Raw genomic sequence first — 57,373 nt, 5'->3', positions numbered from 1 at the left:
TCCAGGCGCGCGACGGCGTGGCCTTCCCCGATACCTGCGTGGGCACCGACAGCCATACCCCGCACGTCGACGCCCTGGGCGTGATCGCCATCGGCGTCGGCGGCCTGGAAGCGGAAAACGTGATGCTCGGCCGCGCCTCCTGGATGCGCCTGCCGGACATCGTCGGCGTCGAGCTGAGCGGCCGTCGCCAGCCGGGCATCACCGCCACCGACGTGGTGCTGGCCCTGACCGAGTTCCTGCGCAAGCAGAAGGTGGTCGGCGCCTACCTGGAGTTCTACGGCGAAGGCGCCTCCAGCCTGACCCTCGGCGACCGCGCGACCATCTCCAACATGGCTCCGGAATACGGCGCCACCGCGGCGATGTTCGCCATCGACCAGCAGACCATCGACTACCTGCGCCTCACCGGCCGCGACGACGAGCAGGTCGCCCTGGTGGAGGCCTATGCGCGCACCGCCGGGCTCTGGGCCGACAGCCTGGTCGACGCCGAGTACGAGCGGGTACTGAAGTTCGACCTGTCCAGCGTGGTGCGCAACATGGCCGGCCCGTCCAATCCGCACGCCAGGGTCGCCACCAGCGAACTGGCGGCGAAAGGCATCGCCGGCAACCTCGAGCGGGCCCGCGCCGAGGAAGCCGAGGGCCTGATGCCGGACGGCGCGGTGATCATCGCCGCGATCACCAGTTGCACCAACACCAGCAACCCGCGCAACGTGATCGCCGCCGGCCTGCTGGCGCGCAACGCCGACCGCCTCGGCCTGGTCCGCAAGCCATGGGTGAAGACCTCGCTGGCACCCGGCTCCAAGGTGGTCACCGAATACCTGCGCGAAGCCGGCCTGCTGCCGCACCTGGAAGCCCTCGGCTTCGGCGTGGTGGCCTACGCCTGCACGTCTTGCAACGGCATGTCCGGCGCCCTCGACCCGGCGATCCAGCAGGAGATCGTCGAGCGCGACCTGTACGCCACCGCGGTGCTCTCCGGCAACCGCAACTTCGACGGGCGCATCCACCCCTACGCCAAGCAGGCCTTCCTCGCCTCGCCGCCGCTGGTGGTGGCCTACGCCATCGCCGGGACCATCCGCTTCGACATCGAGCGTGACGTGCTCGGCGTGGTGGACGGCAAGGAGATCAGCCTGAAGGACCTCTGGCCGAGCGACGAAGAGATCGACGCGGTGGTCAGGGCGGCGGTGAAGCCCGAGCAGTTCCGCCAGGTCTACATCCCGATGTTCGACATCACCCACGGCGAGCGCGAGAAGGTCGACCCGCTCTACGCCTGGCGCCCGACGAGCACCTACATCCGCCGCCCGCCGTACTGGGAAGGCGCCCTCGCCGGCGAACGCACCCTGCGCGGCATGCGCCCGCTGGCGGTGCTGCCGGACAACATCACCACCGACCACCTGTCGCCGTCCAACGCGATCCTCGCCGACAGCGCAGCGGGCGAATACCTGGCGAAAATGGGCCTGCCCGAGGAGGACTTCAACTCCTACGCCACCCACCGCGGCGACCACCTCACCGCACAACGCGCGACCTTCGCCAACCCGAAGCTGTTCAACGAGATGGTGCGCAACGCCGACGGCAGCGTGAAGCAGGGTTCGCTGGCGCGGGTCGAGCCGGAAGGCAAGGTGATGCGCATGTGGGAAGCCATCGAGACCTACATGGAGCGCAAGCAGCCGCTGATCATCGTCGCCGGCGCCGACTACGGGCAGGGTTCTTCGCGCGACTGGGCAGCCAAGGGCGTGCGCCTGGCCGGGGTGGAGGCGATCGTCGCCGAGGGCTTCGAGCGCATCCACCGCACCAACCTGATCGGCATGGGCGTGCTGCCGCTGGAGTTCAAGCCGGGTACCACCCGCCTGACCCTGGGGATCGACGGCAGCGAGACCTTCGACGTGCTCGGCGCTCGCCGGCCGCGCGCCGACCTGACCCTGGTCATCCACCGGCGCGACGGGGAGCGGCTCGAAGTGCCGGTGACCTGCCGCCTGGACAGCGACGAGGAAGTCTCCATCTACGAAGCCGGCGGCGTACTGCAACGCTTCGCCCAGGACTTCCTGGAGGCGGCCGGCGCCTGATGGCGCCGGCGAAACACCCTGGTAGGACGGACGACGCGTAGCGTCATCCGCCGACGACCGGCAGCGGCTGTCGAACGCAGCCGCTGCCCCTGAATTCGATTGCCGAGGACGACGACGCATGGCCCACCCACCCCAGATCCGCATCCCCGCCACCTACCTGCGCGGCGGCACCAGCAAGGGCGTGTTCTTCCGCCTGGAAGACCTGCCGGAATCCTGCCGGGTCCCCGGCGAAGCGCGCGACCGGCTGTTCATGCGGGTGATCGGCAGTCCCGACCCCTATGCCGCGCACATCGACGGGATGGGCGGCGCCACCTCCAGCACCAGCAAGTGCGTGATCCTCTCGAAGAGCAGCCAGCCGGGCCATGACGTCGACTACCTCTACGGCCAGGTCTCCATCGACAAGCCCTTCGTCGACTGGAGCGGCAACTGCGGCAACCTCTCCACCGGGGCCGGCGCCTTCGCCCTGCACGCCGGGCTGGTGGATCCGGCGCGGATACCGGAAGACGGCATCTGCGAGGTGCGCATCTGGCAGGCCAATATCGGCAAGACCATCATCGCCCACGTGCCGGTGAGCGGCGGCCAAGTCCAGGAAACCGGCGACTTCGAGCTGGACGGAGTGACCTTCCCGGCGGCCGAGATCGTGCTGGAGTTCCTCGACCCGTCCGACGACGGCGAGGACGGCGGCGCCATGTTCCCCACCGGCAACCTGGTGGACGATCTGGAGGTGCCGGGGGTCGGTACCTTCAAGGCGACCATGATCAACGCCGGGATTCCCACGGTGTTCGTCAATGCCGAGGAGATCGGCTACCGCGGCACCGAGCTGCGCGAAGAGATCAACGGAGACCCGCAGCAACTGGCGCGCTTCGAACGGATCCGCGTCGCCGGCGCCCTGCGCATGGGCCTGATCAAGACCCCCGAGGAAGCCGCGACCCGCCAGCACACGCCGAAGATCGCCTTCGTCGCCCCGCCCCGCGACTACCGCACCGCCAGCGGCAAGCTGGTGGCGGCCGGCGATATCGACCTGCTGGTCCGCGCGCTGTCCATGGGCAAGCTGCACCACGCGATGATGGGTACCGCGGCGGTGGCCATCGGCACCGCCGCAGCCATTCCCGGCACCCTGGTGAACCTCGCCGCCGGCGGCGGCGAACGCAGCGCGGTACGCTTCGGCCATCCCTCCGGCACCCTGCGAGTGGGCGCCGAGGCCAGCCAGGCGAACGGCGAATGGACGGTGACCAAGGCGATCATGAGCCGCAGCGCGCGAATCCTCATGGAAGGCTGGGTGCGCGTACCCGGCGACGCCTTCTGAACCGACCTATCCTTGCCCCGGCCTTCCGCCACCGCGAAAGGCCGGGGCGTCTTGCAGCCACGACAAGAAAAACCATCCCCGAACCAGCCTGACCCGAGAGGAAACCCACCACTTACGAACCACTGGAGTACGCGATGAGTGCCAACGTCGATCTCAACCAACGTCCCGACTACGACGCCGTCCTGCAGGACATCGCCGACTACGTGCTGGACTACCGCATCGATTCCACGGAGGCCCTGGACACCGCCCGCAACTGCCTGATGGATACTCTCGGCTGCGGCCTGCTGGCGCTGCGCTTCCCGGAATGCACCAAGCACCTCGGCCCGCTGGTCGAGGGCACCCTGGTCCCGCACGGCGCGCGGGTGCCGGGCACCTCCTTCCGGCTCGACCCGGTCAAGGCCGCCTGGGACATCGGCTGCATCGTCCGCTGGCTGGACTACAACGACACCTGGCTGGCCGCCGAGTGGGGCCATCCCTCGGACAACCTCGGCGGCATCCTCGCCGTCGCCGACCACCTCTCGCAGAAACGCCTGGCCAACGGCGAAGCGCCGCTGAGCATGCGCCAGGTACTGGAAGCGATGATCATGGCCCACGAGATCCAGGGCGTGATCGCCCTGGAGAACTCGTTCAATCGCGTCGGCCTCGACCATGTGCTGCTGGTCAAGGTCGCGTCCACCGCCGTCTGCGCCAAGCTGATGGGGGCCGACCGCGAGCAACTGCTGGCCGCCCTCTCCCACGCCTTCGTCGACGGCCAGGCCCTGCGCACCTACCGTCACGCACCGAACGCCGGCTCGCGCAAGTCCTGGGCCGCTGGCGACGCGACGAGCCGCGGCGTGCGCCTGGCGGACATCGCCTTGCGCGGCGAGATGGGCATTCCCGGCGTGCTCAGCGCGCCGCAGTGGGGTTTCTACGATGTCCTGTTCAGCCACACCAGCAAGGACCTGGCGACCAAGCCCGAGGACAAGCGGCGCTTCAGCTTCCCCCAGGGCTACGGCAGCTACGTGATGGAAAACGTGCTGTTCAAGATCAGCTTCCCCGCCGAATTCCACGCGCAGACCGCCGCCGAGGCCGCCGTGCGCCTGCATCCGCTGGTGAAGGACCGCCTGCAACGGATCAGCCGCATCGTCATCACCACCCACGAGTCGGCGATCCGCATCATTTCCAAGGTCGGCCCGCTGGCCAACCCCGCAGACCGCGACCATTGCCTGCAGTACATGACCGCCGTGCCGCTGATCTTCGGCGACCTGGTGGCCGAGCACTACGAGGACGCCTTCCACGCCGCCCACCCGCTGATCGACCGCTTGCGCGAGAAAATGGAGATCGTCGAGGAGCCGCGCTACAGCCGTGAATACCTGGAGGCGGACAAGCGCTCCATCGCCAACGCCGTGGAAGTGTTCTTCGACGACGGCAGCAGCACCGGCCAGGTCGCCGTGGAGTACCCGCTCGGCCATCGCCGCCGGCGCGCCGAAGGCATTCCGCTGCTGCAGGAGAAGTTCAAGGCCAACCTGGCCACGCGCTTCCCGCCGCAGCGCTGCCAGAGGATCTTCGACCTGTGCAGCCACCAGGCATCGCTGGAAGCCACGCCGGTGAACCGCTTCATGGACCTCCTGGCGATCTGAGCGCGCCCGCCTGGAAGGCGCTGGGCGGCTGGCCGAGGACCCGGCGGAACATGGTCGAGAAGGCTGCCGGGCTCTGGTAGCCGCAGTCCAGGGCGATGGCGGTGACCGTTTCGCCGCCGGCCAGCCGCGCCAGTGCCTGCACCACGCAGGCGCGTTGCTTCCAGGCACCGAAGCTGAGGCCGGTGTAGCGACGGAAGGTGCGGTTGAAACTGCGCAGGCTGGTATGCAGCAACCCGGCCCAGCGTTCGGCGCTGGCGCGGATGTCGGGCTCGACGAGGAACGCCTCGCAGAGCGCCAGCCAGCGCGGCTCGGGCGGCAAGGGCACGTGCAGCGGCAGCGTCTCGGCCGCCGCCAGCTCATGGAGCAACAGCGTCGCCAACGCGCCGTCGCGACCTTCGGTGTCGTATTCCAGGGGCATGTCCACCGCCGCCAGCAACAGTTGCCGCAGCAGCGGCGACACCGCCAGCACCTGGCAGTGCGCCGGCATCGCCATGGCGCTGCCGGGCTCGATGTACAGGCTGCGGGTGCTCACCCCGAGCATTCGCACCTCGTGCTCGACGCCCGGCGGAATCCACACTGCGCGCTGTGGCGGCACCACCCAGCCGGCGTCGCCGGTACGTACCTGCATCACCCCGCTGGCACCGTACAGCAATTGCGCGCGACGATGCCGATGGCGCGGCAGCAGGTAGCCGTCGGGATAGTCGGTACCCATGGCCACCACGGCCCGGGGCGTGGCGTCGTACTGCTCGATGGAAGCGTTGCGCATGGTCGAAGCACCTGGCCGAAATGCGAATAGTATTGGCCAACCTCGCGAAGCGGGCCAGCCCCGGGACGCCTAAGCTGGCCTTCCGCTCTCGCTCCGGAAACCCGCCATGTTCTATCTCCTGCTCTTTCTCTGCGGCTGCCTCACCGGGGTCAGCGCCGTGTTGTTCGGCTTTGGCGGCGGCTTCGTGGTGGTGCCGCTGCTCTATCACCTGCTGCAACTCGGTCGCACCGCCGACGACCCGCTGGCCCAGGCGGCCATGCAGGTCGCGGTGGCCACCTCGACCTGCGTGATGATCGTCAACGCCGCCCTCGCCACCTATCGCCACCGGCGCGCCGGCAGCCTGCTGCGCGCCTATGTCTGGCCGCTGGGCGCGTACATCGGTGTCGGCGCGGTGCTTGGCGCGGCGCTGGTCGGCCTGGCCAGCGGCGACTTCATTCGCCTGGCCTTCGTCGCCTACCTCGCCATCACCATCCTCGACTGCCTGTTGCGTCGCGGCTTCCTCAGCCGCGCCGAGGAGCGCCAGGCGCGGCCGCTGGGCGTCGGCGAGACGCGCCTGGGCGGAACGCTGATCGGTGCGATCGCCACCTTCCTCGGCGTCGGAGGCAGCGTGATGACCGTACCACTGCTGCGCCGCTGCGGGCTGAGCATGACCCAGGCGACCTCCATGGCCAACCCGCTGAGCCTGCCGGTGGCTCTTGGCGGCACCCTTACCTACCTGGTCCTGGCCGGCTACCAGGAGCAAGGCCTGGGCCGAGGCTTCGTCGGCTACATCGACCTGCTGGCCTTCGCCACCCTGGCCGGCGGCGGCTGGCTCGGCATCCGCCTGGCGACCCCGCTGATCGGGCGGATTCCCGATGCGCTGCATGCACGGGTGTACGTCGGCCTGCTGGCGGCGGTGATGCTGAGCATGCTGGCGGGCTGATGCCCCAGCCTGGGTAGGGCGAATAACGCCAACGGCGTTATCCGCCGGATGCACCGGACCGGATATCGGCGCAACGAAAAAAGGGCCTCGTCCGAGGCCCCTTTTCTTTTCCGGCGCTACACCGCTCAGGACGCCGCGCGGCTTACCGAGCCGGTGCCGGCAGGCTCCTTCGGCGCCAGGTTGAAGGCGTAGTACAGGACGGTCAGCAGCAGGATGAACGGCGGGCCGATGTAGAGGGCGATGCGGGTGTCCTCGAAGAAGGCCATCAGCACCACCACCATCACCAGGAACGCCAGCGCCAGGTAGGAACTGACCGGGTACAGCCACATGCGGTATTGCAGCTTGTCGCACTCGGCCGGGCTGAGCGTCTTGCGGAAGCGCAACTGGGCCAGCAGGATCATCGCCCAGGTCCAGATCGCGCCGAAGGTGGCGATGGAAGTCACCCAGACGAATACCTTCTCCGGCACCAGGTAGTTCAGCAACACGCCCAGCAGCAGCGCCAGGATCGACAGGATCAGCGCCCGGCGCGGTACGCCGCTGCGCGAGGCCTTGCCGAAGAAGGCCGGGGCCTGGCGATGCTGGGCCAGGCTGTAGAGCATGCGCCCGGTACTGAAGATGCCGCCATTGCAGGACGACAGCGCGGCGGTGATCACCACGAAGTTGATGATCCCGGCGGCGGTCTTGATGCCCATGCGCTCGAAGGTCATCACGAAGGGGCTGCCCTGGGTGCCGATCTCGTTCCACGGATAGAGCGACATGATCACGAACAGCGAGCCGACATAGAACAGCAGGATGCGCCAGAACACCGAGTTGATCGCGCTGGGAATGGTCTTCGTCGGGTTGCGCGCTTCGCCGGCGGTGAGGCCGATCATTTCCACCCCGAGGTAGGCGAACATCACCATCTGCAGCGACATCAGCACGCCCTGGATGCCATTGGGCATGAAGCCGCCGTGGGCCCAGAGGTTGGAGATGCCGGTGGCGATGCCGTCGTTGCCGAAGCCGAAGGCGATCATGCCGATGCCGACCACCACCATCGCCAGGATGGTGACGATCTTGATCAGGGCGAACCAGAACTCGAACTCGCCGAAGGCACGCACCGCGATGAGGTTGATCGTGCCCATGCTCGCCAGGGCCGCCAGGGCCCAGATCCAGCGCGGCACGTCGGGGAACCAGATACCCATGTAGACGGCGACGGCGGTGATTTCGGCGACACAGGTCACCAGCCAGAGGAACCAGTAGTTCCAGCCGGTGATGAAGCCCGCCAGCGGGCCCAGGTAGTCCTTGGCGTACTGGCTGAAGGAACCGGCCACCGGATTGTGTACCGCCATCTCGCCGAGGGCGCGCATGATCACCAGGATCGCCAGGCCGCCGAGGATGTAGGAGATCATGATGGCCGGGCCGGCCATCTGGATGGCCTTCGCCGAGCCCAGGAACAGGCCGACGCCGATACAGGCGCCGAGCGCCATCAGGCGGATGTGTCGCTCACCGAGCTCGCGCTTCAGGGAGCCGTCTTGAACCTTCTGTTCGCCGACAGACGACATGGGAACAACCTCATTTTGTTATTGAGATAGATCAGTTGCGGACTCGCTCGTGCGGTCGGGGTAGGGAAGCGGATTTCACCAACGGCGCGGCCCCTGCGCGATACCGCACAGCGGGCGACGACGGGGCGTCATAGGTTCCAGGACTGCACACCGGAAGAGGCTGTCCGCTCTCGTGGAGCGGACGTGGGCATTGCGGGAGTCGACTACAACTGAGGTCGGGCCGGAGTTTTACACAAGATTTCAAGGCCGTCATGCCCCGCGATGGGGCAACTGGACCAAAGGCGTAAGGACCGCCAACGCTGAATGGATTCACTCCCTGGGCCGCGCGCGCAGCAGCAGGGACAGCGGCCGGCCGAGCCGGGAGTGGACGGTTTCGCGCTGGCCTTGCAGGCGCCAGCTGCGCTCGAGCAGCCGGCTGCGCTGCATGGGGTCAGCGCAGGGGTTCGCGGCAGCGGAGATCGCGGTAGGGGCCGTCGAGCCTGACCCAGCCGTCTCCCGGCGAGGTCTGCATGCAGGCGACCTGACCGTCGAGCTTGCTCTGCCATTTGTAGAAGGGCGCCGGCGCGGCCTGCGCCGCGAGGCCGGAGAAACCCGCCAGGACGACACCGACGAGAAGGGGGAAAAGTGTGCGCATCGACATTCCGGACCCGAAACACAAGGAACTCAGACAGACACTCTAACCCCTGCGCCACGCCGCTCCAATCCTCGGTCGTCCGATTGCCGCCGGGGAGATTTTCCTTGCACGAATGACAGCAGGGTTGCAGCGGGACAACTAGACTTCCCCCCAGGTGCGGATGAATTGCGCAGCTACAGGCGATGCGAGCATGGGTGCATCAGAACGATCCACGAACGACCCTTCCGAGCTGCAACCCTGCAGTCTCCCTGCCTCCGCTTCTCCTCGAAAAAGCCGTCTCCGCCAACGCCTGATGCTGATCGGCTTCGCCTTGCCGATCCTCGCCGCGGTGGGCATCGTGGTACTTCACGAAGCGCACACCTCGCGGCTGCAGGCACGCGAGCTGGCACGCTATGCCGCGACCCTGGACTACGAGGTGCGCCAGGGTCCCAGCGAGGCCATCCTGTTCCCGGCGGACGGCCCCTTCGACCGCCGCCTCGGCTACCAGTTGCTGCCTTCGTTCATGCAGCGCCTGTACGACCGCGACTACGCCATCACCCGCCAGGCGCACTTCTCCCCGGCACTGATGCGCTACGCCGAACACCGGCTGTTCCCGCCCTACGCGGAAAAGGCCCAGGCCGGGCTGGACATCGCCGATTGCCGCGGCGTGCCGATCTACGACTTCCGCTATCCGCAACGGCGCTACGCGAACTTCGCCAGCCTGCCGCCGCTGGTGGTGCAGAGCCTGCTGTTCATCGAGAACCGCGACCTGCTCGATCACGAACGCCCCTACCTCAACCCGGCGGTGGACTGGGGTCGCTTCACCCAGGCGGCGCTGTCGCAGGTCGGCAAGATGCTCGGCTTCAGCGCGCACTCCTCCGGCGGCAGCACCCTGGCGACCCAGATCGAGAAATACCGCCACTCTGCCGAAGGGCGCACCGGCAGCATCGGCGACAAGCTGCGGCAAATGCTCTCGGCCAGCGTACGCAGCTATCGCGAAGGCCCGGCCAACTTCGCCGCGCGCCAGGACATCGTGCTCACCTACCTCAACTCGGTGCCGCTGTCGGCGGCGCCGGGCTACGGCGAGGTCACCGGCCTGGCCGATGGCCTGTGGGTCTGGTACGGCGCCGACTACCGGCAGGTCGGCGAGGCACTCGACGGCAAGGCCGGACTGGCCGCCCAGGGCCTGGCCCTGCGCCAGGTGCTGGCGCTGATGATCGCCCACCGCCGGCCTTCCTTCTATCTGGCGCCGCGCGGCCGCGACGAGCTGGACCGGATGACCGACAGCCACCTGCGGGTCCTGACCCAGGCCGGCGTCATCGAGGCGCCGTTACGCGATGCGGCGCTGGCGCAGAAGCTGGCGTTCCGCGACCCACGCAGCCAGCCGACGGTGCAACCGCTGCCGACCAACAAGGGCGTGACCCTGGCTCGCACCCGCCTGGCCGGGATGCTCGGCGTGCCACTCTACGACCTCGACCGTCTCGACCTGCGGGCCAATACCACCCTCCAGCACGAGTTGCAGGAAAGCGTCACCGCCTACTTGCAGAAACTCGCCGACCCGGACTACGCCGCCCAGCTCGGGCTGATCGGCGAACGCCTGCTGACCCCGACCTCGACCCGCTCGGTACGCTACAGCTTCACCCTGTTCGAACGTACGCCGAGCGGCAACCAGGTGCGGGTGCAGACCGACAACACCGACCAGCCCTTCGACATCAACGAAGGCAGCAAGCTGGAGTTGGGCTCCACCGCCAAGCTACGGGTGCTGGCCAGCTACCTGGAGACCGTCGCGCAGATCCACCGCGACTATGGCGGCATGAGCGTCGCCGAGCTGCGCAAGGTGGAAGTGGAGCCGCTCGATTTCATCCTCCGCTGGGGCATCGACTACCTGGTCGCCAGCCGCGACCGCGATCTTTCCGCGATGCTCCAGGCGGCCATGGAACGGCGCTATTCGGCCAGCCCCTACGAGAGCTTCTTCACCGGCGGCGGGCTGCACACCTTCAACAACTTCCGCAAGGAAGACAACGGCCGCCGGCCGATGCTGCTGGAAGCCCTGCGCGAATCGATCAACCTGCCCTTCGTGCGCCTGCTGCGCGACCTGATCCGCCACGATATCTACCAGAACGCCGGGAGCAAGGTGCAGTTGCTGGCCGACGACAAGGACCCGCGCCGCGCCGACTACCTCGACCGTTTCGTCGACAAGGAAAGCCAGGTCTACCTGCGCCGCTTCTGGGTCAAGTACCGCGACAAGGACGCCAACCAGCGCCTGGAGACCTTCCTCGACGGCCTGCGTCCCTGGCCGGTGCGGCTGGCCGCGATCCACCGCTACCTGCAGCCACAGGCAGACCTGGCGAGCTTCAGCGCCTTCCTCCGCGAACGCCTGCCCCGCGGCAGCCTGACCGACAAGCGCGCCGCCGAGCTGTACGAGCGCTACGGCCCGGGCAAGTTCAACCTCAACGACCAGGGCTACGTCGCCCGCGTGCACCCGCTGGAGCTATGGCTGCTCGGCTATCTGCAGAAGCAGCCGCAGGCGACCTTCGGCGAGGCGGTGGCGGCCAGCGGCGCCGAGCGCAAGGAGGTCTACGGCTGGCTGTTCAAGTCGCGGCACAAGAACGCCCGCGACAAGCGCATCCGCATCCTGCTGGAGGTGGAGGCCTTCCTCGACCTGCACCAGCAATGGAAGAAACTCGGCTATCCCTTCGATCACCTGGTGCCCTCCTACGCCACCGCCCTGGGCAGCTCCGGCGACCGCCCGGCGGCGCTGGCCGAACTGATGGGGATCATCGTCAACGATGGCGTGCGCATGCCGACCCTGCGCCTGGAGCACCTCGACTTCGCCCTGGGTACGCCCTACGAGACGCGCTTCGCCCCGGAAGCCACCCTCGGCCAGCGGGTGATGACCTCGGAGGTCTCCACGACCCTGCGCAACGCGCTGTCCCAGGTGGTCGACGCCGGCACCGCGCGGCGCCTGCAAGGCACCTTCAGCCGTCCGGACGGCGCGCCACTGGTGATGGGCGGCAAGACCGGCACCGGCGACAACCGCCTGCAGACCTTCAGCGCCGGCGGCCACGTGCGCAGTTCGAAGGCACTGAACCGCACCGCCACTTTCGTCTTCTACATCGGCCCGCGGCACTTCGGTACCCTCACCGCCTACGTCGACGGCAGCGAGTCGAGCCAGTTCAAGTTCACCTCGGCCCTGCCAGTGCAGGTACTCAAGGGCATGGCACCGCTCCTCAGGGACTACCTCGACCCACGCACCGCCACCCGCTGCCAGGTACCGTTGTCGCCGCAACAGATCGGCCGCCTGTAGCGGTTCAGCGCACCGGCCAGTACCAGGCCGGCCGGTCCAGCTCGCGCAGCCCCTGGATGCGGGTCTCGCCGAAGTCCTTCTCCAGCCCCAGCAAATGGCATTCCGGGTGCTCTTCGAGCGTCGCGACAAGCCGCGCGGCGTGCGACACCACCAGCACCTGGGAGTGCTGCGCGGCCTGGCCGACCAGGCGCCCGAGGGCCGGCAGCAGGTCGGGATGCAGGCTGGTTTCCGGTTCGTTGAGCACCAGCAGCGCCGGCGGCCGCGGCGACAACAGGGCGGCGATCCACAGCAGGTAGCGCAGGGTGCCGTCCGACAGCTCCGCGGTGCGCAGCGGCCGCAGCAGGCCGGGCTGCTCGATCAGCACTTCGAAGCGCCCTCCCGGGTTGTCGATGTGCAGGCGGCTGCCGGGAAAGGCATCGTCCACCGCCTCGTCCAGCGCCGCCGCATCACCGATCTCGCGGATGGTCTGCAGGGCCGCGGCCAGGTCGGCGCCGTCGGCGCCCAGCACCGGCGTATGGGTGCCGATCTGCGGCCGCCGCGCCGGTGCCTCGGCGTCGCTGCGGAAATGGTCGTAGAAGCGCCAGGAGCGGATCCGCTCGCGCAGGCCGAGCAGTTCCGGCACCTGTCGCGGGTCCACCGCCGCGCCCAGCATGCTGTCGAAGGTGGCGAGGTGCTGCGCCGCCACTTCCCAGCGACCGCCGCCGCCGCGTGCGCGCAACAACGGCCCGCGACGGTCGACGAGGACATTGGCCGGGCGCAGGAACGGGCCGGCCCAGATGCATTCGCGCTTGATCACCGGGTCGAGACCGAACTTGCTCTGGCTTGGCTCCGGCAGGCCGAGGTCGATGCAATAACCGAAATCCTCCCCGGCGAAGCCCAGGCGCAGGTTCACCGACTGCCGGCGCACGCTGCCTTCGATCGGCTGGGCGCCACTGCGCATGGCCCGGCTGATGTCCTCCGGTCCCGCCCACAGGGTCGATGGCAGGCCGCCCTCGCGCGCCAGCGACGGGATCACTTCGCCGCGCGCGCTGTCCGCCAGCAGGCGCAAGGCCCGGTAGACGTTGGACTTGCCGGCGCCGTTGGCGCCGGTGATCAGGTTCAGGCGCCGCAGCGGCATCACCAGGTCGCGCAGGGTGCGGTAGTTGGACACCGCCAGGGTGGTCAGCATGGCTGCTCTCGAAGGAACGGAAACGCGGCCGATTGTAGGCCAAATGCCGCATCGCTTACTTGAGCCCGGCTACCCCGGCGACGATCAACCCGACAGAAACCAGCTTCACCGCCGTCAGGCTCTCGCCAAGCAGCAGGACGCCGAGGAACACCGTGCCCAGCGAGCCGATCGCGGTCCAGATCGGATAGGCGACGCTGACCGGCAACTCGCGCAGCGCCAGGGTCAGGAAATAGATCCCGCCGATCGCCGCGACCACCGTCAGCAGCGACGGCCAGAGTCTGCCGAAGCCGTTGGAGAACTTCATGCCCATGGCGAAGGCGACCTCGAAGGCCGCCGCCACCAGCAGATGGAACCAGGCCATGGCGGCTCCTCAGGCCGACCGCGCCAGCGCCAGCAGGCGCTGTTCCGCCTCGGCGCAGGAGTCCTCGAAGGACCTGCCGCCGGATTCCTCGCCTTCCGCCGCGACCACCGTGACCTCGTCGATGCCGATGAAACCCAGCGCGGTGCGCAACCAGGGATCGGCGTGGTTCATCGCCTGGTTCTCGCCGCCCGGGCCGAAGCCATGGCCACCGCGACTGGTGACGATCAGCGCACGCTTGCCACGCAGCAGCGGCCGGTACTGGGCGACGCCATTGTCGAGGACGAAATCGAAGGTCACCCCGAGGCGCACGATCTGGTCGATCCAGGCCTTCAGGCCGCTGGGCACGCTGAAGTTGTACATCGGCGTGGAGATCACCAGCAGGTCGCTGTCGAACAGTTCGCCGACCAGTTGGTCGCTCAGCGCCAGGTCGGCCTGCATCGCCAGCGAACGCTGTTCCGGCTGGGGATGGAAGGCGGCGGCGACGAAGGCCTCGGTGACCGCCGGAAGCGGTACCCGGCCGACTTCGCGGCGAGCCACGCGGGCCTGCGGATGGGCTTCGCGATAGGCCGCCAGGAAAACCTCGGCGAGACGCCGGGACTGCGAGCGCTCGCCTCGCGGACTGGCATGCACTGCAAGAATTCTACTCATCTGTATCTCCTTGGATTCGGCTAGACTCGAATGGCCTCAAGGCCCTTCTCCTGGAGCCAAAAATTATTGGCAGCGGGGGTTCCCGACAAATGAGCAATAGTTGTTCAGGGTGAATTCAGTTCACCCATGGAGATTCCAATGTTCGCTTCCCTGCCGCTGACCGCGTTGCGCACCTTCGAATCGGCGGCCCGCCAGTCGAGCTTCAAGGCCGCCGCCGGGGAGCTTGCGGTAACGCCAACCGCGGTTTCCCACCAGATCCGTTCGCTGGAAGCCTGGCTCGGCGTTCCGCTGTTCCAGCGCCTGCCACGGAAAGTGCGCCTGACCGACTGCGGCGAACGGCTGTTCCGCAGCCTGCACGGGGCCCTGCTGGAAATTTCGCAGAGCGTCGACACGCTGCGTCCGCAGCGCAGCGTAGGCAACCTGACGGTCTCCACCACCCCGGCCTTCGCCGCCCTCTGGCTGGTGCCGCGTCTCGGCCGCTTCTACGCTGCGCGCCCGCAGATCAACCTGCGCCTGGACACCAACTGCGAAGTCCTCGACCTGCACCAGGACGCCAGCATCGACCTAGTGATCCGCTACAGCCTCGACGACCATCCGAACTTCTACGGTCTCTGCCTGTTCGACGAATGCTTCGCGGTCTACGGCTCGCCGGCCCAGGTCGCCCTGGCCGCAGAACGGCAGCCGACCCTGATCAGCGTGCGCTGGCACAACTCCAGGCTCTACGCCCACGGCTGGGAGGCCTGGTGCGCGCAGGCCGGCGAAGACTGGATGGAGGGCCAGCCGGTGATCCGCCAGTACGACGAGGAGCACTACGCCCTGCAGGCGGCCATCGCCGGCCAGGGACTGGTGCTGGCCAGTTCGATCCTGGTTTCGGAAAGCGTCGCCAGCGGCCTGCTGCAACCCTACAGAGCGGATATCAGTGTCGACGGCGCCGGCTACAGCGCGCTATGCGTGCCCGGACGGGAACGTCATCCGCCGGTGAAGGCATTCTTCGAATGGCTGAGGCTGGAGGCACGACAGTCGGGGCACGCTTGCCGGCTGGAGCGGGACGCCTGAGCGGCGCGGCGGGACAGGGACAACGCGGCTGCCGTTATCCGTCCTGCGCGGAGAGGCGCAGCAGCCGCCGGACAAAACGACGGCCCGCACCTTGCGGGGCGGGCCGTCTCCATGCGCGGGCGCTTTACCCGCCCGCAGGCTCGATCAGCGCTGGGTTACCGGAGCGGCGGAGCCCTGGTGCGCCTCGCGGTACTCCTGCTCCGCATCGTCGAAGCGCTTGAGCATGCTCGTCGAAGGCGCCTTGCCGAGCAGGCTGAAGACGACGATGGCGACGCTGGCGAAGAGGAAGCCGGGGATGATCTCGTACAGGCCGGTCCAGCCCAACAGGTTCTTCCACAGGATCACCGTCGCCGCGCCGACGATCATGCCGGCCAGCGCGCCGTTGCGGGTCATCCGCTTCCACAGCAGGGAGAACAGCACCAGCGGGCCGAAGGCGGCGCCAAAGCCGGCCCAGGCATAGGACACCAGGCCGAGCACGCGGTTTTCCGGGTTGGAGGCCAGCCAGATGGCGATCACCGCCACCAGCAGCACCATGGCGCGACCGACCCAGACCAGTTCCAGCTGGCTGGCGCCCTTGCGCAGGAAGGCCTTGTAGAAGTCCTCGGTGAGCGCCGAGGAGCAGACCAGCAGCTGGCAGCTCAGGGTGCTCATGACCGCGGCGAGGATGGCGGACAACAACACGCCGGCGATCCACGGGTTGAACAGGATCTTGGCCAGCTCGATGAATACCCGCTCGGGGTTCTCGCTGACCGCGCCGGCCTGCTCCGGATGCGCCTGGAAGTAGGCGATGCCGAAGAAGCCCACGGCCACGGCGCCACCGAGGCAGAGGATCATCCAGGTCATGGAGATGCGGCGCGCGGCAGGGATCGATTTCACCGAGTCGGCGGCCATGAAGCGCGCCAGGATGTGCGGCTGGCCGAAGTAGCCCAGGCCCCAGGCCATCAGCGAGATCACGCCGATGAAGGAGGCGCCCTTGAGCATGTCGAAGCTGGTCGCGTCCTTCAGCTCGATGGCGGTGAAGGTCGGCTCGACGCCGCCGGTGGCGAGCATCACGATCACCGGGGTGAGGATCAGCGCGAAGATCATCAGCGAGGCCTGCACGGTGTCGGTCCAGCTCACCGCGAGGAAGCCACCGATGAAGGTGTAGGCGATGGTCGCCGCGGCGCCGGCCCACAGCGCGGTCTCGTAGGAGAGGCCGAAGGTGCTCTCGAACAGGCGCGCACCGGCGACGATGCCGGAAGCGCAGTAGATGGTGAAGAACACCAGGATCACCAGGGCCGAGAAGATCCGCAGCAGGCGGCTGTTGTCCTCGAAGCGGTTGGTGAAGTAGTCGGGCAGGGTCAGCGCGTTGCCGTTGTGCTCGGTCTGCACCCGCAGGCGGCCAGCGACGAACAGCCAGTTGAGGTAGGCGCCGACGATCAGGCCGATGGCGATCCAGCTTTCGGACAGGCCGGACAGGTACACCGCGCCGGGCAGGCCCATCAGCAGCCAGCCGCTCATGTCGGAGGCGCCGGCGGACAGCGCCGTGACGAAGCTGCCGAGGCTGCGGCCACCGAGGATGTAGTCGGAGAAGTTGTTGGTGGAGCGATATGCCGCCAGGCCGATCAGGACCATGGCCGCGATGTAGATCACGAAGGTGATCAGCGTGGGCGTATTGACACTCATAGGGACTCCCCTATTGCTTGTTTTTATCCGGGCCCTTGCGTGTGCAAGCAACGGGTAGCGGGCCCTTGGTTGGCAGAATGGCGCTTGTGGCGTCACTCCGTGAGCGCTTGCCGGAGCAAGCCGGAAACGTGGGTGGCCTCAAACGAGTCCGAACAGGCCCACGCCTCACGATCCCTCCCCTGTCGGGCAGGGAAAATCGTCCTTTATGGTCCGTTCCGGGCACGCACCGGAACGGCGGTCATTTCCCTCGGCGTTCGCTGCGGCGAACCCCGGAAACCGACCCGGGCGCCAAGGCGCCCGGGAACGGAGTATCACTCGGCGTCGGCCAGCGACAGCAGCGACGCGTTGCCGCCCACCGCGGTGGTGTTCACCGACGTGGTGCGCTCGCTGACGAAACGCAGCAGGTAGTTCGGCCCGCCGGCCTTGGGACCGGTGCCGGACAGCCCGTGGCCGCCGAACGGTTGCACGCCCACCACCGCGCCGATCTGGTTGCGGTTGATGTAGAGGTTGCCGACCCGCGCCAGCTCTTCGATGCGACGGGCGGTTTCCTCGTTGCGGCTATGGACCCCCATGGTCAGGCCGAAACCGGTGGCGTTGATCGCCTGCACGACCTTTTCCAGGTCCTGCGCGGCATAACGCACCACGTGCAGCACCGGGCCGAAGTTCTCTTTCTTCAGCTCGTCGATGCCGCTGATCTCGAACGCGACGGGAGCGACGAAGTGACCGTTCAGGTTGCCCGGCACCTTGGTCTCGGCGATCAGCTTGCCGGCGGCCTTCAGCGCGGCGATGTGCTGCTCCAGGCCGGCCTTGGCCTCGGCGTCGATCACCGGGCCGACGTCGCTGACGCGCACCTCGGTCGGGCCGACCTTCAGCTCGGCCATGGCGCCCTTGAGCAACTCGATCACCCGCTCGGCGATGTCCTGCTGCACGTACATCACGCGCAGCGCGGAGCAGCGCTGGCCGGCGCTGGTGAACGCGGATTGTACCGCATCCTTGATCACCTGTTCCGGCAAAGCGGTGGAATCGACGATCATCGCGTTCTGCCCGCCGGTCTCGGCGATCAGGGTGGCGATGGCGCCGGGCTTCTCGGCCAGTTGGCGATTGATGATGCGGGCGGTGTCGGTGGAGCCGGTGAAGGCCACCCCGGCGACCCGCGCGTCACGGCAGAACACGCCGCCGAGGGTGGCGCCGTCGCCCGGCAGCAGGGCGATAACGTCCTTCGGCAGGCCGGCTTCGAACATCAGTTCGACGGTGCGCGCGGCGATCAGGCTGGTCTGCTCGGCCGGCTTGGCCAGCACGGTGTTGCCGGCCACCAGCGCGGCGCTGATCTGGCCGAGGAAGATCGCCAGCGGGAAGTTCCACGGGCTGACGCAGGCGAAGATGCCGCGGCCTTCGTAGAACAGCTCGTTGCGCTCGCCGGTCGGGCCGCGCAGTTCCTCGCGGACCAGGCGCTGGCGGGCCTGCTGGGCGTAGTAGCGGCAGAAGTCGACCGCCTCGCGGATCTCGTCGATACCGTCCTGCAACGACTTGCCGGCTTCCAGGGTGCACAGCGCCATCAGCTCGCCGCGCTGGGCTTCCAGCAGGTCGGCGAGACGCTCGAGGATGCCGGCACGCTCGTCCACCGGGGTGGCGCTCCAGCGCGGCCAGGCCGCCTGCAACACGTCGAGGGCCTTGCCGGCCTGCTCGGCGGACGCGTACTGGACGCTGCCGACCAGCCTCTCCAGGTCGTACGGGCAACGCACTTCGTGGGCCGGGCCGGAGAGCTTCTCGCCGTTGACGATCGGCGCGGCTTGCCACTGGCGGGTCAGGTGCGGCTTGTAGGCGAGCTCCAGCTCGTTCCACTGGTTCTGGATGTTCATGTTGATGCCCTGGGAGTTTTTCCGCCCGGCGCCGAAGATCGCCTGGGGCAGAGGGATACGGTCGTTGGCCAGCGTCTTGAACTGGCGCAGTTGGGTAACCGGGTGCTGGATCAGCGTCTCCACCGGCACGCGCGGGTCCACCAGCTTGTGCACGAAGGAAGAGTTGGCGCCGTTCTCCAGCAGGCGCCGGACCAGGTACGGCAGCAGGTCCTTGTGCGCGCCGACCGGGGCGTAGATGCGCACGTTGCGGCGGTACTTCTCGATCACCGTGTCGTACAGCGCGTCGCCCATGCCGTGCAGGCGCTGGAACTCGAAGTCGCGCTCCTCGCCGCCGGCGGCCCTGGCTTCGTCGGCCAGGGCGAGGATGGCGGTCACGGTGTGGGCGTTGTGGCTGGCGAACTGCGGGTAGATCACCCCGCGGGTGTGCTCGCTGAGCAGGTAGCGGGCGCAGGCCAGGTAGGAAGTGTCGGTGCCTTCCTTGCGGGTGTAGACGGGGTAGCCATCGGCGCCCTGCACCTGGCACTGCTTGATCTCGCTGTCCCAGTAGGCACCCTTCACCAGGCGCAGCGGGATGCGTGCGCCAAGCTCGCGGCCGAGCAGGGTCAGCCATACCAGCACCGGCAGGCAGCGCTTGGAGTAGGCCTGGATGACCAGGCCGAACTCGCCCCAGCCGGCGATGGCCGGGTCGCGCATCAGCTTCTCGTAGAGTTCGAGGGACAGCTCCAGGCGATCGGCTTCCTCGGCGTCGATGGTGATGCCGACGTTCAGCTTGCGCGCGCGCACCGCCAGTTCCAGGACATTGGCGAACAGCTCGCTGAGCACCCGCTCGCGTTGCGCCACTTCGTAGCGCGGATGCAGCGCCGAGAGCTTGATCGAGATCGACGGCCGCGGCCCCGGACCGACCTGCGGCTCGGCGCCGACGGTGTCGATGGCCTGGCGGTAGTCGGCCATGTATTTCTCGGCGTCGGCGGCGGTCAGCGCGGCCTCGCCGAGCATGTCGAAGGAATAGGTGTAGCCCTGCTCGCGGCATGGACGACCGTTCTTCAGCGCTTCGGAGATGGTCCGGCCAAGCACGAACTGCTTGCCCATCAGCTTCATCGCCTGGTTCATCGCGGCGCGGATCACCGGTTCGCCAGAGCGCTGCACCAGCCGGCTGATGACGCTCGGGGCGCGGCCGTCGGTGCGTTCGTCGATGTTCACCACCTTGCCGGTCATCACCAGGCCCCAGGCGGCGAAATTGACCAGAACGTTGTCGCTCTGGCCGAGATGGCGCTGCCAGTCGGCGGCGGACAGCTTGTCGCGGATCAGCGCGTCGGCGGTCGCCGCGTCAGGCACACGCAACAGCGCCTCGGCCAGACACATCAGCATCAGGCCTTCCTGGGTGTCCAGGCTGTATTGGCGCAGGAGTGCGTCGAGGGTATCGACGGCGTTGTCCCGGCTGCGCACGGTTTCGATCAGTGCGCGGGCGTTGCGGCGGATAGCCTCGATGCCGTCGGGACCGGGGTCGGCGAGCTGCAGCAGTTCGCCCAGGTAGGCTTCCTCGTCGACCGCGTAGTTGGCGCTGATGACAGGGAAGAATTCGGCTGCGGACCGGGTCTGGTCCTCGCCCTGCAAGACGTGACTGGCTTTGAACATCACGCCCTCCTCTTGTGGAGCCATTGTTATTGAAAGAAGTCCGGCCAGGCGTCCATTGCCCGGGGCACCGCCGCCGGCGGGTTGTGCCGGCGGCGCGGCACGTCCTGTGGCGCGGGAATACGGATCAGTATGGGTCAGGCCCATTCCGCCGGCGCGAGGCACCAGCGGATAGCGGAATGTAGTGGCTGCGAGAGGGGCGATTCTTGCGAAAGGCTCTGGAGTTTTTGCGGAAAACTCCTGGCTGCGGAACTTTCCCGTTCCTCTTCGCCGGCAGGCATGCGGACATTGCCGCTGCACGTCGGCACGACGCCATGCAGAGTGGCTACGCGGGTCTACCGACACAAAAAGAAATAATATAACATCCCAATAAATACGCCGATCCGACCCCGTCGCCCTTCCTCCGGGAAGGGCCTGGGTTCGCTTTGGCCTGAAAAAAGTCCGACCCATGACCATGGAGCCCGCAATGTCCTCTTCCGGCCTTTTCCCTTCCCGTCCGCTCTGGCCTCTCACGCCACTGGCGCTGGCCTGCCTGATTGTTTCGGGGGAAACGCTCGGCGCCGACGGCCGCCCCAGCGAATTGCCCTCCCAGGTGATCACCGCCAACCCGCTGGGCAACGAATCTCCCGCCACGCCCAGCAGCGTGCTCGAAGGCGACGAGCTGACCCTGCGACAGAAAGGCAGCCTCGGCGAAACCCTCAACGGCCTGCCCGGGGTGTCCTCCACCTACTTCGGACCGGGCGCCAGCCGACCGGTGATCCGCGGCATGGACGGTGATCGCATCCGCCTGCTGCGCAACGGCGTCGGTGCGCTCGACGCCTCGTCGCTGTCCTACGACCACGCGGTGCCGGAAGACCCCAACAGCGTCGAGCGCCTGGAAGTGGTACGCGGCCCGGCCGCCCTGCTCTACGGCGGCAATGCCATCGGCGGGGTGGTGAACAGCTTCGACAACCGCATCCCCAGCGAACCCGTCGACGGCATCCACGGCAGCGGCGAACTGCGCTACGGCGGCGCCGACACCACCCGTAGCCGCTCCGGCGCACTGGAGGCCGGCGACGGCAACTTCGCCCTGCACGTGGACGCCGCCAGCCGCGAGTTCAACGACGTCAGGATTCCCGGCTACGCCCATTCCAGCCGCCAGCGGCAGATCGACGGCGACACCGGCAAGCATCGGGTGCAGAACAGCGACGGCCGCCAGGACGGCGGCGCCGTCGGTGGCTCCTATCACTGGGAGCACGGTTACGCCGGCCTCTCCTACAGCGGCTACGACAGCAACTATGGCTCGCCGGCCGAGGACGACGTGCGCCTGAAGATGCAGCAGGACCGCTACGCCTTCGCCTCCGAGATCCGCGACCTCGAAGGCCCGTTCACCTCGCTGAAGCTGGACGCCGCCTATACCAAGTACGAGCACAAGGAAATCGAGGACGGCGAGACCGGCACCACCTTCAAGAACGAAGGCTACGAAGGCCGCATCGAGGCCCGCCACCGCCCGCTCGGCCCGCTGAACGGGGTGGTCGGCGCGCAGTTCGCCAACAGCCGCTTCTCCGCCCTCGGCGAGGAAGCCTTCGTGCCGCACACGGAAACCGACAGCGCCGCGCTGTTCGCCCTGGAGGAATGGAAGCTCAGCGACCGCCTCGACCTCAGCTTCGGCGCCCGCCTGGAGCACACCCGCGTGGACCCCGACGCCAAGGGCAACGAGCGCTTCGCCGAGAACGACGGTTCACAGAGCTTCACCACCGGCAGCCTGTCCACCGGCGCGGTGTACAAGCTGACGCCGATCTGGTCGCTGGCCGCCACCCTCAGCTACACCGAGCGCGCCCCGACCTTCTACGAGCTGTACGCCAACGGTCCGCACGCCGCCACCGGCACCTACGAGGTAGGCGATGCCGACGCGGACAAGGAAAAGGCGGTCTCCACCGACCTCGCCCTGCGCTTCGACAACGGCGTGCACAAGGGCAGCGTCGGGGTGTTCTACAGCCGCTTCTCCAACTACATCGGCCTGCTCGCCAGCGGTCGCCATCGCAACGAGGAAGGCGAAGTGGTCGCCGCCGGCGATGACGAGGCGCTGCCGGAATACCTATACAGCGGCGTTCGCGCGGACTTCTACGGCGTCGAGGCGCAGGACCGCATCCACCTGCTGGAAAGCCCGTACGGCAACTTCGACCTGGAACTCTCCGGGGACTACACCCGCGCCAAGAACAAGGACACCGGCGAACCGCTGCCACGCATCGCCCCGCTGCGCCTGAACACCGCGCTGATCTGGGAGTTGCAGCAGTGGCAGGCGCGGGTCGACGTCGAACACGCCGCCTCGCAGCACCGCGTGCCGGAGGAAGAACTCTCCACCGACGGCTACACCACCCTCGGCGCCAGCCTCGGCTACAACTTCGACCTCGGCGAGAGCCGCTGGCTGGCCTTCGTCAAGGGCACCAACCTGACCAACCAGACCGTGCGCTACGCCAGTTCGATCCTGCGCGACCGGGTGCCGGCGGCGGGACGCGGCATCGAGGCGGGGGTGAAGGTGGCGTTCTGAGACAGGCCGTGCGGGACGAATTCGCTCGGCGGATGACGTCCGCGCCGTTATCCGTCCTACACCACTCCCGGTAGGGCGAATAACCGCCTGCGGTTATCCCCCGAAGGTGGCGGATGGCGCTCAGCCCTTGCGCAGCGACTTCGGCGTCAGCCCCAGGTAGCGGCGCATCGCCGTGGTCAGCGCGCTCTGGCTGGAGAAGCCGCATTCCTCGGCGATCCGCACCAGAGGCAGGCGGCTTTCCCGCAGCAACCGCGCGGCGCAGTCGAGGCGGACCTTGAGCAGGTACTGGTGCGGGGTCAGGCCGACGCTGTCCTTGAACTGCGCGTGGAAATGGCTCGGGCTGAGACAGGCGACCTGGGCCAGTTCGGCGACCGTGATGCGCCGCGCCAGGTTCCGCACGATATGCGCGTCCAGGCGCTCCAGGTCGAGCGGCCCGCTGGCCGCCAGGGGCTGCTGCTCGCCGAACAGGCGCAGGTGCAGGGCGCGGATCAGCACTCCGCCGAGGGCACGGGTCAGCAGCGGGTCGCTGCCGTAGCGGGCCAGTTCGGCGCCGGCGTAGCTGAGCAGGTTCTGGAAGTCGGCGTCCAGGGTCGGGTAGCGCGGCGCCTCGAACAGGCGCGCGAGCAGGTCGGGGTCTTCCGGGGTCGGGTTGTCCTCGCCCAGGTCGATGATCAGCATGCGGTTGTCGCCCACCCCGGCGAACACGTGGCCCGCCTCGCCCGGCACCAGGCAGGCGCGCATCCGGCAGACTTCCCCGCCACAGCCGTTGACCTCGAATTCGGCGCGCCCGGCCAGCGACATCACCAGTTGGTGATGCTCGTGGGCGTGGGTATGCGACTGGTCGGGCAGACGGATGAGGCGGGTGTCGAACATGAACGGCAACTGCTCAATTTTTGCGCACTCTACTCGACTTGCCCGACGCTGCCCAGCACCTTGCCGCAAGTGGTACCCGCGTACCGCGTGCTGCGTGGAAACCTTCGGCAACATCCTTGAACGGACAGGGATTGAAACCCGCCCCCGGGGCCCCATCTAGACTCTCATGTTTCAGTCAGTCAGGTGCCTCATGAGCGACCAGGACGTTAATCCCGAACACATCAGCGACGCGCAGCCCGCCGGCACCGGCCTGGTGCTGCCCGGCCAGACCCTGCCGACCACCCTCTACGTGATCCCGATCCACAACCGCCCGTTCTTCCCGGCGCAGGTGCTGCCGGTGATCGTCAACGAAGAACCCTGGGCGGAAACCCTCGAACTGGTTGCCAAGACCGACCACCATTCGCTGGCCCTGTTCTTCATGGACAATCCTCCGGAAGACCCGCGCCACTTCGACGTCAACAGCCTGCCCGAGCACGGCACGCTGGTCCGAGTGCACCATGCCTCGCGCGAGGGCGGCAAGCTGCAGTTCGTCGCCCAGGGCCTGTCGCGGGTGCGTATCCGGGGCTGGATCAAGCGCCATCGTCCGCCGTTCATGGTGGAGGTGGACTATCCGAAGACCCCGATCGATCCCAGTGACGAAGTGAAGGCCTACGGCATGGCCCTGATCAACGCGATCAAGGAGCTGCTGCCGCTCAATCCGCTGTACAGCGAGGAACTGAAGAACTACCTGAACCGCTTCAGTCCCAACGACCCGTCGCCACTCACCGACTTCGCCGCGGCCCTGACCACCGCGCCCGGCGGCGAACTGCAGGAAGTGCTGGACACCGTGCCGATCCTCAAGCGGATGGAGAAGGTCTTGCCGCTGCTGCGCAAGGAAGTGGAAGTCGCGCGCCTGCAGAAGGAACTGTCCGCCGAGGTCAACCGCAAGATCGGCGAACACCAGCGCGAATTCTTCCTCAAGGAACAGTTGAAGATCATCCAGCAGGAGCTGGGCATCACCAAGGACGACAAGAGCGCCGACGCCGACGAATTCCGCGCCCGCCTGGAAGGCAAGGTGCTGCCCGAGCAGGCGCGCAAGCGTATCGACGAAGAGCTGAACAAGCTGTCGATCCTCGAGAGCGGCTCGCCCGAGTACGCCGTCACCCGCAACTACCTGGACTGGGCCACAGCCCTGCCCTGGGGCGTGTACGGCAAGGACAAGCTCGACCTCAAGCATGCGCGCAAGGTCCTCGACAAGCATCACGCGGGCCTCGACGACATCAAGGATCGCATCCTCGAGTTCCTCGCCGTGGGTAGTTTCAAGGGCGAGATCGCCGGCTCCATCGTGCTCCTGGTCGGCCCGCCGGGAGTGGGCAAGACCAGCATCGGCAAATCCATCGCCGAGAGCCTCGGCCGGCCGTTCTACCGTTTCAGCGTCGGCGGCATGCGCGACGAGGCGGAGATCAAGGGCCACCGCCGCACCTACATCGGCGCCCTGCCCGGCAAGCTGGTGCAGGCATTGAAGGAAGTCGAGGTGATGAACCCGGTGATCATGCTCGACGAGATCGACAAGCTCGGCGCCAGCTACCAGGGCGACCCGGCCTCGGCGCTGCTGGAAACCCTCGACCCGGAGCAGAACGTCGAATTCCTCGACCACTACCTGGACCTGCGCCTGGACCTGTCCAAGGTGCTGTTCGTCTGCACCGCCAACACCCTCGACTCGATCCCCGGACCGCTCCTCGACCGGATGGAAGTGATCCGCCTGTCCGGCTACATCTCCGAGGAAAAACTGGCCATCGCCAAGCGCCACCTGTGGCCCAAGCAGTTGGAAAAGGCCGGCGTACCTAAGGGCCGCCTGAGCATCAGCGATGCCGCGCTGCGCGCGGTGATCGAGGGCTATGCGCGGGAAGCCGGGGTGCGCCAGTTGGAGAAACAGCTCGGCAAGCTGGTGCGCAAGTCGGTGGTCAAACTGCTGGAGGATCCCGAGTCGAAGGTGAAGATCGGTCCCAGGGACCTTGAGGACTACCTCGGCATGCCGGTGTTCCGCAGCGAGCAGGTGCTTTCCGGGATCGGCGTGATCACCGGGCTGGCCTGGACCAGCATGGGCGGCGCCACCCTGCCGATCGAGGCGACCCGCATCCACACGCTGAACCGTGGCTTCAAGCTCACCGGCCAGCTCGGCGACGTGATGAAGGAATCCGCCGAGATCGCCTATAGCTACATCGGCTCGCACCTGAAGAAGTATGGCGGCGACCCGACCTTCTTCGACCAGGCGTTCGTCCACCTGCACGTGCCGGAAGGTGCCACGCCCAAGGACGGTCCCAGCGCCGGCGTCACCATGGCCAGCGCCCTGCTCTCCCTGGCGCGCAACCAGGTGCCGAAGAAAGGCGTGGCGATGACCGGCGAACTGACCCTGACCGGCCAGGTCCTGCCCATCGGCGGGGTCCGCGAGAAGGTGATCGCCGCGCGCCGGCAGAAGATCTTCGAGCTGATCCTGCCGGAAGCCAACCGCGGCCACTTCGAAGAGTTGCCCGACTATCTCAGGGAAGGGCTGACCGTGCATTTCGCCAAGCGCTACGGCGACGTGGCCAAGGTGCTGTTCCCGGCCTGAGCCGGCGGCGGATGGCCGACCGGTTCGGCCGTCCGCCGCGCCAACCTTGGCACTCGGGCGCCAGCAAGGTTTATGCTGGCGCCCTTTCCATTCGAGCCGAGGAGCGCTGCATGTCCTTTTCCCCCTCCCGTCTGCTGCTGCCATTGTCCATCGTGGTCCTGGCCGGCTGCGCCGGGCAACAGAAGCCGGTGGTCACCCTGGACGACGCCGACGACTGTTCGCCGCTGAAGCTGACGCAAGGCCAGGAACTGGTGCTGACCCTGCCGAGCAATCCCACCACCGGCTTCCGCTGGGAACTGCGCAACCCTGCTGCCAGCGTGCTCAAGCGCCTTGGCCCGGAGGTCTACAGCAATTCCGAAGAAGACAGCGGCCTGGTTGGCAGCGGCGGCGAATCGACCTGGCGCTTCCGCGTCGCCGCCAGCGGCGACGACCGCCTGGAACTGGTCTACCGGCGGCCCTGGGAAAAGGACGCGGAACCGGCGGAAAGCTTTTCCTGCGCGATCCAGGTGCGCTGAAACCGCTGCCCGCGGCGGACACATTCTGTACGAAGAGCGACGTCCTGCGCCGTGGCGACCTGGCCTATCCTGACAGGCCCCGTCGCCCTGAGGACTCCATGCTCCGCGCCTCCTTCGTCCTGCTCGCCCTGTCCTGCGCCGCTCCTCTGCTCTCGCTGGCCGAACCGTTGCGCTTCGCAGGCGACGACGGCTGCCCCTACCTGTGCCCTGGCACGCCGCAGCGGCCCGGCTACCTGGTCGAGGCGCTCAGCCAGGTCCTTCGGGAGCCACCGCACTTCGACAGCCTGCCCTGGCCGCGCGCCGTGCAGATGGTCCGCGACGGCCATCGCGACGGCCTGGTCGGCGCCTATGGACTCGACGGCCTGCGGGTCGGCAGCGAGCCCATCGGCTGGGTCGGGCTGGCCTTCTATACCCGCCACGACAGCGACTGGCACTACTCCGGCGATGCATCCCTGCTCGGCCAGCGCCTGGGCCTCGCCCAGGGCTACGTGAACAATCCGCGCTTCGAAGCCTGGCGCAGCCAGGCCGGCGACGACGACCTGCACCTGCAGGTCCTCGGCGGCGAGCGCGTGCTGCCGCGCAACCTGCAGAAACTGCTGCTCGGCCGCATCGACGTGCTATTGGAAGACCGCGACATCATCGAGCACTACCTGGAGCATCATCCGCAGCTCGCCGGACAGATCCGCCGCGCCGGCGGACTACCCGGGCGGCAGCCGCTGCACGTCGGCCTCAGCCCGCACCTGCCGGAGGTCGACGCGCGTCTCGCGGAACTCGACGAAGGGCTACGCCAACTGCGTCGCGAAGGCACCCTGAAGGTCCTCGGCGAGCGCTATAGGCTTTCTTTCGAATGACTTTCCGGGCCGCCGGAAATCCGCCGCCAGACCAGCAACCACGCTGCTTTCAGCCGATTGAATAAATTCCGGCAGGCCTTTTTGGCGTCGTCTATTACTCAATCTACGACGGCACCGAAAGGAGGCGCGTCATGGGCACCGCTCTTCGTTACTCACTGCTCTGGGCATCCACTGTCTTCGTTTCCTCCTGCGGCAGCCTGCTGCCCAGCGAACGAGCGGAAGTCCAATCCCCCTTCGTCGACTACCTCGATGCCGAACTGCGCTATTCCCAGGCGCAACCCGGCAGCACGACCCGTTCGCAGCTGTTCGGGCTGGGTTTCGATCCATTGACCCAGGGCAACGGCCGCATGCTGTCGTTCATCGACGTGCGGCTCATGTTCATCCAGCCGAACATCCCCATCGATTACCTGCCGGGCGGCCTGGTGCAATGCCTGGAAGCGAAGGACCGTTGCATCGGCTACGCCTTCGATTTCAGCAAGACCGACACCCAGCGGGTCGGCAGCTTCTGGGCGGACGTGTTCAACTTCCGCAAGAAACGGGAGTTGCAGGGCTGGTCGTTCAAGGCGGTGTTCGTCTTCGTCAACGACGTGCTGGTGCACAAGGTCAGCAACGGCGAACCGAACATCCATCGCCTGGAAGACAAGAAGAACCCGCTGGGTCCGCTGCAGGGCGCGGGAGAGTACTTCTCCGACAAGCTCAGGTGATTCGCCTGCGCGCATGGGTGAATCGTCGCCGCGCAGTTGGGCGACGCTCGTCCCTCGGCTACAATTCGGCCCCCTGAAAAGCCGTGATGCCCGAGGTCACCCGCGTGAGCGAGTCCGATCGCCTGTTCGCCCAACCCCAGCAACGTGTCGCCGACTTCGTGTTCAACGAAGACGTGGTGCGCGTGTTCCCCGACATGATCAAGCGCTCCGTGCCGGGCTACCCCACCATCGTCGAGAACATCGGCGTACTCGGCGCGCAGTTCGCCCAGCCGAACAGCGTGCTCTACGACCTCGGCTGCTCGCTCGGCGCGGTCACCCAGTCGCTGCGCCGCCACGTCCGCAACGACGGCTGCCGGGTGATCGGGGTGGACAACTCGCACGCGATGATCGAGCGCTGCAGTGAATACCTGCATGCCCAGGACGCCATGTACCAGGAGCTGCTGCCGGTCGAGCTGATCGAGGCCGACATTCTCGCCCTGGACCTGCAACCCACCTCGCTGGTGGCAATGAACTTCACCCTACAGTTCGTCGCCCCCGACCAGCGCCTCGGCCTGCTGCGCAGGATCCGCCAGGCACTGCTGCCCGGCGGCGCGCTGATCCTCTCGGAGAAACTGCGCTTCGCCGATGCGCAGGAGCACGCGCTGCTCACCGACCTGCACATCGCCTTCAAGCGTGCCAACGGCTACAGCGAGCTGGAGATCGCGCAGAAGCGCAGCGCGCTGGAAAACGTCATGCTCCCCGACACCTTCGAGGAACACCGTGAACGGCTGCTGGCCGCCGGCTTCAGCCGGGTCAGCCAATGGTTCCAGTGTCTCAACTTCGCCTCGATGATCGCCCTGCCATGATCCAGCACCTCGCCCTCGACGCCCTCCAGCGACACCTCGCCGGCTCTCCGCTGTACGGCTGGGCGACCAGCCTGCCCGCGCAGATCGCCGCGCGCATCGAGGAAGGCCACGGCGACCTGGCCCGTTGGTGGAGCGCGGTCCAGCGCCTGCCCCAGGTGCCCGCGCCGAAGGTCGAACTGGCCCAGCGCTTCGCCCTGCACAGCGACCACGATGCGGCGCTGCAAGCGCAGGTGAAGGAAGCGCTGCAAGGGCTGATTCCCTGGCGCAAGGGGCCGTTCGACTTCTTCGGCGTACAGGTCGATACCGAATGGCGTTCCGACTGGAAATGGGAGCGTGTCTCGCCACATGTCGAACTGCGTGGCAAACGCGTCCTCGACGTCGGCTGCGGCAACGGCTACTACCAGTGGCGCATGCTCGGCGCCGGCGCGGAAAGCGTGGTCGGGGTCGATCCGAACTGGCTGTTCCTCTGCCAGTTCCTCGCCGCCAAGCGCTACCTGCCGGAGCTGCCGGCCTGGCACCTGCCGCTGGCCCTGGAAGACCTGCCGGAGAAGCTCGAAGGCTTCGACACGGTATTCTCCATGGGCGTGCTCTATCACCGTCGCTCGCCCATCGACCACCTGCTGGCGCTCAAGGACTGCCTGAAGCGCGGCGGCGAACTGGTCCTGGAGACCCTGGTGGTGGAAGGCGACGCCAGCACCGTGCTGGTGCCCGAGGACCGCTACGCGCAGATGCGCAACGTCTGGTTCCTGCCCTCGGTGGCGGCCCTGGAGCTCTGGCTGCGCCGCGCCGGGTTCGCCGACGCGCGCTGCGTCGACGTCAGCCTGACCAGCGTCGAGGAACAACGCTCCACCGAATGGATGCGTTTCCAGTCGCTGCCGGAATTCCTCGATCCGCAGGACCGTTCGCGAACCGTCGAAGGCCTGCCGGCACCGATGCGCGCCACGCTGGTGGCGCGCAAGCCCTGACAGCGAATAGGGAAAAGCCCATCCTCGGATGGGCTTTTTTTTGCTTTCATCCGCCCCGCAGGTCGACGGCAAGCGGGGCGCGATTGCCTCAGCGCTTGGTCGCCGCGGCCAGCATCAGCGCTTTCATCTCGGCCACCGCCTGCCTGAAGCCGACGAACAGGGCGTGGGCGACGATGGCGTGGCCGATGTTCAGCTCGTTGATGCCGTCGATGGCCGCGACCGGCTCGACATTGTGGTAGTGCAGGCCATGCCCGGCGTTGACGATCAGGCCGAGGGAACGCCCGAGGGCCACGCCCTCGCGTACCCGCTGCAGTTCACGGGCCTGCTCCTCGGGGTCTTCGGCGTCGGCGTAGCGACCGGTATGCAGTTCGATAGCCGGCGCGCCGACCCGGGCGGAGGCCTCGATCTGCCGCGGATCGGGATCGATGAACAGCGACACTTCGCTGCCCACCGCAGCCAGGCGTCGCACCGCGTCGCGGATGCGCTGTTCCTGGCCGGCGACGTCGAGGCCGCCCTCGGTGGTCAGTTCCTCGCGGCGCTCGGGGACCAGGCAGCTATGCGCCGGCCGGATCTCCTCGGCGAAGGCGAGCATTTCCTCGGTGACCCCCATCTCGAAGTTCATCCGCGTCTGCAGCACTTCCTTGAGCACCCGCACGTCGCGTTCCTGGATATGCCGGCGGTCCTCGCGCAGGTGCACGGTGATACCGTCGGCGCCGGCTTCCTCGGCGTCCAGGGCGGCCTTCACCGGGTCCGGATAGCGGGTGCCCCGGGCCTGGCGCAGGGTGGCGACGTGATCGATGTTCACGCCGAGCAGAATTCGAGTGGCTTCAGTCACGGGGTGACTCCTTACGGTTCATGAACAGCTCGCGGCTGACCAGCGGCCGGCCGCCCAGATGGGGAGCGAGCGCCTGGCGCATCAGGCGCTTGGCCGCCGCCAGGGCGCCGGGGGCGCTCCAGTCGGCGTCGGCCATGGATAACAGTTCGGAGCCCTGGAACAGCCCGGGTTGCAGTTGCGCCACCGGCTCCAGGCCGGCCTCTGGCAAAAGCTGGTACAACGCCTGCGGCTCGATCGGGCGCCCATCGATGTCGACATCGAGAGCGAAACCATAGCCCAGTTGCTCCAGCAGGCGCCATTCGAACGCGCGCAGCAGCGGTTCGATGGGGCGCCCCGCCGCCAGCAGCGGCAGGGTCGCGGCGTAGTGGGCGAAGATTTCCGGCTGCGGGTCTTCCGCCGGCAACAGGCGGATCAACAGCTCGTTGAGGTAGAGACCGCTGAACAGCGCCTGGCCATTGAGCAGGTTGGGAACACCGGCGCTTTCCAGGCGGGCCACGGTCTTCAGTTCGCCGCGCCCGCGCCACTCCGCTTCCAGCGGCACGAATGGCCGCGCCAGGGCGCCAGCCTTGCCGCGGGCGCCGCGCAGGACCGCGCGCAGGCGACCCAACGGGGTGAAGAAGTCCACCAGGGCGCTGGTTTCCTTGTACGGCCGGCTATGCAGCACGTAGGTGGCTTGGGCGGCGGCGAAGGACATGGCGGGTCGACCGGGCGCGAGAGGAATGGCGCCCGGCTGGCGCCGGGCTGCCGGGAACGGTCAGAGGTCGCCGTAGCCCAGCGAGCGCAGGGCGCGCTCGTCGTCGGACCAGCCGCCCTTGACCTTGACCCAGAGGTTGAGCATGACCTTGGAGTCGAACAGCACTTCCATGTCTTTGCGCGCGTTCTGGCCGATGCTTTTGATCCGCTCGCCCTTGTCGCCGATGATGATCTTCTTCTGCCCCTCGCGCTCCACCAGGATCAGCGCATGGATATGCAGGATGCGACCTTCCTGCTTGAACTCCTCGATCTCCACGGTGATCTGGTAGGGCAGCTCGGCGCCGAGCTGGCGCATGATCTTCTCGCGGACCAGCTCGGCGGCCAGGAAGCGGCTGCTGCGGTCGGTGATCTGGTCTTCGGGGAAGAAGTGCTCGCTTTCCGGCAGACGCTCGGCGACCAGCTTCTCCAGCACGTCCAGGTTGGTCCCGTGCTGCGCCGAGATCGGTACTACCTCGGCCTTCGGCAACTGCTGGGTGAGCCATTCGAGGTGCGGCAGCAGGTCGGCCTTTTCCTCGATGCGGTCGGTCTTGTTCACCGCGATCAGCACCGGGCAACTGACGTACTGCACGCGCTCCAGGACCATCTGGTCCTCTTCGGTCCAGCGGGTGCGGTCGACCACGAAGATCACCACGTCGACATCCTTCAATGCCGCGCTGGCGGTACGGTTCATGTAGCGGTTGAGGGCCTTCTCGCCGCTCTTGTGCAGGCCGGGCGTATCGACGTAGACGGCCTGCACCTCGCCCTCGGTCTTGATCCCGAGCATGTTGTGACGGGTGGTCTGCGGCTTGCGCGAGGTGATCGCCAGCTTCTGCCCGAGGATGTGGTTGAGCAGGGTGGACTTGCCCACATTGGGGCGCCCCACGATCGCCACGTAGCCGCAACGGCTGCCGGCGGGGATGTCGTCGTGCATGTCAGTCATGGCCATTCTCCACGCCCAGGGCCACCAGCGCGGCGGCCGCGGCCACCTGCTCGGCGATGCGGCGGCTGCCGCCGTGCCCGTGGGTCTTGTCGCTCAGCAGGGCCACTTCGCAATCGACGAAGAAGGTCCGGCAATGGGGTTCGCCCTGGATATCCACCACCTCGTAGCGCGGCAGGTCGCAGCCACGCGACTGCAGGAACTCCTGCAGGCGGGTCTTGGGGTCCTTGTTGGTGTCCACCGGGGTCAGCTCGCGCAGTTGCGGTCCGAGCCAGGCGATGATCCGCTCGCGCGCGGAGTCCATGCCAGTATCCAGGTAGATGGCGCCGATCAGGGCTTCCATCGCATCGGCGAGGATCGACTCGCGGCGGAACCCGCCGCTCTTCAGCTCGCCCGAGCCCAGCCGCAGGTAGTCGCCCACCTCGAAGCCGCGCGCCAGCAGGGCCAGGGTCTCGCCCTTGACCAGTCGCGCGCGCAGGCGCGAAAGCTGGCCTTCGCGAGCCTGCGGGAAGTGGTGGAACAGCGCCTCGCCGATGACGAAGTTGAGAATGGCGTCACCGAGGAACTCCAGGCGCTCGTTGTTGCGCCCGGCGTAGCTGCGATGGGTCAGGGCCAGGACCATCAGGTCCCGGTCTTTGAAGGTATAGCCGAGCTTGCGCTCGAGTCGGTCCAGCGAATTACTCACGGCATGCGTACACGGAATTCTTTGTCGAAGTGGACCACCAGGTCGATGTTGCTGATCAGTGGCTCGCGTTTTTCATATTTCAGGTGCGCCCGGAATTGGTTGTCTTCCAGTTGCACCTCCAGGGCCTTCTCCAGGTCCAGGTTGCGGATGCCGTTGATCTGCATCCCCTTGCCGACGTAGCTGTAGAACTCCGGCACGGAACGCACCTCGGCCGCCTTGTCGGTCTCCACGGAAGTGATCACCTTCTCCAGCGAGTAGTAATCCATGTAGTGCGGGATGATCTTGAACGCGGCGCTGGCGAAGAACGCCACCACGCCCAGCACCACCAGCCACCCCAGCAGGGACATCCCCTTCTGCGAACGCGCGAACCTCATGTCGGACCTCATGTCAGTGTAGTTATTCCGTCCAGCGAGCGGTAACGCCATCGGGCAGGGCCCTGCGGCGGCGTTCGCGGAAGTGAAAGCGGGGCTGCCCTCGGGAGCAGCCCCGCTTCGCGATTATTCAGCAGGAGCGCCCTTCCGCGTGGCGAACCTGCGCACAGGTCAGTGAATCACGCCGACCCGGGAGAAGTTCGGCAGGTTGCTCATCTTCGGATCGGGCCAGCTCATCCACACGGCGAAGGCCTTGCCGACGATATTGCGGTCCGGAACCATGCCCAGCAGATCCTTGGGGATCTTCGGATCGTTCCAGTAGCGGCTGTCGTTGGAGTTGTCGCGGTTGTCGCCCATCATGAAGTAGTGGCCGGCGGGAATGGTCCACTGGCGGTCGGGCTCGATACGATAGCGGCTCATTTCCTTGCGGATCAGGTGCTCGGCCTGGCCCAGCTTCTCCTGGTACAGGGTCACGCTGCCCAGGGTGCCCGGTTCCTCGCCGACCAGTTTCTCCGCCACCAGCTCGCCGTTGACGTACAGGCGCTTTTCCTTGGTGTAGCGCACGGTGTCGCCGGGCAGGCCGACCACGCGCTTGATGTAGTTGATGTTCGGTTCGCTGGGATAGCGGAACACCATGACATCGCCGCGCTGCGGATCACCGATCGGGATCACCTTGGTGTCCAGCACCGGCAGGCGGATACCGTAGGCGAACTTGTTGACCAGGATGAAATCGCCGACCTCGAGGGTAGGTTTCATCGACCCCGAGGGAATCTGGAACGGCTCGACCAGGAAGGAACGCAGCACCAGCACGATGAACAGCACCGGGAAGAACGACTTGCCGTACTCCACCAGCAGCGGTTCCTTGTTGAGCTTCTCCAGCACCGCCGGATCGGGCTCGTTCACCTGCCCTTCGTAGGAAGAGATCGCGGCCCGCCGACGCGGCGCGAACAGCACCAGGTCGACCAAGGCCAGGGCGCCGCATACAGCCACGGCGATGACCAGCAACAACGGGAAATTGAGTGTCATGGGTTCTAGCTATCCACTTTGAGCACGGCGAGGAAGGCTTCCTGGGGAATTTCCACGCTACCGACCTGCTTCATCCTTTTCTTACCAGCCTTCTGCTTCTCCAGCAGCTTGCGTTTACGGCTCACGTCGCCACCGTAACACTTGGCCAGCACGTTCTTCCTGAGCGCCTTGACCGTCGAGCGGGCGATGATCTGCCCACCGATGGCTGCCTGGATCGCCACGTCGAACATCTGCCGCGGGATCAGTTCCTTCATTTTCTCCACCAGCTGGCGGCCCTTGTAGGGGGCGTTGTCGCGGTGGACGATCAGGGCGAGGGCGTCGACCTTCTCGCCATTGATCAGCACGTCGAGACGAACCAGGTTGGACGGCTCGAAACGATCGAAGCTGTAGTCCAGGGAAGCATAGCCGCGGCTGGTGGACTTGAGGCGATCGAAGAAGTCGAGCACCACCTCGTTCATCGGCAGGTCGTAGACCACCTGCACCTGGCCGCTGAGGAAGTGCATGTCGCGCTGCACGCCGCGCTTCTCGATGCACAGGGTGATCACGTTGCCCAGGTGGTCCTTGGGCACCAGGATGGTGGCGCGGCAGATCGGTTCGCGCATTTCCTGGATCGACGCCAGGTCCGGGAGCTTGGACGGGTTGTCGACGTAGATGATCTCGCCATTCTTCTGCACGATCTCGAAGACCACCGTGGGCGCGGTGGTGATCAGGTCCAGGTCGTATTCGCGCTCCAGGCGCTCCTGGATGATCTCCATGTGCAGCATGCCGAGGAAGCCGCAACGGAAGCCGAAGCCCAGGGCTTCGGAGCTTTCCGGCTCGTATTGCAGCGACGAGTCGTTGAGGGTCAGTTTCTGCAGGGCGTCGCGGAAGTCCTCGAAATCGTCCGAGCTGACCGGGAACAGGCCCGCGTAGACCTGCGGCTTGACCCGCTTGAAGCCCGGCAGGACCTCGACGTCCGGCGTGTTGTTCAGGGTCAGCGTATCGCCCACCGGCGCGCCGTGGATATCCTTGATACCGGCGATGATGAAGCCCACCTCGCCCGCCTTCAGGTCGACGGTCTCGGTGTGCTTCGGAGTGAATACCCCGACGCTGTCCACCTGGTGGACCTTGCCGGTGGACTTCACCAGGATCTTGTCGCCCTTCTTCACCCGGCCGTTCTTCACCCGTACCAGCGAGACCACGCCGAGGTAGTTGTCGAACCAGGAGTCGATGATCAGCGCCTGCAGCGGCGCCTCGATCTCGCCTTCCGGGGCGGGGATGGCGGTCACCAGGCGTTCCAGCACCTCCAGCACGCCCATCCCGCTCTTGGCGCTGCAGGCCACGGCGTCGGTGGCGTCGATGCCGATGATGCTCTCGATTTCCTCTTTCACCCGCTCCGGCTCGGCCTGGGGCAGGTCCATCTTGTTCAGCACGGGCATCACTTCCAGCCCCTGCTCGATGGCGGTGTAGCAGTTGGCGACGGACTGCGCCTCGACGCCCTGGCCGGCGTCCACTACCAGCAGCGCGCCCTCGCAGGCGGCCAGCGAGCGGCTGACTTCGTAGGTGAAGTCGACGTGGCCGGGGGTATCGATGAAGTTGAGCTGGTAGGTCTTACCGTCCTGCGCCTTGTAGTGCAGGGTCACGCTGTGGGCCTTGATGGTGATCCCGCGCTCGCGCTCCAGGTCCATGGAGTCCAGGACCTGGGCCTCCATTTCGCGATCGGAGAGGCCGCCGCACGTCTGGATGAAGCGATCGGCCAGCGTCGACTTGCCATGGTCGATATGGGCAATGATGGAGAAATTGCGGATATGGCTCAGGTCGCTCACGGCTCAACACACTCGAAAAGGGCAAGGGCGGCAATCCGCCGAAAAATAGCCGGGGAGTTTACCTGATGCTCGGGCAAGGCGTCACGCAGGTAACGGATTGACGGGCATGAAAAAGGGCGGTGGAAACCGCCCTTTTTTCGCCAGCCGGCTTATTCGGCCAGCTTGAAGGTAATGAAGCTGGCGCGTCCCTGGCGCAGCACCCGCATCGAAACCGAACGGTTCTTCGGCAGGGCCTTGGCCACGTCGGCGAAGACCTTGGTCGAGGTCACCGCCTTGTTGTCCAGGTGGGTGATGACATCGCCCGGACGCAGGCCGATGACCGCGGCCGGACCGTCCTGGACTTCCTTGATCACCACGCCGCCCTGGATATCCAGGCTCTTGCGCTGCTCGGCGGTCAGGTCGGCGACGGTCACGCCCAGGCGGTTGCTGCTGCGCTCGGCGCCCGGAGCGCCCATCGAGGCGATTTCCTCGTCGTCGTCCGGAAGGCTGCCTACCGCCATGCTCAGGGACTTGCGCTGGCCGTTGCGAATCACGTCCAGGTTGATCTTGTCGCCCGGCTTCATGTTGCCCACCAGGTGCGGCAGGTCGGCGGACTCGTTGATCGACTGGCCGTTCAGGCTGAGGATCACATCGCCCACCTGCAGGCCACCCTTGGCCGCCGGGCCGTCTTCCACCAGTTGCGCCACCAGCGCGCCGGACGGCTTGTCGAGGCCGAAGGACTCGGCGAGATCCTTGTTCACTTCCTGGATCACCACGCCCAGCCAGCCGCGACTGACCTTGCCGGCTTTCTTCAACTGGTCGGCGACGTTCAGCGCGACATCGATCGGAATGGCGAAGGACAGGCCCATGAAGCCGCCGGAACGGGTGAAGATCTGCGAGTTGATGCCGACCACTTCGCCCTGCAGGTTCAGCAGCGGACCGCCGGAGTTACCCGGGTTGATCGCCACGTCGGTCTGGATGAAGGGTACGTAGCTCTCGTTCGGCAGGCTACGACCCTTGGCACTGACGATACCGGCGGTGACCGAGTGATCGAAGCCGAACGGCGAACCGATGGCCAGGACCCATTCGCCCACTTTCAGCTTGTTCGAATCGCCCAGTTTCAGGGTCGGCAGGTTCTTCGCCTCGATCTTCAGCACCGCCACGTCGCTGCGCGGGTCCGCGCCGACCAGCTTGGCCTTGTGCTCGCTACGGTCGGACAGGCGCACCAGGATCTCGTCGGCATCGGCCACGACGTGATTGTTGGTGAGGATGTAGCCGTCGTTGGAGATGATGAAGCCGGAACCCAGCGATTGCGCCTCGCGCTGCTGGCCGCGCGGATTGCGCGGAACCTGCGGGATGCTGCGTTCGAGGAAGTCGCGGAACATCGGCGGCAGCCCTTCGAGGTCGGGGATAGACAGCTGCCCGCGCGCCATGGCGCGATCCGGCAGCTTCTGCCGCGTACTGATATTCACCACCGCCGGCGACGCCTGTTCGACCAAAGGCGTGAAGTCCGGCAGTTCTGCCCGGGCCGTCATCGCCAGGCTCAAGGCCAGCAAGGCCACCATCGCAGCCATACAGCGTTTTAGGGTATGCATCGACTACAGCTCCCGTGATGTTCGAGGGAAGAGAAAGACTCAGGCCGAATCGGACGGCCCGGAAATCAGCGCTCGCAGAACCACCGGCTGCGAGGCTGGATCATCGGCATGACGACGAGCATGCCGACGCACCAATAGCCAGGCCGCCAGCAAACCCGCCAGCCCGGACACGATGATCAGAGGTTCGACAAAGCCCGCCCGGGTCGCCAGCAATGCTGCCACGAAAAACCCGAGCAGAGGGAAAAGATAGAAGAGGACGGAGGCGCGCAACAACAGGTCTTCATGAATTCCTAGGACGACCGCATCGCCGACCCGCAGGCTCAGGTCGCTCAACGCGCGCACCCGGGCACGCCCCGCGCCGACGCCCAGGCGCTGCATCAGCCCCTGGCCGCAACCGGCATTGGCCGAGCAGGACGAGCAGGTACTGCGGCGCACGGTCTCGACCCATACCGCTCCCGGCTCGGTCGCCACCACTCGCCCCTGCTCCTCGATCATTTCTGGGCGGCGGCCTCGGGCCGGATGGACAGCGCCACCCGCTCGGCGGTGCCCAGCGGCACTTCGCCGACGACGGTCACCATCTGGCCGCCGTCATCGGTCTGCAGGCGCTTGGAAACCACCACGGTCGGGCCGAGCTGGCTGCGCGCGTCGCCAACCATGGCACCGTGCAGCGGCTCGATGAACACCGAGAATCGTGCCAGGCCATCGCCATAGGTCAGGCAGGCGACCGGATCGGGGGTGACCGGACTGCGACGCATGAAACTGCGGGTCAGGGTGAAACCTGGCGGCAGCCATTCCGAGCGCCAGGCCACGGTCTTCTCGCCGTCGGCCTTGGCCGGGCCGACGACCTGGCATTCGGCGCCCGCCTGCAACTGGTCTTCGGCAGGTGCCGCGCCGGTATTCAACTGGGTGAACTGGAAGCGCTCGAGCAACTGCCCCTTCTCGTTCAGCAGCAGCGACTTCAACGGCAGGCCGGTGTCGCGGTCCAGGTGCAGCTCGAAGCCGTAGCGATGCTGGTCGCGCGGAGTCACCGCAAGGACCACTGCCGGGCGGCCGGCGACACGGGATTCGCCGACCAGGCGCAGGTCGTACCAGGAAGCCAGCTGGGAGGGATCGAACTTGCGCACCGGCCACAGCTGGGCATCGGCCAGTTGGTCGGCAAGGCCGCCGCTGATGCACTGGGTGCGCCCGTCGACCCGGACCACTTCCTGGCGCGCGCCGTCGAGCTGGAGCAGGCGCTCGCGAACCGCACCATCGCTCTCCACGCGATGCCAGATCTCATGGGTGGAGAAGCTGCCATTGCGCTCGTAGACGAAGGTGCCTTGGAAACTGTTCTGGCGATCGGCCTCGGCGAGACGATTCAGCCAGTCGGAAGCGTCGGCAGCCTGAGTAGCGGGAACCGCCATCAGGCTGCCAAGCAAAAGCAACAGGGAGGTGGTGCGCATGTCTCTCCTCAGCGGTTTTCCAGGCTGGCTGCCCGAGCGTAGGGCAGCGCGCTCTCTGTACCACTGACGGCGGATTGTTGCACGTGCTGACGCAGGTAGATCGGCAGACGCTGCTCATGCCAGCGGGTATCGCTGGACGAGGAGTTGGTGATCACCTGCGGCGCCCCCTGCTCTTCGCTGTAGCCGGCCAGCACGGCCGGGCCTTTCACCTGAGGCAGGGCGATCTGCGGGGTGGTCCCCTGTTGCGCCATCTGCGGCAGGGCGTCGTTCTGGTTGTACAGACGCACGCCGGCCAGCACCGCCAGGGTCACCGAGGCAGCGACCGCCAGGCGACCGACCATCCGCCACGGTCCCTTCTCCGCTTTCGGCGGAGCGGCCTCGTCGGCCAGGGCAGCAGAGACCGCCGCAGCGATATCCAGCTTCGGCAGGGTAGGCTCGCGGTGCATGACGGACCGCGCCAGCTGGTAACGCGACCAGGTGGAACGCAGCTCGGCATCCTCGCCGCAAGCTGCGAGCACCCGCCGCAACTCGAGTTCATCCGCTTCGTTATCCATCACAGCGGACAGAGTTTCCTGCAGGGCTTCACGACTCATAGCGATACCTCTCTTGGCATTTGCCGCTGTGTCAGGCTTCTCGCAACAAAGGCTGCAGAGCTTTGTCGATTGCTTCACGAGCGCGGAAGATCCGCGACCGTACCGTCCCCACCGGACACTGCATCACGGTGGCGATATCTTCGTAACTCAAACCTTCGAACTCGCGCAGGGTCAGGGCCGTGCGCAAATCCTCGGGCAACTGCTGGATGGTCTGGTGCACGGTGGCCTCGATCTCATCCCGCAACATCGCCCGTTCCGGCGACTCGATGTCCTTCAGGGCGTGGTCGCCCTCGAAGAACTCCGCATCCTCTGCGGTCACATCGCTGTCCGGTGGCCGACGCCCGCGAGCGACCAGGTGGTTCTTCGCGGTGTTGATGGCGATCCGATACAGCCAGGTATAAAAAGCACTATCGCCGCGGAAATTGCCGAGCGCACGGTATGCCTTGATGAAGGCTTCCTGCGCTACGTCCTGGGCTTCCTGGGCGTCGTGCACGAACCGCACGATCAATCCCAGTATCTTGTGCTGGTATTTCAGTACCAGCAGATCGAAAGCCCGCTTGTCTCCGCGCTGTACCCGTTCAACCAGTTGCTGATCCTGTTCCTGGGTTAGCATGAAAGCTCCTCTTCGAACCTGGAGGAGCTTCGAGCGTCCCAGCGAATCGTCTTGCCAAGATAGACTCGGGCTTCTTGCAAAAGTTCTCCCCTCCAAGCATGCGTCACGAGTTTTTTCCTCGCTCGTGACGTGCGGCCCCGGACATCGTGTCCGGGCCCCGCGAAAATGGATTGCATCGGGCTCAGGGCCCGGCCTCTGTGCCGCTGGGTAGGCCAACCGGACGAGGTCTTCAGGCATCCTGCTTTGGAACCGATGCGTCTAAGAAAGTTCCAGCACTACATCGCCCCGCTCTGATGACGCCTGCCGATGACAGGCCCGCAGCTCATCCGCCGGACCGGCAGCGGGGGTGCGCTATTGTGCCGCCAGGCCCTTCTATATACTAGGGCTCCACCACGGGGAAATGCGGGCATGAGCCAACATTATCAACACGATGTACTGGTCATCGGCAGCGGCGCCGCCGGCCTGAGTCTGGCCTTGACCCTTCCGGAACACCTGCGCATCGCCGTCCTCAGCAAGGGCGAACTGTCGCAGGGCTCGACCTACTGGGCCCAGGGCGGCGTGGCCGCCGTGCTGGACGATACCGACACCGTGGAATCCCACGTCGAGGACACCCTGGTCGCCGGTGGCGGCCTGTGCCGCGAGGATGCGGTGCGCTTCACCGTGGAGCATAGCCGCGAAGCGATCCAGTGGCTGATCGAACAGGGGGTGCCCTTCACCCGCGACGAGCAGCACAACCACGAGGAAGGCAGCTTCGAATACCACCTGACCCGCGAAGGCGGGCACAGCCACCGGCGCATCATCCATGCCGCCGACGCCACCGGCGCCGCGATCTTCAATACCTTGCTGGCCCAGGCCCGGCGGCGACCGAACATCGAGTTGCTGTCGCAGCGGGTGGCGGTCGACCTGATCACCGAGCGCAAGCTAGGCCTGCCGAGCAAGCGCTGCCTGGGCGCCTACGTGCTGAATCGGGAAAGCGGCGAAGTCGATACCTTCCGTGCCCGCTTCACCGTGCTGGCCTCCGGTGGCGCGAGCAAGGTCTACCTTTATACCAGCAATCCCGACGGCAACTCCGGCGACGGCATCGCCATGGCCTGGCGCGCCGGCTGCCGGGTCGGCAACCTGGAGTTCAACCAGTTCCACCCGACCTGCCTGTACCACCCGCAGGCCAAGAGTTTCCTCATCACCGAGGCATTGCGCGGCGAAGGCGCCCTGCTCCGCCTGCCCAATGGCGAGCGTTTCATGCCGCGCTTCGACCCGCGTGGCGAGCTGGCGCCCCGGGATATCGTGGCCCGCGCCATCGACCATGAAATGAAGCGTCTGGGGATCGACTGCGTCTACCTGGACATCAGCCACAAGCCGGCCGAGTTCATCAAGGCGCACTTCCCCACCGTCTACGAGCGCTGCCTGGACTTCGGCATCGACATTACCCAGCAACCGATCCCGGTAGTGCCGGCCGCTCACTATACCTGCGGCGGCGTGCTCGTCGACCAGCACGGGCATACCGACGTGCCGGGCCTCTACGCCATCGGCGAAACCACCTTCACCGGCCTGCACGGCGCCAACCGCATGGCCAGCAATTCGCTGCTGGAATGCTTCGTCTATGCCCGCTCTGCCGCCGCCGACATGCTCCAGCGCCTGCCCGGCACGCCCGTGCCGGAAAGCCTGCCGAGCTGGGACGCCAGCCAGGTCACCGACTCCGACGAGGACGTGATCATCGCGCACAACTGGGACGAACTGCGGCGTTTCATGTGGGACTACGTCGGTATCGTGCGCACCAACAAGCGCCTGCAGCGCGCCCAGCACCGGGTACGCCTGCTGCTCAGCGAGATCGACGAGTTCTACAGCAACTACAAGGTCAGCCGCGACCTGATCGAGTTGCGCAACCTGGCACTGGTCGCCGAACTGATCATCCGCTCGGCCATGCAGCGCCGCGAAAGCCGGGGCCTGCACTACACGCTGGATTATCCGGACCTGCTGCCCGAAGCCCGCGACACTATCCTGGTGCCGCCCATCTACGGCGACTGAAGCGCAGGCGGACACGCAGGCGCCGATGGCTGTCGGCGCCCAATGCATCGGCCGGGATACAGCAGCCAAGGATGCGCCAGCGGCCCGGCAGGCGCACGCGCAGTATGATCAGCCAGGGCAGCGCCAGGCTGTCAGGGCGCAATTGCACCGCTTGCCAGCCGCTTCCGGCGCTCCACAGCTGCCAGCCCCGCTCGTCATGGCGCACGCCGCGGAAGGCCCGCGAGCCGCGCAGCAGTACCTGGCGGTACAGCCCCCAGGCACCGTAGGCCAGGCAGACCAGCGCAAGCGGCGGCTTCAGCCAGACCGGCAGCGCCGCCAGCAGGATCGACAGCAGCGCCAGGGCCCACAGTGCCAGGCTCGCCGCCAGCAGGATCGGAGAGACCCGCCAGCGGCATTCGAACGGCTCAATCCGGCTGGACACGGTCCAGGATCATCCGCACCATCCGCCGCAGGTCGGCGTCTTCCGGCTCGCCGCGCTGCATGAACCAACCGAACATGTCCTGGTCCTCGCACTCCAGCAGCTTGCGGAAGCGCGCCTGGTCCTCGGCGTCCAGGCCCGGGTAAACCTCCTGCACGAAAGGCACCAGCAGCACATCCAGTTCCAGCATGCCGCGACGGCTGTGCCAGTAGAGTCGTTTCAGTTCGGTTTCATCTGCCATGTTCGGGCTCCTCGAAAACGCCCGGCATTATAGGGCGGTTGCGCTCGAATGGCGCGGCCCGATGACGAGGCGTCGCTCCGCCGGCGTCCGCCCTTGGTCGTATTGCCCGGCAAACCAAGGGTATCCGCGCGGGACGCAGGCCCATGCCGACGGCGGCCTCGGAAGTGTCCGACAACCGTCAAGGCGGATGCGCCAGGCATTCTTGCCCGCTGACAAGCCTCGGACCGAGTTCTATGATGACGGTCCTGACTGACTGACCGCGCAGCATCGCAATGGCCGACCCCGCTTTCCACACCCCGCTAGTCCATGAAGGCATCCTCGCCGTCCGCGGCCCTGACGCCGCCAAGTTCCTCCAGGGCCAGCTGACCTGCAACCTCGCCTACCTCAACGACGAGACCTCCAGCCTCGGCGGCCGCTGCAACATCAAGGGCCGCCTGCTATCGAGCTTCCGCATCCTGCCCGAGGGCGACGGCCTGCTGCTGGCGATGGCCGGCGAGCTGCTCGAGGCCCAGTTGGCGGACCTGAAGAAATACGCCGTATTCTCCAAGGCCAGCCTTGCCGACGAGAGCGCAGCCTGGCTCCGCATAGGCTTGCGCGACGCCAGCGAGGCACTGCGCGCCCTGGGGATAGACACCCCGGCGGAGAGCGGCAGGATCGCCCGCCACGGCGACCTGCTCGCCGTCGCCCTGGGCGACGCCCGCGTCGAGCTATGGGTTCCGGCGCAGCGCGCCGAGGCGGTGCTTGCCACGCTCCGCGAGCACAGCCGCGAGGCGCCGCTCGACGATTGGCTGCTCGGCCAGGTGCGCGCAGGCATCGGCCAGGTGTTCGGCGCTACCCGCGAGCTGTTCATCCCACAGATGATCAACCTGCAGGCGGTCGGCGGGGTCAGCTTCAAGAAGGGCTGCTATACCGGCCAGGAAATCGTCGCCCGCATGCAGTATCTCGGCCGCCTCAAGCGCCGCCTGTATCGCCTGGCGCTGGACGCAGACGAGGTGCCGGCGCCCGGCACCGGGCTGTTCTCGCCAGTCCATTCCACCAGCGTCGGCGAAGTGGTACTGGCCGCCCGTACGCCGGAGAACAGCGTGGAATTGCTCGCCGTGCTGCAGGACGACGCCGTCGCCGACGGCCGGATCAGCCTCGGAAGCGCCGAAGGAGCGCCGCTCGTCCTCCTCAATCTGCCTTACACGCTGGACAGCGACCGCGAAATCCAGCGCTGACCGTAAACTGTGCCTCGCCGTCCGCGGACGGCCCGCCAGTATTCCCATGGCCGGTGCACGTAGAGCGTGCTCCGGCCATTGCGTTTTCAAAGGAAATGCCATGAGCAAGCTTGCCGACAAAGTCCAACAGGACCTGATCCGCGCCATCGATCAGGATGAACTGGTGCTGCCGACCCTGCCCGAGGTGGCCCTGCAGGTCCGTGAGGCGGCGGAAGACCCGGATGTCAGCATCCAGGCCCTGAGCAAGGTGATCGGCAACGACGCGGCGCTGACCGCGCGCATCATCCGCGTGGTGAACAGTCCGCTGCTGCGCAGCCCGAAGGAAATCACCGACCTGCAGATGGCGATCAGCCGGCTGGGCATCAACTACACCTGCAACCTGGCCACCGGCCTGGCCATGGAGCAGATGTTCCAGGCCACCACCGACGTGGTCGACCGCAAGATGCGCGAAGTCTGGAACAAGAGCACCGAGATCGCCGGCATCTGCCACGTGCTGGCCCGTCACTACACCCGTCTGGCGCCGGACCAGGCGACCCTGGCCGGGCTGGTGCACCAGATCGGCGTGCTGCCGATCCTCACCTACGCCGAGGATCACAACGAGCTGCTGTCGGACTCCATCAGCCTGAGCCATGTGATCGAGCGCATCCATCCGCTGATCGGCGAGCGCATCCTCAAGGCCTGGGATTTCCCCGCGCCGATCGCCGAGGTCCCGCGCCAGCACCTGGACTTCACCCGCAACTCGCCGCGCGCGGACTATACCGACCTGGTCCAGGTCGCCACCCTGCAGAGCTACCTTGGCAGCGAGCATCCCTATACCCGCCTGGACTGGAGCCAGATCCCGGCGTTCGCCAAGCTCGGCCTCGAGCCGACCGTCGACATGAAGGAAGACGAGGACCTCTCCAGCGCCCTGGAAGCCGCCACCAGCATGCTGCAATAGACCCCGCCCTACTCCGCCGGGAAGCGCACCCGCACCAGCAAGCCGCCCAGTTCGCCCTGGTCGAGCTGGATCTGCGCCCGGTGCGCCCGGCAGACCTCGCCGACGATCGCCAGCCCCAGGCCGCTGCCGGGGCTGTCGCCGCGCCGGTAGAAGCGCTGGAAGACCCGCTCGCGGTCGGCGGCGGGAATTCCCGGACCATCGTCTTCCACTTCCAGCACGCCCCCCTCCAGCACCCTGAGGATCACGTTGCCGCCCTGCGGGGTGTGCGCCAGCGCGTTGTCCAGCAGGTTGCTGAGCAATTCGTTGAGCAGCGTCGGTTCACCCTGGATCCACACCGGCCCGGCGCTTTCCAGCGCCAGCGAGGCTCCCCGCGCATAGGCCAGCGGCGCCAGCGCCAGGCCCAGTTCCCGGGCCAGGGCGGTCAGGTCGATACGCTCGGCGCCACCCTCGGCAATGGCCTGGGCGCCGCTTTCGATGCGCGCCAGGGAAAGCAGCTGGTTGGCCAGGTGGATCAGGCGGTCGGTGTTCTTCGCCGTGGTCTCCAGGGTCGAACGCCAGGCTTCCGGCTCCTGCTCGCGCAGGCCCAGTTCCAGGCGCGCCTTGAGCGCCGCCAGCGGCGTGCGCAACTCGTGGGCGGCATCGGCGATGAACTGCGACTGCCGCTCGAACAGGCTGCGCAGGCGCTGGGTGAAGTGGTTCAGCGACTCCACCAGCGGCCGCAATTCATGCTGGACCTCTAGCATCGGCAACGGCCGCAGGTCGTCCGGCTGGCGCTCTTCCACCTCGCGGCGCAGGCGATCCAGCGGACGCAGCGCGGCGCTCACCGCCAGCCACACCAGCACCAGCGCGCCGACGCCGAGGACGCCCAGGCGCAGCAGGGTATCGGTCATCAGGCTGCGCGCCATGCGCTCGCGGGCGCCTTCGGTCTCCGCCACGCGGATCTCCGCCATGCCGCTCATGCTCGGTTCGCTGACCGGTTGCAGCAGGCTCACCACGCGTACGTCGACGCCCTGGTAGACGCCGTCGTAGAACTTGGCCAGGGCCGGGTAGTCGTCGGTGCGCAGGGTATCGGCGGGTGCCGCCGGAAGATTCTCGTAGCCGGAGATCATCCGTCCGTGGATGTCGTTGACCTGGTAGAAGATCCGCCCGGCGCTGTCGTAGGCGAAGGTATCCAGTGCCACGTAGGGGACGTCGGCGCGCAGGGTGCCGTCCTTCTCGTAGAGCCCGTCGGCGATCGCCCGCGCCGAGGCCAGCAAGGTCCGGTCGTAGGCGGTGTCGGCCACCTCGCGACCGTTCCAGTAGGCGCTCAGGCCGCTCGCCAGGAGCACCAGCAGCAGGAGCAGGGCCAGCCACAGCAGCAGCCTTCCGCGCAGGCTGCCGGCATCAGTCACCCTGCGCCTCCAGCAGGTAGCCGAGGCCGCGGAAGGTGACGATGCGCACGGCGCCGCCTTCCAGCTTCTTGCGCAGGCGGTGGACGTAGATCTCGATGGCGTCGGCGCTGGCCTCCTCGTCCAGGCCGAAGACCTGGGCGGCCAGTTGCTCCTTGCTCATCACCCGCCCCGGACGGGCGATCATCGCTTCCAGCACCGCCTGTTCCCGCGAGGTCAGGGTCAGCGGCTGCTCGTCGAGGCTGAAGCGCCGGGTGCCGAGGTCGTAGACCAGGGCGCCGCAGCGCTGCAACTGTTCGCCACCGAGCACGCTGCGGCGCAGCAGGGCCTTGACCCGCGCCTCCAGCTCGGACAGTTCAAAAGGCTTTGCCAGGTAGTCGTCGGCGCCGAGATTGAGGCCGTGCACCCGGTCCTTCACCTCGCCGCGCGCAGTCAGCATCAGCACCGGCAGGGTCTTGCCGCGCCCGCGCAGGCGCGCCAGCACCTCGAAGCCGTCCATCCGCGGCAGGCCGACGTCGAGGATCGCCAGGGCGTACTCCTCGCTGGCCAGGGCCAGGTCGGCGGCCACCCCGTCCTGCAGCAGGTCTACCGTCCAGCCGGCGCCCTTGAGCGCCTGGACCACGCTTTCGGCGAGCTGCGGATGATCTTCCACCAGAAGGATGCGCATGGACGGTTCTCCACCACCGGATGAGGGCACAAGAGGCGAAGTGTACCGGGGAAAACCCTCCGGTAAATGGCTTCTCTGCCACCGGGGATTGCTGAAAGCCTGGCGAAAGCTTGGCGTCTTAGGATCAGTCGATGGACGGCGCAGATCGTCCGCCAAAACGCCCTGCAGCGTGGTGCTCGGCGTACAAGAACAAGAATCGGAGACCACTGCATGTCGACTTCCCTGCCGCAGGCCGCAAGGTCTGTACGTTCGTCCCGCAGCACCACCCTGACCACCACCGCCGTCGTGCTCGCCGGCATCGCGCCCCTGGGCAACGCCGCCGGCTTCCTCGAAGACAGCAAGGCCAGCCTGGAAACCCGCAACTTCTACATGAACCGCGACTTCCGCGACGGCCCCGGCCAGTCCAAGCGCGAGGAGTGGGCGCAAGGCTTCATCCTCAACCTGCAGTCCGGCTACACCCAGGGCACCGTCGGCTTCGGCCTCGACGCCATGGGCATGCTCGGCGTCAAGCTCGACTCCGGCCGCGGCCGCAGCGGTACCGGACTGCTGCCGAAGGATTCCGACGGCCGCGCGCCGGACACCTACTCGAAACTGGGCCTGACCGCCAAGGTCAAGGTCTCGCAGAGCGAGCTGAAGGTCGGCACGCTGATTCCGAAGCTGCCATCGGTACAACCGAACAACGGGCGGATCTTCCCGCAGATATTCGAAGGCGCGCTGCTCACCTCGAAGGAGATCAAGGACCTCGGCTTCACCGCCGGGCGCCTGGAAAAGACCAAGATCCGCGACTCCAGCGACTCCGAGGACCTCGCGCTGAACGACAAGAACGGCCGCTTCGCCGGGGTCAGCGCCGATCACTTCGACCTCGGCGGACTGGACTACAAGCTCACCGACCAACTCACCGCCAGCTATCACTACAGCAACCTGCAGGACGTCTACCGCCAGCACTTCGTCGGCCTGCTGCACAGCTGGCCGATCGGTCCCGGCGAACTGACCAGCGACCTGCGCTTCGCCCGCAGCACCGACAGCGGCTCGGCCAAGGCCGGCGGCATCGACAACAAGTCGCTCAACGGCATGTTCACCTACAGCCTTGGCAACCATGCCTTCGGTGCGGCCTGGCAGCGAATGAACGGCGACGACGCCTTCCCCTACCTGGAAGGCAGCAACCCGTACCTGGTCAACTTCGTCCAGGTCAACGACTTCGCCGGCCCCAAGGAGCGCTCCTGGCAACTGCGCTACGACTACGACTTCGTCGGCCTCGGCATTCCCGGCCTGACCTTCATGACCCGCTACGTCAAGGGCGACAATGTCGAACTCGCCGGGCAGCGCGGCGAAGGCCGCGAATGGGAACGCAACACCGAACTGCAGTACGTGTTCCAGAGCGGCGCGCTGAAGAACCTCGGAATCCGCTGGCGCAACGCGACCTTCCGTTCCAATTTCACCCGCGACATCGATGAGAACCGCCTGATCGTCAGCTATACCCTGCCGATCTGGTAAGCCAGAACAAGAACTCCACAGGAGCACCGATGATGATGAAACTGTCTTTTCGTCCCCTCGCCTTGGTTGCCGCCGGCCTGCTGCTGGCCGGCGCCGCCGTGGCCGAACCCAAGCGTCCCGAATGCATCGCCCCGGCGTCCCCCGGCGGCGGTTTCGACCTCACCTGCAAGCTGGCCCAGAGCGCCCTGGTCGAGGCCAAGCTGCTGAGCAAGCCGATGCGCGTCACCTACATGCCCGGCGGCGTCGGCGCGGTCGCCTATAACGCGGTGGTCGCCCAACGCCCGGGCGACGCCGGCACCATCACCGCCTTCTCCAGCGGCTCGCTGCTGAACCTGGCCCAGGGCAAGTTCGGCCGCTTCGACGAGAACGCGGTGAAATGGCTGGCCGCCATCGGCACCAGCTACGGCGCCATCGCAGTGCGCACCGACTCGCCCTACAAGAACCTCGACGACCTGGTGAAGGCGCTCAAGGCCGACCCGAGCAAGGTGGTGATCGGCTCCGGCGGCACCGTCGGCAGCCAGGACTGGATGCAGACCGCGCTGATCGCCAAGGCCGCCGGGATCAATCCGCGCGACCTGCGCTACGTGGCCCTGGAAGGCGGCGGCGAGATCGCCACCGCGCTGCTCGGCGGGCACATCCAGGTCGGCAGCACCGACATTTCCGACTCCATGCCGCACATCCTCAGCGGCGACATGCGCCTGCTCGCGGTGTTCTCCGAAGAACGCCTGCCAGAGGCGGCGATGGCCAACATCCCCACCGCCAAGGAACAGGGCTACGACATCGTCTGGCCGGTGGTTCGCGGGTTCTACCTCGGGCCGAAGGTCAGCGACGAAGACTACGCCTGGTGGAAGAACGCCTTCGACCAACTGCTGGCCTCCGAGGACTTCGCCAAGCTGCGCGACCAGCGCGAGCTGTTCCCCTTCGCCATGACCGGCGAGGAACTCGACGGCTACGTGAAGCAGCAGGTCCAGCAGTACAAGCAACTGGCCAAGGACTTCGGCCTGATCCAGTAAGCCAGCCCGCGCGCGGCCGGACCCCGGCCGCGCCACGAGGATCGTCCCATGACCCGTTCCAACCTGTACCAGCGCCTGTTCGCCGGGCTCTGGCTGCTCGCCTGCGTCGGCCTGGCGGTCGCCGGCTGGCGTTACCAGGCGCCGTTTTCCTACGAACCGGTCGGCCCGCGCGCCTACCCGCTGCTCTGCCTGGCGCTGATGGGCGCCGGCCTGGCGTGGCTGATCGCGCGGCCGACGCCGATCCGCCACGCCGAGGACGAACAACCGCTGGGCGGCGCCGTGCTGCTCAAGGTGCTCGCCTGCATCGCCCTGCTGCTGGTGTTCGCCGGCCTGTTCGAAACGCTCGGCTTCATCCTCAGCGCCGCCCTGGTCGGCTCCTGCATGGCCATTCTCTACGGCGCCCGGCCAATCCCTGCGGTGGTCACCGCGAGCCTGCTCGGGATCGGCCTCTACTGGCTGTTCGACCGCGCCCTGGACGTCCCGCTGCCGCTGGGCGTTCTCGACTTCCTGCCGCTGTGAGGACTTCGTGATGGAAACCTTGAACTACCTCGGCCAGGGCTTCGGCGTCGCGATGACGCCGACCAACCTGATCACCGCGCTGATCGGCACCCTGATCGGCACCATCGTAGGCCTGCTGCCAGGCCTCGGTCCGATCAACGGCGTGGCACTGCTGATCCCGGTGGCCTTCGCCCTCGGCCTGCCGCCGGAAACCGCGCTGATCCTGCTCGCCGCCGTATACCTGGGCTGCGAATACGGCGGGCGGATCAGCTCGATCCTGCTCAACATCCCCGGCGAAGCCTCGACCGTGATGACCACCCTCGACGGCTACCCGATGGCACGCAAGGGCCTGGCCGGCGTGGCCCTGTCGCTGTCGGCCTGGAGTTCGTTCATTGGCGCTTTCATCGCCACCTGCGGGATGGTCCTGTTCGCCCCGCTGCTGGCCAAGTGGGCGATCGCCTTCGGTCCGGCGGAATATTTCGTGCTGATGGTGTTCGCCATCGTCTGCCTCGGCGGGATGGCCGGCGACCGCCCGCTGAAAACCCTGCTGGCGGCGCTGCTCGGGCTGTTCCTGTCGAGCGTCGGGATCGACGCCAACAGCGGCGTGTACCGCTTCACCGGGGACAGCATCCACCTCGCCGACGGCATCCAGTTCGTGGTCCTGGTGCTGGGCCTGTTCTCGGTCAGCGAGATCCTCCTGCTGCTGGAGAAGACCCACCACGGCCAGGAAGCGGTGAAAGCCACCGGACGCATGCTGTTCAACTTCAAGGAGGCCGCCAGCGTATTCCTGGTCAACCTGCGCTGCGGTCTGCTCGGTTTCGTCATGGGCGTACTGCCCGGCGCCGGCGCGACCCTGGCAAGCGCGGTGGCCTATATGACCGAGAAGAAGCTGGCCGGTGCCAAGGGCGAGTTCGGCAAGGGCGACATGCGCGGCCTGGCCGCTCCCGAGACCGCCATCGGCGCCTCCGCCTGCGGCGCCATGGTGCCGATGCTGACCCTCGGCGTGCCCGGCTCGGGTACCACTGCGGTGATGATCGGCGCCCTGACCCTGTACAACATCACTCCCGGCCCGCTGCTGTTCCAGCAGCAACCGGACATCGTCTGGGGCCTGATCGCCTCGCTGTTCATCGCCAACGTCATGCTGATCATCCTCAACGTGCCGATGGTCCGCGTATTCACCCGCATCCTCGCGGTGCCGAACTGGGCCCTGGTGCCGGCCATCGCGATCATCACCGGGATCGGCGTGTACGGCGTGCATGCGACCACCTTCGACCTGTTCCTGATGGTCGGCATCGGCGTAATCGGCTATATCCTGCGCAAGCTCGACTTCCCGCTCTCGCCGCTGCTGCTGGGCTTCATCCTCGGTGGACTGATGGAGCAGAACCTGCGCCGCGCGCTGTCGATCTCCAACGGTGAACTGGGCATCCTCTGGTCGAGCCCGATCAGCCTGGTGACCTGGGCGCTGGTGGTGGTAATGCTGCTGTTGCCGCTGGTCCGCGCCTGGCGCCGCCGCGTGGCCCGTCGCGCGACAGGGCTGGCCGATGCCTGAGCGCGTCACCTGGAGGCTGTACTGGGCGACGCCGCTGGTGGGCGCCCTTGGCGGCTGGCTGGCAAGCCTGGTCGGCTGGCCGCTGCCATGGATGATCGGCTCGCTGCTTGCGGTGATGCTGGTGCGTTGCCTGGCCGACCTGCCGCTGGCCGAAGTGCCGGGGGCACGCAAGTGCGGGCAATGGATCGTCGGCATCGGCATCGGCCTGCACTTCACCCCGGCAGTGATCGAGCAAGTGCTGGCGCATAGCGTGATCATCGTCTTCGGCGCCGTGGCCACCACGCTTTCCAGCGTGCTGGCGATCGCCTTCATGCGCCGCAGCGGCGAGGACCGCGCCACCGCGTTCTTCGCCAGCATGCCCGGTGGTGCCAGCGAGATGGTCAACCTCGGGCAGCGCCACGGCGCGGTGCTCAGCCGCGTCGCCGCAGCGCAGAGCCTGCGCCTGTTGCTGGTAGTGCTGCTGGTGCCGGCGGCGTTCCAGTACCTGCTCGGCGGCGGCCAGCCAGGCCCGCACCAGGCCGCGCCGGTGGACTGGCACTGGCTGGCCCTGCTGTTCCCGGCCGGGGCGCTGGTCGCGCTGGGCTGGCAGAAGTTGCGCCAACCCAATCCCTGGCTGCTCGGCCCGCTGTTGCTGGCGGCCGGCGTCAGCCTCGGCTTCGACCTGCATATCGGCCTGCCGGCCGGTTCCAGCGGCGTCGGCCAATGGCTGATCGGCAGCGCCCTGGGTTGCCATTTCAACCGCAGTTTCTTCCGCAGCGCTCCAGCCTTCGTCAGTCGTACCCTGGTCTGCACGCTGTGGATGATGTTCGCCGCGGCGCTCGCCGCCGAGTTGCTCGGCTGGCTGACCACCCTCGACCACCAGTCGCTGATGCTCGGCATGATGCCCGGCGGCATCGCCGAGCTGAGCCTGACCGCCGAAGCCTTGCAGCTCTCGGTGCCGCTGGTCACCGCCTTGCAGGTACTGAGGCTATTGCTGGTGCTGTTCCTCGCCGAGCCGTGCTTCCGCTACTGGAGGAAGCGCGCCGGCTGATCGAGCCACGCCGCCACACTGGATGTGTGGCGTTTTCCAGCCCGCCTCGTGCGGGCTTTTTTTTCCGGGCGCGGTCAGAGGCACACAGCGGCGCCCACCATGTGAAGAGCTGGGCGACAGCGGCCTTCAGAGGTCCGGCAGCGACCAGTCGATAGGCGTCTTGCCGTTCTGCTCGAGGAACTTGTTGGTGCGGCTGAAGTGGCCGTTGCCGAGGAAACCGCGGTAGGCCGACAACGGCGACGGGTGCGCCGACTTGAGAATCAGGTGGCGCTGCGGGTCGATCAGCTTCTGCTTGCTCTGCGCGTGGCTGCCCCAGAGCAGGAACACCAGGCGCTCGCAACGCTCGTTGACCACCTCGATGACGCGGTCGGTGAACGGCTGCCAGCCGGCATTGGCGTGGGAGCCGGCCTTGGCCTGCTCGACGGTCAGGGAGGTATTGAGCAACAGCACGCCCTGCTCCGCCCAGCGCTGCAGGTAGCCGTTGTTGGGAATCGGGATGTTCAGGTCGCGGTTGAGTTCCTTGTAGATGTTCTGCAAGGACGGCGGCGTCGGCACGCCGGGCTGCACCGAGAAGCACAGGCCGTGGGCCTGGCCTGGTCCGTGGTAGGGATCCTGGCCGATGATCACCACCTTGACGTTCTCCAGCGGCGTGGTGTTCAGCGCGTTGAAGATCAACGGCCCGGGCGGGAAGATCGCCTTGCCGGCGGCTTTCTCCTGGCGCAGGAACTCGCCCAGTTGCTTCATGTAGGGCTTGTCGAATTCCTCGCGCAGCGCTTCCTTCCAGCTCGCCTCGAGCTTGATGCGGTCGTCGTTATCGGTCATGGAACCCCCTGTCTCGGTACTGAAAAAGTCGTCCGGCCTTTTTCAGAAGGTCGCCGACAGCCTGTGGCCGCGGAACCGTAGAAAAGCCCGCCGCGCTTGTCAATCTCGGGACAGGCGGGCCTCTTCCACCGGATACTTCACGCGCACCCGGTTGCGGTACAGGCACTCGCTGGCCAGCAGGGTGCCGGCCTGGCCCTTTTCCCGGATGTCGCGCCAGATCTCGTTGAGCCTCAGCACCGCATCGCCGTCGCGGACAAAGCGCTGGGCCCTCTCATAGACGTGGTAGCGCACAGGGCGCGGCGCGCTGCACAGCAGTTCGCCTTCCAGTTGGTGGGCGGCGATATGGAAGCGCAGCTGGAAGGTATCCGCCGTCGGATTGTGCAGCACCAGGTCGATGAAGTTGTAGAAGATCGCCGCGCCCGAGCCGAACGGCAGGATCCGTCCCTCGTCGGGAAACGGGTCGAAGCTGTGGTTGGCCCGCTCCACCACGCGCAGCGGGGAATGCAGGGCCATCCAGTGGATCAGGTTGCTCAGTTGGCAGATGCCGCCGCCGATTCCGCTGCGCGCCTCGCCGAAGGACAACTCCATACCTTCGACGAAGCCACGCCGGGCGCTGGGCCGACCGACCAGCCGGCAGAACGAGAAGTACTCGCCGGGGCCGATGCTCACGCCGTTCATGCAGTCCACCGCCAGGCGCAGGTTGACCACCTTGTTGCGTTGCAGGGCGAGGTCGCTGTCGCCGAGGCGGCGGATCAACTTCGAGGTGTGCTTGATGTAGCGGTACGGCAGGCGCTCGTCGACCGATGGCAACCGCACGTAGCGACGGCCGCCAAGACGCCAGCGGCAGTGCCGCCAGAGACGTCGTTGCCAGACCCGCAGCCAGTAGAGCCAGGGGTGGTAGAGCGATAGGGGTTTGCGCATCGACGATCCTTGTCGGTCTCGGCCCACGGGCAGGATGCAGCATTATGCCCGGAGCACTAGCCCTGGTGCAGCGTCCGGTAGTGACTGGGCGCCATGCCCACCACCTTGCGGAACAGCCGCGAGAAGTAATAGGGATCGGCGTAGCCGAGCTGCTCGGCGATCTGCCGCACCTCCAGCGCGCCCTCGTCGAGCAGGCGGCAGGCATGGGCCATCTTCATCTGGATGAAATCCTGGATCGGCGCCTGGCCGGTCAGGGCGCGATAGGTCTTGGCGAAATGGAAGCGCGACAGCTTGAACTGCGCCGCCAGCTCGTCGAGGTTGAGGCTGTCGTGCAGGTGCGCGCGCATCAGCGCCTGCACCGCGTCGATGTCCAGCACCCGTCCGGATTTCAGGCTGGCCCGCGCCGGACGCACCGCCAGCGAGGTGAGCAGGCCCTGCAACAGGTGCGCGGCATGGATGAAGTGCGGCAGGCTGAGGCCCTGGCGACGCAGCGCCAGCAGCGCATCGAACTCCGCCAGCAGGCGCGGCTGCATGCCCAGGCGCAGGCGCGGGGCGCTGCCCAGCGGACGCAGGAAATCCTCCGCCAGTCCGCCTTCGAAATGTACCCAGTAGATGCTCCAGGGCCGCTGCGAGTCGGCGCCGTAGGCATGTTCCCGGCCCTTGGGCAGGACCAGCAGGTCGCCGCCGCCGACCTCGACGCGCTCGCCGGCACACTCCAGCCAGCCGCGTCCGGCCCGGCAGTAGATCAACAGGTTGTCGTCCGGCGCGCGCCGCTGCATGTGGTGGCCGTGCGCCTCCGGATAGTAACCGAGGGCCAGCGGGTAGCAGGCCTGGCCGAGCGGATGGCGGGCCAGGGCGCGACGCAGGCGGGGCGGCGTGATGAAACGCACCCCCTGGTTGGGCAGGGGCCAGGCGGAGGTCTGTACGGAACGCTTCACGGCGACGCGACTCGGTAGTCTGAATCCCAAGATCGTCCATCCCTTGCGCAAGATCGTCAATCCACAGGCGGCTTGCGGCCGGCTATAACGACTCAAAACAACATCCCGGTCCACCGGGAAGCGGAGGCGACGATGGCCAAGGCAATCCCCCAGCTGATCGACGGCGAATGGCGCGGCAGCCGTTCCCGCGAGCTGGTCGAAGTCACCGATCCGGCGACCCAGGACGTCCTCGCGCTGGCGCCGAAGGCCACCGCCGACGAGATCGAGCAGGCCATCGCCAGCGCCCAGCGCGCCTTCGAGACCTGGCGCGAAGTCCCGGCTCCCGAGCGAGCGCGGTTGATGCTGCGCTACCAGCACCTGCTCAAGGAACACCACGACGAACTCGGCGAACTGCTGGCCCGGGAGACCGGCAAGAACCTCGCCGATGCCAAGGGCGACGTGTGGCGCGGCATCGAGGTGGTCGAACACGCCGCCAACGTGGCCAGCCTGATGATGGGCGAGACGGTGGAAAACGTCGCCCGCGAGATCGACACCACCAGTTGGATCCAGCCCCTCGGCGTGTGCGCCGGGATCACCCCGTTCAATTTTCCGGCGATGATCCCGCTGTGGATGTTCCCGCTGGCCATCGCCTGCGGCAACACCTTCGTCCTCAAGCCCTCCGAACAGGATCCGCTGACACCCAACCGCCTCGCCGAGCTGTTCCTCGAGGCCGGCGCGCCGAAGGGCGTGCTGCAGGTGATTCATGGCGGCCGCGAGCAGGTCGATGCCCTCCTCACCCACCCGGACATCCGGGCGATTTCCTTCGTCGGCTCGGTCGCCGTCGGCCAGCACGTGTACCGCACCGGCACCGCGCACCTGAAGCGGGTGCAGGCCTTCGCCGGGGCGAAGAACCACATGGTGATCCTCCCCGACGCGAACAAGGCCCAGGTTCTCGGCAACCTGGTCGGCGCCAGTTGCGGCGCCGCCGGCCAGCGCTGCATGGCGATCAGCGCGGCGGTGTTCGTCGGCGCGGCGCGCGAGTGGATTCCCGAACTGGCCGAGCGGATGGCCGCCCTGCGCCCCGGCCACTGGCAGGACCCGGACGCCGCCTATGGTCCGCTGATCAGCCCGCAGGCGCGCCAGCGCGTGCTGCGCCTGATCGCCGAAGGCAAGGCGGAAGGCGCCGAGTGCCTGCTCGACGGCTCGCAGTGCCAGGTCGAAGGCTATCCC

General features: G+C 67.0%; 50 protein-coding genes (2 of these 50 running past the window's edge). 22 read left to right on the top strand and 28 right to left on the bottom strand.

The annotated features are described in order from the left end of the window. From acnD to prpD, 3 genes are all read left to right on the top strand, one after another. Positions 1–2,057, top strand: partial view of a Fe/S-dependent 2-methylisocitrate dehydratase AcnD gene (gene acnD, locus JHD77_RS15310; RefSeq protein WP_031756382.1) — the 3' portion only. Its footprint begins 550 nt before the window's first position; the window shows 2,057 of its 2,607 coding nt (coding positions 551–2,607); the start codon falls outside the window, past its left edge; it ends in the stop codon at positions 2,055–2,057. Positions 2,058–2,175: 118 nt separating this feature from the next. Further along, positions 2,176–3,363: a 2-methylaconitate cis-trans isomerase PrpF gene (prpF, locus tag JHD77_RS15305; protein ID WP_003103056.1), complete on the top strand. Its 1,188-nt coding sequence runs from the start codon at positions 2,176–2,178 to the stop codon at positions 3,361–3,363. A gap of 134 nt (positions 3,364–3,497) precedes the next feature. Beyond that, positions 3,498–4,982, top strand: a complete 1,485-nt coding sequence (gene prpD / locus JHD77_RS15300; RefSeq protein WP_003103059.1) for a 2-methylcitrate dehydratase — start codon at positions 3,498–3,500, stop codon at positions 4,980–4,982. On the opposite strand, the gene JHD77_RS15295 is transcribed toward prpD, so the two are convergent. After that, complete coding sequence (locus JHD77_RS15295; protein WP_003103062.1) at positions 4,960–5,748, bottom strand: AraC family transcriptional regulator; 789 nt, start codon at positions 5,746–5,748, stop codon at positions 4,960–4,962. The two genes, prpD and JHD77_RS15295, sit on opposite strands and share 23 nt — an antisense overlap. A 106-nt stretch (positions 5,749–5,854) precedes the next feature. On the opposite strand from JHD77_RS15295, the gene JHD77_RS15290 reads away from it, so the two are divergent. After that, a complete protein-coding gene (locus JHD77_RS15290) occupies positions 5,855–6,670 on the top strand; it encodes a sulfite exporter TauE/SafE family protein (RefSeq protein ID WP_031688568.1) in 816 nt (271 codons plus the stop codon). A gap of 125 nt (positions 6,671–6,795) precedes the next feature. On the opposite strand, the gene JHD77_RS15285 is transcribed toward JHD77_RS15290, so the two are convergent. Together JHD77_RS15285 and JHD77_RS15280 are read right to left on the bottom strand one after the other, a co-directional pair. After that, entirely contained in the window at positions 6,796–8,211 is a 1,416-nt protein-coding gene (locus JHD77_RS15285) for an amino acid permease (RefSeq protein ID WP_003103066.1), read from the bottom strand. A 430-nt stretch (positions 8,212–8,641) separates the two neighbouring features. Then, positions 8,642–8,851, bottom strand: a complete 210-nt coding sequence (locus JHD77_RS15280; protein ID WP_009875978.1) for a hypothetical protein — start codon at positions 8,849–8,851, stop codon at positions 8,642–8,644. 154 nt (positions 8,852–9,005) lie between these two features. Here JHD77_RS15280 and JHD77_RS15275 point away from each other — a divergent pair, with 154 nt between their 5' ends. Further along, positions 9,006–12,131 (top strand): transglycosylase domain-containing protein, encoded by a 3,126-nt coding sequence (locus tag JHD77_RS15275; protein ID WP_031756380.1) that lies wholly within the window; start codon positions 9,006–9,008, stop codon positions 12,129–12,131. A gap of 4 nt (positions 12,132–12,135) precedes the next feature. On the opposite strand, the gene JHD77_RS15270 is transcribed toward JHD77_RS15275, so the two are convergent. The 3 genes from JHD77_RS15270 to azoR1 are packed head-to-tail and all read right to left on the bottom strand — an operon-like array spanning position 12,136 to position 14,308. Beyond that, positions 12,136–13,299 (bottom strand): AAA family ATPase, encoded by a 1,164-nt coding sequence (locus tag JHD77_RS15270; RefSeq protein ID WP_031756379.1) that lies wholly within the window; start codon positions 13,297–13,299, stop codon positions 12,136–12,138. 55 nt (positions 13,300–13,354) lie between these two features. Continuing rightward, positions 13,355–13,660 carry a DMT family transporter gene (locus tag JHD77_RS15265; RefSeq protein ID WP_003103070.1) on the bottom strand — a complete coding sequence of 102 codons (306 nt, stop codon included), beginning with the start codon at positions 13,658–13,660 and terminating at the stop codon, positions 13,355–13,357. Positions 13,661–13,669: 9 nt separating this feature from the next. Then, positions 13,670–14,308, bottom strand: coding sequence for an FMN-dependent NADH-azoreductase AzoR1 (gene azoR1 / locus JHD77_RS15260; RefSeq protein ID WP_003120774.1), 639 nt, complete (start codon positions 14,306–14,308; stop codon positions 13,670–13,672). Positions 14,309–14,434: 126 nt separating this feature from the next. Here azoR1 and JHD77_RS15255 point away from each other — a divergent pair, with 126 nt between their 5' ends. Next, entirely contained in the window at positions 14,435–15,364 is a 930-nt protein-coding gene (locus tag JHD77_RS15255; protein WP_074231401.1) for a LysR substrate-binding domain-containing protein, read from the top strand. Positions 15,365–15,508: 144 nt separating this feature from the next. On the opposite strand, the gene putP is transcribed toward JHD77_RS15255, so the two are convergent. Continuing rightward, positions 15,509–17,029: a sodium/proline symporter PutP gene (gene putP / locus JHD77_RS15250; protein WP_003103073.1), complete on the bottom strand. Its 1,521-nt coding sequence runs from the start codon at positions 17,027–17,029 to the stop codon at positions 15,509–15,511. Between the two features lie 311 nt (positions 17,030–17,340). Beyond that, a complete protein-coding gene (gene putA / locus JHD77_RS15245; RefSeq protein ID WP_003114187.1) occupies positions 17,341–20,523 on the bottom strand; it encodes a bifunctional proline dehydrogenase/L-glutamate gamma-semialdehyde dehydrogenase PutA in 3,183 nt (1,060 codons plus the stop codon). A gap of 463 nt (positions 20,524–20,986) precedes the next feature. Here putA and JHD77_RS15240 point away from each other — a divergent pair, with 463 nt between their 5' ends. After that, entirely contained in the window at positions 20,987–23,050 is a 2,064-nt protein-coding gene (locus tag JHD77_RS15240; RefSeq protein WP_003101985.1) for a TonB-dependent receptor, read from the top strand. A gap of 120 nt (positions 23,051–23,170) precedes the next feature. Here the strand turns inward: JHD77_RS15240 and JHD77_RS15235 are convergent, their stop codons facing one another. Next, positions 23,171–23,923 (bottom strand): AraC family transcriptional regulator, encoded by a 753-nt coding sequence (locus JHD77_RS15235; protein WP_003085585.1) that lies wholly within the window; start codon positions 23,921–23,923, stop codon positions 23,171–23,173. A gap of 190 nt (positions 23,924–24,113) precedes the next feature. On the opposite strand from JHD77_RS15235, the gene lon reads away from it, so the two are divergent. The 6 genes from lon to cmoB all read left to right on the top strand — a co-directional run bounded on the left by lon (position 24,114) and on the right by cmoB (position 30,393). Next, complete coding sequence (gene lon, locus JHD77_RS15230; protein WP_003101982.1) at positions 24,114–26,513, top strand: endopeptidase La; 2,400 nt, start codon at positions 24,114–24,116, stop codon at positions 26,511–26,513. Between the two features lie 110 nt (positions 26,514–26,623). Then, positions 26,624–27,028: a protease inhibitor I42 family protein gene (locus tag JHD77_RS15225; RefSeq protein WP_003085581.1), complete on the top strand. Its 405-nt coding sequence runs from the start codon at positions 26,624–26,626 to the stop codon at positions 27,026–27,028. Positions 27,029–27,126: 98 nt separating this feature from the next. After that, a complete protein-coding gene (locus JHD77_RS15220; protein WP_003101979.1) occupies positions 27,127–27,879 on the top strand; it encodes a substrate-binding periplasmic protein in 753 nt (250 codons plus the stop codon). 131 nt (positions 27,880–28,010) lie between these two features. Then, entirely contained in the window at positions 28,011–28,583 is a 573-nt protein-coding gene (locus tag JHD77_RS15215) for a hypothetical protein (RefSeq protein ID WP_003085577.1), read from the top strand. Between the two features lie 104 nt (positions 28,584–28,687). After that, entirely contained in the window at positions 28,688–29,428 is a 741-nt protein-coding gene (cmoA, locus tag JHD77_RS15210) for a carboxy-S-adenosyl-L-methionine synthase CmoA (protein ID WP_003123029.1), read from the top strand. After that, on the top strand, positions 29,425–30,393 hold the full coding sequence (cmoB, locus tag JHD77_RS15205) for a tRNA 5-methoxyuridine(34)/uridine 5-oxyacetic acid(34) synthase CmoB (protein WP_003085573.1): 969 nt from the start codon (positions 29,425–29,427) through the stop codon (positions 30,391–30,393). The genes cmoA and cmoB overlap by 4 nt, the downstream gene beginning before the upstream one ends. Positions 30,394–30,481: 88 nt before the next feature. Here the strand turns inward: cmoB and pdxJ are convergent, their stop codons facing one another. The 12 genes from pdxJ to rpoE all read right to left on the bottom strand — a co-directional run bounded on the left by pdxJ (position 30,482) and on the right by rpoE (position 41,006). Continuing rightward, positions 30,482–31,228, bottom strand: a complete 747-nt coding sequence (gene pdxJ, locus JHD77_RS15200; RefSeq protein ID WP_003101974.1) for a pyridoxine 5'-phosphate synthase — start codon at positions 31,226–31,228, stop codon at positions 30,482–30,484. Further along, a complete protein-coding gene (gene recO / locus JHD77_RS15195; RefSeq protein WP_003101972.1) occupies positions 31,221–31,922 on the bottom strand; it encodes a DNA repair protein RecO in 702 nt (233 codons plus the stop codon). The genes pdxJ and recO overlap by 8 nt, the downstream gene beginning before the upstream one ends. 60 nt (positions 31,923–31,982) lie before the next feature. Next, positions 31,983–32,900, bottom strand: a complete 918-nt coding sequence (era, locus tag JHD77_RS15190; RefSeq protein WP_003085566.1) for a GTPase Era — start codon at positions 32,898–32,900, stop codon at positions 31,983–31,985. Continuing rightward, complete coding sequence (gene rnc / locus JHD77_RS15185; RefSeq protein WP_003085565.1) at positions 32,893–33,582, bottom strand: ribonuclease III; 690 nt, start codon at positions 33,580–33,582, stop codon at positions 32,893–32,895. The genes era and rnc overlap by 8 nt, the downstream gene beginning before the upstream one ends. Beyond that, positions 33,579–33,956, bottom strand: coding sequence for a DUF4845 domain-containing protein (locus JHD77_RS15180; protein WP_003085562.1), 378 nt, complete (start codon positions 33,954–33,956; stop codon positions 33,579–33,581). Before JHD77_RS15180 ends, rnc begins: the two co-directional genes overlap by 4 nt. A gap of 168 nt (positions 33,957–34,124) precedes the next feature. Then, positions 34,125–34,979, bottom strand: coding sequence for a signal peptidase I (gene lepB / locus JHD77_RS15175; protein ID WP_003101969.1), 855 nt, complete (start codon positions 34,977–34,979; stop codon positions 34,125–34,127). Between the two features lie 5 nt (positions 34,980–34,984). Next, entirely contained in the window at positions 34,985–36,784 is a 1,800-nt protein-coding gene (gene lepA, locus JHD77_RS15170; RefSeq protein ID WP_003101967.1) for a translation elongation factor 4, read from the bottom strand. A gap of 149 nt (positions 36,785–36,933) precedes the next feature. After that, on the bottom strand, positions 36,934–38,358 hold the full coding sequence (gene mucD, locus JHD77_RS15165) for a serine protease MucD (protein ID WP_003101964.1): 1,425 nt from the start codon (positions 38,356–38,358) through the stop codon (positions 36,934–36,936). Positions 38,359–38,397: 39 nt separating this feature from the next. Beyond that, complete coding sequence (gene mucC / locus JHD77_RS15160) at positions 38,398–38,853, bottom strand: alginate biosynthesis regulator MucC (protein WP_003101962.1); 456 nt, start codon at positions 38,851–38,853, stop codon at positions 38,398–38,400. Next, a complete protein-coding gene (mucB, locus tag JHD77_RS15155) occupies positions 38,850–39,800 on the bottom strand; it encodes a sigma factor AlgU regulator MucB (RefSeq protein WP_003101960.1) in 951 nt (316 codons plus the stop codon). The genes mucC and mucB overlap by 4 nt, the downstream gene beginning before the upstream one ends. A gap of 8 nt (positions 39,801–39,808) precedes the next feature. Continuing rightward, positions 39,809–40,393: an anti-sigma factor MucA gene (gene mucA / locus JHD77_RS15150; RefSeq protein ID WP_003101958.1), complete on the bottom strand. Its 585-nt coding sequence runs from the start codon at positions 40,391–40,393 to the stop codon at positions 39,809–39,811. Positions 40,394–40,424: 31 nt separating this feature from the next. Then, positions 40,425–41,006 (bottom strand): RNA polymerase sigma factor RpoE, encoded by a 582-nt coding sequence (gene rpoE, locus JHD77_RS15145; protein WP_003085543.1) that lies wholly within the window; start codon positions 41,004–41,006, stop codon positions 40,425–40,427. Positions 41,007–41,414: 408 nt separating this feature from the next. Here rpoE and nadB point away from each other — a divergent pair, with 408 nt between their 5' ends. Further along, positions 41,415–43,031, top strand: a complete 1,617-nt coding sequence (gene nadB, locus JHD77_RS15140) for an L-aspartate oxidase (RefSeq protein WP_003101954.1) — start codon at positions 41,415–41,417, stop codon at positions 43,029–43,031. Here the strand turns inward: nadB and JHD77_RS15135 are convergent. After that, the gene (locus JHD77_RS15135) at positions 43,000–43,452 is read right to left on the bottom strand and encodes a protein YgfX (RefSeq protein ID WP_003101950.1); all 453 of its coding nucleotides are present in this window, start codon (positions 43,450–43,452) and stop codon (positions 43,000–43,002) included. The two genes, nadB and JHD77_RS15135, sit on opposite strands and share 32 nt — an antisense overlap. Then, the gene (locus JHD77_RS15130) at positions 43,436–43,690 is read right to left on the bottom strand and encodes an FAD assembly factor SdhE (protein WP_003085532.1); all 255 of its coding nucleotides are present in this window, start codon (positions 43,688–43,690) and stop codon (positions 43,436–43,438) included. Before JHD77_RS15130 ends, JHD77_RS15135 begins: the two co-directional genes overlap by 17 nt. Before the next feature lie 272 nt (positions 43,691–43,962). Here JHD77_RS15130 and ygfZ point away from each other — a divergent pair, with 272 nt between their 5' ends. Continuing rightward, entirely contained in the window at positions 43,963–44,907 is a 945-nt protein-coding gene (gene ygfZ, locus JHD77_RS15125) for a CAF17-like 4Fe-4S cluster assembly/insertion protein YgfZ (RefSeq protein WP_003101947.1), read from the top strand. A 100-nt stretch (positions 44,908–45,007) separates the two neighbouring features. Further along, positions 45,008–45,844, top strand: coding sequence for an HDOD domain-containing protein (locus JHD77_RS15120; RefSeq protein WP_003085528.1), 837 nt, complete (start codon positions 45,008–45,010; stop codon positions 45,842–45,844). Between the two features lie 8 nt (positions 45,845–45,852). On the opposite strand, the gene JHD77_RS15115 is transcribed toward JHD77_RS15120, so the two are convergent. Together JHD77_RS15115 and JHD77_RS15110 are read right to left on the bottom strand one after the other, a co-directional pair. Further along, positions 45,853–47,235: a sensor histidine kinase gene (locus JHD77_RS15115; protein WP_003101943.1), complete on the bottom strand. Its 1,383-nt coding sequence runs from the start codon at positions 47,233–47,235 to the stop codon at positions 45,853–45,855. Further along, positions 47,228–47,899 carry a response regulator gene (locus JHD77_RS15110; protein WP_003085524.1) on the bottom strand — a complete coding sequence of 224 codons (672 nt, stop codon included), beginning with the start codon at positions 47,897–47,899 and terminating at the stop codon, positions 47,228–47,230. The genes JHD77_RS15115 and JHD77_RS15110 overlap by 8 nt, the downstream gene beginning before the upstream one ends. Positions 47,900–48,109: 210 nt before the next feature. On the opposite strand from JHD77_RS15110, the gene JHD77_RS15105 reads away from it, so the two are divergent. Genes JHD77_RS15105 through JHD77_RS15085 form a run of 5 tightly spaced genes read left to right on the top strand, consistent with a single transcriptional unit; the run spans position 48,110 to position 53,483 of the window. After that, positions 48,110–49,393 (top strand): OprD family porin, encoded by a 1,284-nt coding sequence (locus JHD77_RS15105; RefSeq protein ID WP_003116508.1) that lies wholly within the window; start codon positions 48,110–48,112, stop codon positions 49,391–49,393. Positions 49,394–49,422: 29 nt separating this feature from the next. Continuing rightward, positions 49,423–50,406, top strand: a complete 984-nt coding sequence (locus JHD77_RS15100; RefSeq protein WP_003085519.1) for a tripartite tricarboxylate transporter substrate binding protein — start codon at positions 49,423–49,425, stop codon at positions 50,404–50,406. A gap of 48 nt (positions 50,407–50,454) precedes the next feature. Further along, the gene (locus tag JHD77_RS15095; RefSeq protein WP_003101933.1) at positions 50,455–50,925 is read left to right on the top strand and encodes a tripartite tricarboxylate transporter TctB family protein; all 471 of its coding nucleotides are present in this window, start codon (positions 50,455–50,457) and stop codon (positions 50,923–50,925) included. Between the two features lie 10 nt (positions 50,926–50,935). Further along, positions 50,936–52,453 carry a tripartite tricarboxylate transporter permease gene (locus JHD77_RS15090; protein WP_003116509.1) on the top strand — a complete coding sequence of 506 codons (1,518 nt, stop codon included), beginning with the start codon at positions 50,936–50,938 and terminating at the stop codon, positions 52,451–52,453. After that, a complete protein-coding gene (locus JHD77_RS15085; RefSeq protein WP_003114172.1) occupies positions 52,446–53,483 on the top strand; it encodes an AbrB family transcriptional regulator in 1,038 nt (345 codons plus the stop codon). The genes JHD77_RS15090 and JHD77_RS15085 overlap by 8 nt, the downstream gene beginning before the upstream one ends. Positions 53,484–53,609: 126 nt before the next feature. Here JHD77_RS15085 and ung read toward each other — a convergent pair whose 3' ends face one another. The 3 genes from ung to JHD77_RS15070 form a co-directional block, all read right to left on the bottom strand. Then, positions 53,610–54,305 carry a uracil-DNA glycosylase gene (ung, locus tag JHD77_RS15080; protein ID WP_003085510.1) on the bottom strand — a complete coding sequence of 232 codons (696 nt, stop codon included), beginning with the start codon at positions 54,303–54,305 and terminating at the stop codon, positions 53,610–53,612. Positions 54,306–54,404: 99 nt separating this feature from the next. After that, positions 54,405–55,226: a VanW family protein gene (locus JHD77_RS15075; RefSeq protein WP_003114171.1), complete on the bottom strand. Its 822-nt coding sequence runs from the start codon at positions 55,224–55,226 to the stop codon at positions 54,405–54,407. Positions 55,227–55,282: 56 nt separating this feature from the next. Beyond that, a complete protein-coding gene (locus tag JHD77_RS15070) occupies positions 55,283–56,164 on the bottom strand; it encodes an AraC family transcriptional regulator (RefSeq protein WP_191519323.1) in 882 nt (293 codons plus the stop codon). A gap of 132 nt (positions 56,165–56,296) precedes the next feature. Between JHD77_RS15070 and JHD77_RS15065 the strand changes: the two genes are divergently transcribed. Next, positions 56,297–57,373: the 5' portion of a CoA-acylating methylmalonate-semialdehyde dehydrogenase gene (locus JHD77_RS15065; RefSeq protein ID WP_016851965.1), read on the top strand. It continues 432 nt past the right edge of the window; 1,077 of the gene's 1,509 nt are visible here — the first part of the coding sequence; the start codon lies at positions 56,297–56,299; its stop codon lies off the right edge, out of view.

It is taken from the genome of Pseudomonas sp. P20, assembly GCF_016463925.1.
Classification (GTDB): Bacteria; Pseudomonadota; Gammaproteobacteria; order Pseudomonadales; family Pseudomonadaceae; genus Pseudomonas; species Pseudomonas aeruginosa.
This window is presented reverse-complemented; position numbering and strand designations above follow the sequence as displayed.

Coding starts and splice junctions, on each gene's coding strand:
- rpoE (WP_003085543.1), bottom strand. CDS start 41,006: ATGCTAACCCAGGAACAGGATCAGCAACTGGTTGAACGGGTACAGCGC.
- JHD77_RS15100 (WP_003085519.1), top strand. CDS start 49,423: ATGATGATGAAACTGTCTTTTCGTCCCCTCGCCTTGGTTGCCGCCGGC.
- cmoB (WP_003085573.1), top strand. CDS start 29,425: ATGATCCAGCACCTCGCCCTCGACGCCCTCCAGCGACACCTCGCCGGC.
- JHD77_RS15295 (WP_003103062.1), bottom strand. CDS start 5,748: ATGCGCAACGCTTCCATCGAGCAGTACGACGCCACGCCCCGGGCCGTG.
- JHD77_RS15265 (WP_003103070.1), bottom strand. CDS start 13,660: ATGGCCTGGTTCCATCTGCTGGTGGCGGCGGCCTTCGAGGTCGCCTTC.
- JHD77_RS15255 (WP_074231401.1), top strand. CDS start 14,435: ATGGAGATTCCAATGTTCGCTTCCCTGCCGCTGACCGCGTTGCGCACC.
- JHD77_RS15275 (WP_031756380.1), top strand. CDS start 9,006: ATGAATTGCGCAGCTACAGGCGATGCGAGCATGGGTGCATCAGAACGA.
- mucC (WP_003101962.1), bottom strand. CDS start 38,853: ATGATCGAGGAGCAGGGGCGAGTGGTGGCGACCGAGCCGGGAGCGGTA.
- JHD77_RS15220 (WP_003101979.1), top strand. CDS start 27,127: ATGCTCCGCGCCTCCTTCGTCCTGCTCGCCCTGTCCTGCGCCGCTCCT.
- ygfZ (WP_003101947.1), top strand. CDS start 43,963: ATGGCCGACCCCGCTTTCCACACCCCGCTAGTCCATGAAGGCATCCTC.
- JHD77_RS15180 (WP_003085562.1), bottom strand. CDS start 33,956: ATGAGGTTCGCGCGTTCGCAGAAGGGGATGTCCCTGCTGGGGTGGCTG.
- JHD77_RS15240 (WP_003101985.1), top strand. CDS start 20,987: ATGTCCTCTTCCGGCCTTTTCCCTTCCCGTCCGCTCTGGCCTCTCACG.
- azoR1 (WP_003120774.1), bottom strand. CDS start 14,308: ATGAGTAGAATTCTTGCAGTGCATGCCAGTCCGCGAGGCGAGCGCTCG.
- JHD77_RS15120 (WP_003085528.1), top strand. CDS start 45,008: ATGAGCAAGCTTGCCGACAAAGTCCAACAGGACCTGATCCGCGCCATC.
- JHD77_RS15110 (WP_003085524.1), bottom strand. CDS start 47,899: ATGCGCATCCTTCTGGTGGAAGATCATCCGCAGCTCGCCGAAAGCGTG.
- JHD77_RS15130 (WP_003085532.1), bottom strand. CDS start 43,690: ATGGCAGATGAAACCGAACTGAAACGACTCTACTGGCACAGCCGTCGC.
- JHD77_RS15270 (WP_031756379.1), bottom strand. CDS start 13,299: ATGCTGACCACCCTGGCGGTGTCCAACTACCGCACCCTGCGCGACCTG.
- prpD (WP_003103059.1), top strand. CDS start 3,498: ATGAGTGCCAACGTCGATCTCAACCAACGTCCCGACTACGACGCCGTC.
- putP (WP_003103073.1), bottom strand. CDS start 17,029: ATGAGTGTCAATACGCCCACGCTGATCACCTTCGTGATCTACATCGCG.
- JHD77_RS15290 (WP_031688568.1), top strand. CDS start 5,855: ATGTTCTATCTCCTGCTCTTTCTCTGCGGCTGCCTCACCGGGGTCAGC.
- JHD77_RS15075 (WP_003114171.1), bottom strand. CDS start 55,226: ATGCGCAAACCCCTATCGCTCTACCACCCCTGGCTCTACTGGCTGCGG.
- nadB (WP_003101954.1), top strand. CDS start 41,415: ATGAGCCAACATTATCAACACGATGTACTGGTCATCGGCAGCGGCGCC.
- mucD (WP_003101964.1), bottom strand. CDS start 38,358: ATGCATACCCTAAAACGCTGTATGGCTGCGATGGTGGCCTTGCTGGCC.
- era (WP_003085566.1), bottom strand. CDS start 32,900: ATGACTGACATGCACGACGACATCCCCGCCGGCAGCCGTTGCGGCTAC.
- mucB (WP_003101960.1), bottom strand. CDS start 39,800: ATGCGCACCACCTCCCTGTTGCTTTTGCTTGGCAGCCTGATGGCGGTT.
- ung (WP_003085510.1), bottom strand. CDS start 54,305: ATGACCGATAACGACGACCGCATCAAGCTCGAGGCGAGCTGGAAGGAA.
- lon (WP_003101982.1), top strand. CDS start 24,114: ATGAGCGACCAGGACGTTAATCCCGAACACATCAGCGACGCGCAGCCC.
- putA (WP_003114187.1), bottom strand. CDS start 20,523: ATGTTCAAAGCCAGTCACGTCTTGCAGGGCGAGGACCAGACCCGGTCC.
- recO (WP_003101972.1), bottom strand. CDS start 31,922: ATGTCCTTCGCCGCCGCCCAAGCCACCTACGTGCTGCATAGCCGGCCG.
- JHD77_RS15285 (WP_003103066.1), bottom strand. CDS start 8,211: ATGTCGTCTGTCGGCGAACAGAAGGTTCAAGACGGCTCCCTGAAGCGC.
- JHD77_RS15085 (WP_003114172.1), top strand. CDS start 52,446: ATGCCTGAGCGCGTCACCTGGAGGCTGTACTGGGCGACGCCGCTGGTG.
- prpF (WP_003103056.1), top strand. CDS start 2,176: ATGGCCCACCCACCCCAGATCCGCATCCCCGCCACCTACCTGCGCGGC.
- JHD77_RS15105 (WP_003116508.1), top strand. CDS start 48,110: ATGTCGACTTCCCTGCCGCAGGCCGCAAGGTCTGTACGTTCGTCCCGC.
- JHD77_RS15090 (WP_003116509.1), top strand. CDS start 50,936: ATGGAAACCTTGAACTACCTCGGCCAGGGCTTCGGCGTCGCGATGACG.
- JHD77_RS15215 (WP_003085577.1), top strand. CDS start 28,011: ATGGGCACCGCTCTTCGTTACTCACTGCTCTGGGCATCCACTGTCTTC.
- mucA (WP_003101958.1), bottom strand. CDS start 40,393: ATGAGTCGTGAAGCCCTGCAGGAAACTCTGTCCGCTGTGATGGATAAC.
- JHD77_RS15235 (WP_003085585.1), bottom strand. CDS start 23,923: ATGTTCGACACCCGCCTCATCCGTCTGCCCGACCAGTCGCATACCCAC.
- JHD77_RS15225 (WP_003085581.1), top strand. CDS start 26,624: ATGTCCTTTTCCCCCTCCCGTCTGCTGCTGCCATTGTCCATCGTGGTC.
- lepB (WP_003101969.1), bottom strand. CDS start 34,979: ATGACACTCAATTTCCCGTTGTTGCTGGTCATCGCCGTGGCTGTATGC.
- JHD77_RS15280 (WP_009875978.1), bottom strand. CDS start 8,851: ATGTCGATGCGCACACTTTTCCCCCTTCTCGTCGGTGTCGTCCTGGCG.
- JHD77_RS15095 (WP_003101933.1), top strand. CDS start 50,455: ATGACCCGTTCCAACCTGTACCAGCGCCTGTTCGCCGGGCTCTGGCTG.